This is a genomic window from Brevibacterium sediminis (genome assembly GCF_013623905.1).
In the GTDB taxonomy this organism is placed as follows: Bacteria; Actinomycetota; Actinomycetes; order Actinomycetales; family Brevibacteriaceae; genus Brevibacterium; species Brevibacterium sediminis.
The window spans coordinates 227,929-285,599 of record NZ_JABKDD010000003.1 but is presented as its reverse complement, the minus strand read 5'-3'; the positions used below and the strand labels follow the sequence as shown (position 1 = coordinate 285,599).

47 protein-coding genes and 1 tRNA gene (1 of these 48 running past the window's edge) are annotated in these 57,671 nt (G+C 65.8%); 34 read left to right on the top strand and 14 right to left on the bottom strand.

The genetic code is table 11. The features are described from left to right. Positions 1 to 60: 60 nt before the first annotated feature. On the bottom strand, positions 61 to 741 hold the full coding sequence (locus HK108_RS07400) for a response regulator (protein WP_181271014.1): 681 nt from the start codon (positions 739 to 741) through the stop codon (positions 61 to 63). Then, entirely contained in the window at positions 738 to 1,916 is a 1,179-nt protein-coding gene (locus tag HK108_RS07395; protein ID WP_139469237.1) for a sensor histidine kinase, read from the bottom strand. Before HK108_RS07395 ends, HK108_RS07400 begins: the two co-directional genes overlap by 4 nt. A 152-nt stretch (positions 1,917 to 2,068) precedes the next feature. Here HK108_RS07395 and HK108_RS07390 point away from each other — a divergent pair, with 152 nt between their 5' ends. Both HK108_RS07390 and HK108_RS07385 read left to right on the top strand, forming a co-directional pair. Further along, positions 2,069 to 2,473 (top strand): hypothetical protein, encoded by a 405-nt coding sequence (locus HK108_RS07390; RefSeq protein ID WP_039207963.1) that lies wholly within the window; start codon positions 2,069 to 2,071, stop codon positions 2,471 to 2,473. Next, positions 2,470 to 3,978: a multicopper oxidase family protein gene (locus HK108_RS07385; RefSeq protein ID WP_181271013.1), complete on the top strand. Its 1,509-nt coding sequence runs from the start codon at positions 2,470 to 2,472 to the stop codon at positions 3,976 to 3,978. Before HK108_RS07390 ends, HK108_RS07385 begins: the two co-directional genes overlap by 4 nt. A gap of 36 nt (positions 3,979 to 4,014) precedes the next feature. Here HK108_RS07385 and HK108_RS07380 read toward each other — a convergent pair whose 3' ends face one another. Then, a complete protein-coding gene (locus HK108_RS07380) occupies positions 4,015 to 4,773 on the bottom strand; it encodes an SDR family NAD(P)-dependent oxidoreductase (RefSeq protein ID WP_167194120.1) in 759 nt (252 codons plus the stop codon). 198 nt (positions 4,774 to 4,971) lie between these two features. Between HK108_RS07380 and HK108_RS07375 the strand changes: the two genes are divergently transcribed. Then, the gene (locus HK108_RS07375) at positions 4,972 to 5,550 is read left to right on the top strand and encodes a dihydrofolate reductase family protein (RefSeq protein ID WP_139469242.1); all 579 of its coding nucleotides are present in this window, start codon (positions 4,972 to 4,974) and stop codon (positions 5,548 to 5,550) included. Here the strand turns inward: HK108_RS07375 and HK108_RS07370 are convergent. Further along, a complete protein-coding gene (locus HK108_RS07370; protein WP_181271012.1) occupies positions 5,531 to 6,262 on the bottom strand; it encodes a GTP pyrophosphokinase in 732 nt (243 codons plus the stop codon). The genes HK108_RS07375 and HK108_RS07370 overlap by 20 nt on opposite strands. A gap of 81 nt (positions 6,263 to 6,343) precedes the next feature. On the opposite strand from HK108_RS07370, the gene HK108_RS07365 reads away from it, so the two are divergent. Next, entirely contained in the window at positions 6,344 to 6,607 is a 264-nt protein-coding gene (locus tag HK108_RS07365; RefSeq protein WP_039207958.1) for a DUF2277 domain-containing protein, read from the top strand. Continuing rightward, positions 6,604 to 6,990: a DUF1304 domain-containing protein gene (locus tag HK108_RS07360; protein ID WP_139907082.1), complete on the top strand. Its 387-nt coding sequence runs from the start codon at positions 6,604 to 6,606 to the stop codon at positions 6,988 to 6,990. The genes HK108_RS07365 and HK108_RS07360 overlap by 4 nt, the downstream gene beginning before the upstream one ends. Before the next feature lie 16 nt (positions 6,991 to 7,006). Here HK108_RS07360 and HK108_RS07355 read toward each other — a convergent pair whose 3' ends face one another. Beyond that, positions 7,007 to 7,777, bottom strand: a complete 771-nt coding sequence (locus tag HK108_RS07355; protein ID WP_181271011.1) for an IclR family transcriptional regulator — start codon at positions 7,775 to 7,777, stop codon at positions 7,007 to 7,009. 131 nt (positions 7,778 to 7,908) lie between these two features. Between HK108_RS07355 and HK108_RS07350 the strand changes: the two genes are divergently transcribed. The 3 genes from HK108_RS07350 to HK108_RS07340 are packed head-to-tail and all read left to right on the top strand — an operon-like array spanning position 7,909 to position 11,846. Further along, positions 7,909 to 9,366: a benzaldehyde dehydrogenase gene (locus HK108_RS07350; RefSeq protein ID WP_181271010.1), complete on the top strand. Its 1,458-nt coding sequence runs from the start codon at positions 7,909 to 7,911 to the stop codon at positions 9,364 to 9,366. 28 nt (positions 9,367 to 9,394) lie between these two features. Then, complete coding sequence (locus HK108_RS07345) at positions 9,395 to 10,675, top strand: MFS transporter (RefSeq protein ID WP_181271009.1); 1,281 nt, start codon at positions 9,395 to 9,397, stop codon at positions 10,673 to 10,675. Between the two features lie 4 nt (positions 10,676 to 10,679). Beyond that, the gene (locus HK108_RS07340; RefSeq protein ID WP_181271008.1) at positions 10,680 to 11,846 is read left to right on the top strand and encodes a PrpF domain-containing protein; all 1,167 of its coding nucleotides are present in this window, start codon (positions 10,680 to 10,682) and stop codon (positions 11,844 to 11,846) included. Positions 11,847 to 11,849: 3 nt separating this feature from the next. Here the strand turns inward: HK108_RS07340 and HK108_RS07335 are convergent, their stop codons facing one another. Both HK108_RS07335 and HK108_RS07330 read right to left on the bottom strand, forming a co-directional pair. Continuing rightward, positions 11,850 to 14,531 (bottom strand): ExeM/NucH family extracellular endonuclease, encoded by a 2,682-nt coding sequence (locus HK108_RS07335; protein WP_181271007.1) that lies wholly within the window; start codon positions 14,529 to 14,531, stop codon positions 11,850 to 11,852. Positions 14,532 to 14,772: 241 nt separating this feature from the next. Continuing rightward, complete coding sequence (locus HK108_RS07330) at positions 14,773 to 18,180, bottom strand: bifunctional proline dehydrogenase/L-glutamate gamma-semialdehyde dehydrogenase (RefSeq protein ID WP_139907087.1); 3,408 nt, start codon at positions 18,178 to 18,180, stop codon at positions 14,773 to 14,775. 154 nt (positions 18,181 to 18,334) lie between these two features. Here HK108_RS07330 and HK108_RS07325 point away from each other — a divergent pair, with 154 nt between their 5' ends. The 5 genes from HK108_RS07325 to HK108_RS07305 all read left to right on the top strand — a co-directional run bounded on the left by HK108_RS07325 (position 18,335) and on the right by HK108_RS07305 (position 24,466). Next, a complete protein-coding gene (locus HK108_RS07325) occupies positions 18,335 to 19,876 on the top strand; it encodes an FCD domain-containing protein (protein ID WP_181271006.1) in 1,542 nt (513 codons plus the stop codon). 51 nt (positions 19,877 to 19,927) lie between these two features. Further along, positions 19,928 to 20,539, top strand: a complete 612-nt coding sequence (udk, locus tag HK108_RS07320; protein WP_139469259.1) for a uridine kinase — start codon at positions 19,928 to 19,930, stop codon at positions 20,537 to 20,539. Between the two features lie 86 nt (positions 20,540 to 20,625). Further along, complete coding sequence (locus tag HK108_RS07315) at positions 20,626 to 22,230, top strand: HNH endonuclease (RefSeq protein ID WP_181271005.1); 1,605 nt, start codon at positions 20,626 to 20,628, stop codon at positions 22,228 to 22,230. 132 nt (positions 22,231 to 22,362) lie between these two features. Further along, positions 22,363 to 22,866: a hypothetical protein gene (locus HK108_RS07310; protein ID WP_181271004.1), complete on the top strand. Its 504-nt coding sequence runs from the start codon at positions 22,363 to 22,365 to the stop codon at positions 22,864 to 22,866. Between the two features lie 73 nt (positions 22,867 to 22,939). Beyond that, on the top strand, positions 22,940 to 24,466 hold the full coding sequence (locus tag HK108_RS07305) for a hypothetical protein (RefSeq protein WP_181271003.1): 1,527 nt from the start codon (positions 22,940 to 22,942) through the stop codon (positions 24,464 to 24,466). A 19-nt stretch (positions 24,467 to 24,485) separates the two neighbouring features. Here HK108_RS07305 and HK108_RS07300 read toward each other — a convergent pair whose 3' ends face one another. Continuing rightward, positions 24,486 to 26,420: an FAD-binding monooxygenase gene (locus tag HK108_RS07300; RefSeq protein ID WP_181271002.1), complete on the bottom strand. Its 1,935-nt coding sequence runs from the start codon at positions 26,418 to 26,420 to the stop codon at positions 24,486 to 24,488. A 45-nt stretch (positions 26,421 to 26,465) separates the two neighbouring features. Further along, positions 26,466 to 27,869 (bottom strand): MFS transporter, encoded by a 1,404-nt coding sequence (locus tag HK108_RS07295; RefSeq protein WP_181271001.1) that lies wholly within the window; start codon positions 27,867 to 27,869, stop codon positions 26,466 to 26,468. 118 nt (positions 27,870 to 27,987) lie between these two features. Between HK108_RS07295 and HK108_RS07290 the strand changes: the two genes are divergently transcribed. From HK108_RS07290 to HK108_RS07265, 6 genes are read left to right on the top strand one after another with little or no spacing between them, the layout of a single operon-like run. Next, positions 27,988 to 29,478, top strand: coding sequence for a fumarylacetoacetate hydrolase family protein (locus HK108_RS07290; protein WP_181271000.1), 1,491 nt, complete (start codon positions 27,988 to 27,990; stop codon positions 29,476 to 29,478). Beyond that, positions 29,439 to 30,179: a GntR family transcriptional regulator gene (locus HK108_RS07285; RefSeq protein ID WP_167194155.1), complete on the top strand. Its 741-nt coding sequence runs from the start codon at positions 29,439 to 29,441 to the stop codon at positions 30,177 to 30,179. The genes HK108_RS07290 and HK108_RS07285 overlap by 40 nt, the downstream gene beginning before the upstream one ends. Continuing rightward, entirely contained in the window at positions 30,176 to 31,681 is a 1,506-nt protein-coding gene (hpaE, locus tag HK108_RS07280; RefSeq protein ID WP_181270999.1) for a 5-carboxymethyl-2-hydroxymuconate semialdehyde dehydrogenase, read from the top strand. The genes HK108_RS07285 and hpaE overlap by 4 nt, the downstream gene beginning before the upstream one ends. A gap of 7 nt (positions 31,682 to 31,688) precedes the next feature. Further along, positions 31,689 to 32,825, top strand: coding sequence for a 3,4-dihydroxyphenylacetate 2,3-dioxygenase (hpaD, locus tag HK108_RS07275; RefSeq protein ID WP_181270998.1), 1,137 nt, complete (start codon positions 31,689 to 31,691; stop codon positions 32,823 to 32,825). A gap of 11 nt (positions 32,826 to 32,836) precedes the next feature. After that, positions 32,837 to 33,622: a fumarylacetoacetate hydrolase family protein gene (locus tag HK108_RS07270; RefSeq protein WP_139469275.1), complete on the top strand. Its 786-nt coding sequence runs from the start codon at positions 32,837 to 32,839 to the stop codon at positions 33,620 to 33,622. Beyond that, the gene (locus HK108_RS07265) at positions 33,607 to 34,395 is read left to right on the top strand and encodes an HpcH/HpaI aldolase family protein (RefSeq protein ID WP_139469277.1); all 789 of its coding nucleotides are present in this window, start codon (positions 33,607 to 33,609) and stop codon (positions 34,393 to 34,395) included. Before HK108_RS07270 ends, HK108_RS07265 begins: the two co-directional genes overlap by 16 nt. On the opposite strand, the gene HK108_RS07260 is transcribed toward HK108_RS07265, so the two are convergent. Further along, complete coding sequence (locus tag HK108_RS07260) at positions 34,386 to 34,859, bottom strand: DUF6194 family protein (RefSeq protein WP_216657199.1); 474 nt, start codon at positions 34,857 to 34,859, stop codon at positions 34,386 to 34,388. The genes HK108_RS07265 and HK108_RS07260 overlap by 10 nt on opposite strands. Before the next feature lie 47 nt (positions 34,860 to 34,906). On the opposite strand from HK108_RS07260, the gene HK108_RS07255 reads away from it, so the two are divergent. Next, entirely contained in the window at positions 34,907 to 35,632 is a 726-nt protein-coding gene (locus HK108_RS07255) for a MerR family transcriptional regulator (protein WP_229664014.1), read from the top strand. 9 nt (positions 35,633 to 35,641) lie between these two features. Here the strand turns inward: HK108_RS07255 and HK108_RS07250 are convergent, their stop codons facing one another. After that, positions 35,642 to 37,588, bottom strand: coding sequence for an LPXTG cell wall anchor domain-containing protein (locus HK108_RS07250; RefSeq protein WP_139907101.1), 1,947 nt, complete (start codon positions 37,586 to 37,588; stop codon positions 35,642 to 35,644). A gap of 906 nt (positions 37,589 to 38,494) precedes the next feature. Between HK108_RS07250 and HK108_RS07245 the strand changes: the two genes are divergently transcribed. Together HK108_RS07245 and HK108_RS07240 are read left to right on the top strand one after the other, a co-directional pair. Continuing rightward, positions 38,495 to 39,754, top strand: coding sequence for a PrsW family intramembrane metalloprotease (locus tag HK108_RS07245; protein WP_229664013.1), 1,260 nt, complete (start codon positions 38,495 to 38,497; stop codon positions 39,752 to 39,754). Positions 39,755 to 39,763: 9 nt separating this feature from the next. Continuing rightward, complete coding sequence (locus HK108_RS07240; RefSeq protein ID WP_139469283.1) at positions 39,764 to 40,954, top strand: MarP family serine protease; 1,191 nt, start codon at positions 39,764 to 39,766, stop codon at positions 40,952 to 40,954. 6 nt (positions 40,955 to 40,960) lie between these two features. On the opposite strand, the gene HK108_RS07235 is transcribed toward HK108_RS07240, so the two are convergent. The 3 genes from HK108_RS07235 to upp all read right to left on the bottom strand — a co-directional run bounded on the left by HK108_RS07235 (position 40,961) and on the right by upp (position 43,722). After that, complete coding sequence (locus tag HK108_RS07235; RefSeq protein ID WP_181270997.1) at positions 40,961 to 41,902, bottom strand: endonuclease/exonuclease/phosphatase family protein; 942 nt, start codon at positions 41,900 to 41,902, stop codon at positions 40,961 to 40,963. A 75-nt stretch (positions 41,903 to 41,977) separates the two neighbouring features. After that, entirely contained in the window at positions 41,978 to 42,796 is an 819-nt protein-coding gene (locus HK108_RS07230) for a winged helix-turn-helix transcriptional regulator (protein ID WP_139469285.1), read from the bottom strand. A 287-nt stretch (positions 42,797 to 43,083) separates the two neighbouring features. Beyond that, positions 43,084 to 43,722, bottom strand: coding sequence for a uracil phosphoribosyltransferase (gene upp, locus HK108_RS07225; protein WP_139469287.1), 639 nt, complete (start codon positions 43,720 to 43,722; stop codon positions 43,084 to 43,086). 73 nt (positions 43,723 to 43,795) lie between these two features. Between upp and HK108_RS07220 the strand changes: the two genes are divergently transcribed. From HK108_RS07220 to allB, 12 genes are all read left to right on the top strand, one after another. Beyond that, positions 43,796 to 44,347: a tRNA adenosine deaminase-associated protein gene (locus HK108_RS07220; RefSeq protein ID WP_139469289.1), complete on the top strand. Its 552-nt coding sequence runs from the start codon at positions 43,796 to 43,798 to the stop codon at positions 44,345 to 44,347. Between the two features lie 32 nt (positions 44,348 to 44,379). Next, positions 44,380 to 44,811, top strand: coding sequence for a nucleoside deaminase (locus HK108_RS07215; RefSeq protein ID WP_139469384.1), 432 nt, complete (start codon positions 44,380 to 44,382; stop codon positions 44,809 to 44,811). 63 nt (positions 44,812 to 44,874) lie between these two features. Continuing rightward, positions 44,875 to 44,965: transfer RNA gene (locus tag HK108_RS07210), tRNA-Ser, on the top strand. A 287-nt stretch (positions 44,966 to 45,252) separates the two neighbouring features. Then, complete coding sequence (locus tag HK108_RS07205; RefSeq protein ID WP_139469292.1) at positions 45,253 to 46,713, top strand: NCS2 family permease; 1,461 nt, start codon at positions 45,253 to 45,255, stop codon at positions 46,711 to 46,713. A gap of 195 nt (positions 46,714 to 46,908) precedes the next feature. Continuing rightward, a complete protein-coding gene (locus HK108_RS07200) occupies positions 46,909 to 48,366 on the top strand; it encodes a xanthine dehydrogenase small subunit (RefSeq protein ID WP_139469294.1) in 1,458 nt (485 codons plus the stop codon). Next, positions 48,366 to 50,744 (top strand): xanthine dehydrogenase molybdopterin binding subunit, encoded by a 2,379-nt coding sequence (gene xdhB, locus HK108_RS07195; RefSeq protein ID WP_139469296.1) that lies wholly within the window; start codon positions 48,366 to 48,368, stop codon positions 50,742 to 50,744. The genes HK108_RS07200 and xdhB overlap by 1 nt, the downstream gene beginning before the upstream one ends. After that, entirely contained in the window at positions 50,741 to 51,526 is a 786-nt protein-coding gene (xdhC, locus tag HK108_RS07190; RefSeq protein ID WP_181270996.1) for a xanthine dehydrogenase accessory protein XdhC, read from the top strand. The genes xdhB and xdhC overlap by 4 nt, the downstream gene beginning before the upstream one ends. A gap of 49 nt (positions 51,527 to 51,575) precedes the next feature. Next, a complete protein-coding gene (gene guaD / locus HK108_RS07185; protein WP_139469298.1) occupies positions 51,576 to 52,859 on the top strand; it encodes a guanine deaminase in 1,284 nt (427 codons plus the stop codon). A gap of 170 nt (positions 52,860 to 53,029) precedes the next feature. Continuing rightward, the gene (locus tag HK108_RS07180; protein ID WP_181270995.1) at positions 53,030 to 53,854 is read left to right on the top strand and encodes a hydroxypyruvate isomerase family protein; all 825 of its coding nucleotides are present in this window, start codon (positions 53,030 to 53,032) and stop codon (positions 53,852 to 53,854) included. A 35-nt stretch (positions 53,855 to 53,889) separates the two neighbouring features. Then, a complete protein-coding gene (locus HK108_RS07175; protein WP_181270994.1) occupies positions 53,890 to 54,777 on the top strand; it encodes a 2-hydroxy-3-oxopropionate reductase in 888 nt (295 codons plus the stop codon). A 126-nt stretch (positions 54,778 to 54,903) separates the two neighbouring features. Then, complete coding sequence (gene gcl, locus HK108_RS07170; protein WP_181270993.1) at positions 54,904 to 56,697, top strand: glyoxylate carboligase; 1,794 nt, start codon at positions 54,904 to 54,906, stop codon at positions 56,695 to 56,697. 112 nt (positions 56,698 to 56,809) lie between these two features. Next, a protein-coding gene (gene allB / locus HK108_RS07165; RefSeq protein ID WP_181270992.1) for an allantoinase AllB crosses the window boundary here: on the top strand, positions 56,810 to 57,671 show its 5' portion. Its footprint extends 494 nt past the window's final position; only the first 862 of its 1,356 coding nucleotides appear in the window; its start codon is at positions 56,810 to 56,812; its stop codon lies off the right edge, out of view.

Sequence of the window (57,671 nt, the reverse complement as noted above, 5' to 3'; positions counted from 1 at the left end):
CGCCTGCAAGCAGAGTGTGCACTGGGGGATCTGAGGACGTTCGATGGGAGCAGCCGACGATCACCCGCGTGAAGCACCGCCCGGCCGAACCAGCCCCGTCTCATAGGCGAGCACGATCAGGGCAGCGCGGTCCCGGGCATCGAGACGAGTGAGCAGACGACTGACATAGGTGCGAGCAGTGGCGGGGCTGAGGAAGAGTTCGGCAGCGATCTCGTCATTGGTCAGCCCACGCCCGATTCCGCTGAGGACCTCGACCTCCCGTTCAGTCAGCTCATCGAGCCCATGCCCGTCCGGATCGGGTGAATGCCCCTCCGCGACGACCCGCATGACCGCGGCGGTGACAGATGGAGACAACAGGGCATCACCTGCTGCGACCGTGCGGATCGCAGCGCGCAGATCGTCGGGTGAGACGTCCTTGAGCAGGTAGCCTGCAGCACCGGCACGGATGGCGGCGAAGACGTTCTCGTCCTCGTCGAAAGTGGTGAGCACGAGCACCCTGACCCCGTCCAACGCGCCATCGTCGACGATGGCCCGCGTCGCCTCGATCCCGTCCATCACGGGCATGCGGATGTCCATGAGCACGACATCGGGGCGCAGCTCCCGCACATGCGACAGCCCTGACCTCCCGTCCGCCGCCTCGGCGATGACCGAAATGTCTCCGTCGCGTTCGGCCAGAGGCCGCAGACCCGCTCGGACCAGCTCCTGATCGTCGACGATGACGACGCGAATCGTCTCGGTCATTCGTCCTCCTCAACCTCGATCGGCAGATGCGCGATCACTTCAAATCCTTCACCGTTCGGTCCAGCAGCGAGGCGACCCCCGAGCAGCCCCGCCCGTTCCGACATCCCGCGGATGCCGGCACCGGCGGCCGTGTCCGCGGGCCCGCCGTGACCGTCATCGTGGATGCGCACGATGAGCTCGTCGCCGTGCACCTGCCCGGAGACGCGGGCCGCGCTCGCCCCGGAATGGCGGAGCACATTCGTCACCGACTCCTGGACGATCCGAAATGCCGCCGCATCGACGGCCCGCGGCAGCCGTGCCGGATCGACACCGAGGTCGACCGTGACGTCGAGGCCGGCGGCTCGGGCCGCCTCGATGACGGTGGAGATCGAAGCCAACCCCAGCGCCGAGGCAGGTCCCGGGTCGGTCACACCTGCGGACTCCTCGCGGAGGACCTTGACCGTGCGACGCAGTTCCCGCAGTGCCTCCGAGGTGGCACCGCGCACCCGTTCGAGTGCGGCCGCGCGGTCGTCCGGGTCCACGGCCTCGGCCGCCACTGAGGTGTGCAGGGAAGCCACGGACAGGGTATGGCCGATCGTGTCGTGGAGGTCGCGGGCGATGCGCACTCGTTCGGAGTGCATCCGCGCCTCGGCGGCTCGGGACTCCTCGGCAGTGGTGAGGGCGGCGATGCGCGCCGACTGCGTACGGGTCTCCCGGACCAAACGGACCACCGACCCCAGGGCGATCGCGGCGGCTGCCAGGGCAAGTTCAGTGACGAAGCCGTACCCGGTCAGTTGGGCGCGCGGATCGAGGTCATCGAACCGGTAGAACGTCGACACGGCAATCAAGACCGCAGCACCGAGCACCGCCCATGAGGTGCGCCGCACCTCGGCAGTCGAGTAGAGGGCACCGACCGCGGGCAGGACCATGCCGATCGGCGGCAGATTCAGAGCGTAGTAGGCGAAGATCCCGAACACGGTCACGGCCAGAACGGTCAGCGGCAGACGGCGACGCAGGAGCATCAGGGCACCGAAACCGATCGCCCAGGCGACGCCGGGCAGCGGGGAGGACTCGGCATCGGCGGCGATGACCAGCGAGATCACCAGGGTCACCGCAACAGCCAGGGAGGTATCGGTCAGCCACGGTTCGAGGCGCTCGCGCTCCTCACCCGTCTCACTCACATCTGCCGAACCCATAGTCCAAGACTACGGAGCAAACGCGTCCGCCGCAGTCGTTCGGCGTCGATCGGGCAATCGCCTCCAGGCGACTCGAGCCTCGCCTCGGGGCGGGAGGAACTGACGCCTCAGCGTCGATGTGGCAGATCCGGCCGACCGGAAGAGTAGAGGACATGAATACGACAACACATTCGAAACGTCCCCTGTCCTGGCCGCTCATCGTCGGTCTGTCCTCTCTGGCACTGCTGTGGCCGCTGACCGGACTGTGGCCCATCCTCGGTGACGGTGCCGTCCGCGCCCTCACTCTGCTCGGTCTCACCGGAGCGGTGTGGATCGGGACCGTCGGCTTCGCCCGCGTCGCTCGGCCCGTACTCACCCTGACGATCTGCGGCGCGGCGCACGGCTTCCTCACCCTCGCATTCGGCGGACTGCTCGCCGGGACCGGGCTGATCAGCAGCGGGCCGGCGGTGTTCATGGCACTCATCCCGAGCCTCGGAATGGGCGCCGGGATCGGCGCCCTCACCGGACTGGCAGCCTACGGAATCCAGGCGATGCTCGGGAAGCGGGAGCAGCGATGAGACGGCGCCCGCACGCCTCGGTCGCTGCCGGGGCCGCTGTCGCGGTGGTCGTCGCGGTCGGGCTGGCTGCCTGCGGAGTGTCGACCACCTCGGTGACGGAGGCCGAGTTCACGAATGAACTGGCCATCCCGCCGTTGGCGGAATCGACGGTCAACGGCGGAGTGCGCACCTTCGACCTCACCGCTGAGAAAGGGTCGACGGAGTTTCCCGGTCAGGACGGACCGACGGAGACCTGGGGATTCAATGGGTCATTTCTCGGACCCACCCTGCGGGCCGAACGCGGGGAGAAAGTCGCCGTCGACGTTGCGAACGACCTCGACGAACCGACGAGCGTGCACTGGCACGGGATGCATCTGCCGGCGACGATGGACGGCGGTCCGCACCAGATGATCGATCCTGGTCAGACGTGGAAGCCGCACTGGACGATCGACCAGCAGGCGTCGACCCTGTGGTACCACCCGCATCCCCACGGGAAGACCGAAGATCACGTGTACAAGGGGTTGGCTGGGATGGTCATCCTCGACGACGATGCTAGCGCCGACGCGGATCTGCCGGACGAGTACGGCGTCGACGATCTCCCGCTCATCGTCCAGGACAAGTCTTTCGACGATGGTGAGCTCGAGCTCAGCGACGACGGGGCCGAACCGGGGATGCTCGGCGACACCGTCATGGTCAACGGCACCATCGGCGGGGTGCAGGAGGTGACATCGGAGAAGGTGCGGCTGCGTCTGCTCAACGGATCGACGGCGAGGACGTACGCCTTCGAATTCCCCGATCGGTCGATGGATCTCATCGCCGGTGACGGCGGACTCCTCGACGAACCTGCCGAGGTCGATCGGCTGAGGTTGGCACCGGGTGAGCGCGCCGAGGTGGTCGTCGACTTCACCGCAGGTGAGACGGTGCGGATGCGCTCGGCCGAGGTCGACCTCGGCGGGGTGGCGGTGCCGGCGACGATGGGCGGACACGATTCCTTCGACGTTCTCGAGTTTCGTGCGGCCGAGACCCTGACACCTGCTCCCGAGCCAGCGTGGTCGCCGTCGTCGCATGCCGAGGAGGATGCTCTAATTGAGGCTGAGGCGGCCAAGACCCGCAAGTTCGAACTCGAGGAACGTGAGATCAACGGCGAGCGGATGGACATGAACCGCATCGACGAGGTGGCCTACGTCGGCGACACCGAGGTGTGGGAGGTGCGCAGCAGGCAGCCGATCCCGCACAGCTTCCATATCCACGATGTGCAGTTCGAGGTGCTCTCGGTCGATGGGGAGGCGCCGCCGGTGGAGATGAGCGGAAGGAAGGACACGATCTACCTCGAACCGAATCGCGACTACCGACTGCTCATGCGATTCGAGGATTTCGCCGACCCGACGATGCCGTACATGTATCACTGCCACATGCTGCTGCACGAGGATGAGGGCATGATGGGCCAGTTCGTCGTCATCGAGCGAGGTCAGGAGGCAGAAGTCGGGGTGCCGTCCGGGCATGACGGGGCCGGGCACGAGCACTGAGGCGGTGACAGTGCTCGTGCGTCATCGACAGAGCGATCACACCGCGGTGTAGCCGCCGTCAATGAGGTAATAGGCGCCGGTGACGAACGAGGCATCGTCGGAGAGCAGGAACGATACGACCTTTGCAACTTCATCGGCGGTGCCCAGGCGGCCGAGAGGGTGCTTGGCCTTGAGTCCTTCAAGCGTTTCGGCGTCCAGGCTCGATTCGAGCAGGGGAGTTGTGATGTAGCCGGGGCCGACTGCGTTGATGCGCAAGCCTTCGGCGCCGTACTCGGCGGCGGCATTCTTCGTGATGCCGACGACGCCGTGCTTGGCTGCGGTGTAAGCGCCGTTGTTGATCGCGGCGACGGTTCCGTGAACCGAAGCCATATTGACGATCGCCGACTCCGCTGCGCCGTTCTCGAGCATGGCCGGGATCTGGAAGCGCATTCCGTAGAGGACGCCGTTGAGGTTGACGTCGATGACCTTGTCCCACGAATCGAGGTCAGTCTCGCCGACGGGCACCTGCTTGCCGCCGATGCCCGCGTTGTTCACGGCGAAGTTGAGTCCGCCGTAGGTGTCGACGGCGAACTTGACGACCTTCTCCGAGTCCTCCTTCGAGGACGTGTCCTGCTGGATTGCCGAGGCGGTGCCTCCGGCCTCGGTGACCTCACCGGCGACACGCTCGGCTGCCTCGAGGTTGATGTCGGTGATGACGACCTTCGCGCCCTTGGAGGCGAGGTCCTTGGAAATCGCCTCTCCGAGGCCCGATCCGCCTCCGGTGACGAGTGCGACCTTGTTCGTGAAATCTGCCATGGTGGTGACTCTCTTTCTCGAAAATCCTCGGGCCCAGCTGATGTGGCCCTCACCAGGCGTAACGAGGAAGAGTCGGAGAACATTCCGCTGTAAGTCGGCCTGTTCGGTCACACGGGGCATTGATCGAGGCCGGCAACAATGGTTAACTGGTTGCAATCTGCAACTAGATTGATGATCGCTGCGGCTCGAGGGGGAGCGATGGGAAAAGTGGCATGGGGTTTCACCTGTTCGATCGACGGATTCATCGCCGGGCCAGGCCATGACATGTCGTGGCTCTCGGCCTCCGAGCCGAACGCCGAAGGCACCACCGAGGGCATGGCGTCGAAGGTCGCCGTCATCATCTCCGGCCGCCGCGGCTACGACGCGGCCAAGGATCAGGCCGACGAACGCGATGAGCTGACGTCCGAGGCCTACGGGGGAGCCTGGTCGGGGACGGAGATCATCCTCACCCATCGTCCCGAGGAATTGGCCGGGGACGCCTCGGTGACCGCGATGAACTGCACCATCACCGAGGCAGTCGAGAAGGCCCAGCAGATCGCCGGTGACCGTGACATCCAGATCATCAGCGCCGATATTGCCCGGCAGGCACTCGAGGTCGACCTCATCGACGAACTCCAGGTCTACGTCGCGCCGGTCTTCCTCGGCGACGGAGTGCGGATCTTCGATGTTCCCGGCGGACGGCGGGTCGACTGGGAGCTCGAGACGATCGATACGGCGAACGCCCGCAGCTTCGGTCGCACGTACCGACCCAAGAGGTCTAGCCCTCCCGCCGACTGAGGTCCCAAAGGATCCGCAGAGCCTCCTGGTCGAACTCCTCACCGGAATCGACATCCGGTGAACCGCTCCTGACCTCGGCGTGGAGGCGTTCCATCTTCCGGTCGAGTTCGCTGGCCGCGTCGGCCGCCTCGGTGAGTTCGCCGACGAGACGTTCGGGAACGTCGCCGTCGAACTTGTAGTGGATCTTATGTTCGAGGCTCGCCCAGAAGTCCATCGCGATCGTGCGGATCTGCACCTCGCAGATGACCGGGGTCGGCCCGCTGCGGAGGAACACCGGTACCTCGAGGATCGCGTGCAGGCTGCGGTAGCCGTTGGGCTTCGGCTCTGCGATGTAGTCCTTGACCTCGACGAGGCGGACGTCGTTCTGCGCGGTGAGCAGCTCGAGGACGTGGTAGGTGTCGGCGATGAAGCTGCAGGTGATGCGGATGCCTGCGATGTCGGTGATCTCGCGGCGGATGATCGCGGTGTCGAGCGGCAGGCCCCGACGGTGGACCTTCTCCAGCAGGCTCCGTGGCGACTTCACGCGAGAGGAGATGTGCTCGATCGGGTTGTAGCTGCGCGTGTGGACGGACTCCTCGCGCAGGATCGAGATCTTCGTGAGCACCTCGTCGATGACGAAGCGGTGGTGCATGATCAGCTGCGAGAAATCCAGGCGCAGCTGACGGATGCTTTCGATCTGCTGTGGTGTCAGGGCGGTCTCTGTTGGCGTCATCTCTTTCCGGATCTCCATTGTGGCCTCAGTGTATCGGCGGAACATCTGTTCTGTGTCAGTGCCGAGGAGTACCGTTTTGGCATGTGCAGAAACATCAGGACCCTCCATAATTTCGAACCTGCCGCCACCTCCGACGAAGTCCACGCCGCCGCACTGCAGTATGTGCGCAAGATCGCCGGCACGACGAAGCCCTCGCAGGCCAATGCTGAGGCCTTCGACGCTGCTGTCGAGGAGATCGCCCACACCACCCAGCACCTCCTCGATGCGCTGGTGACGAACGCGCCGCCGAAGAATCGAGAGGAGGAAGCGGAGAAGCGGCGAGCCAGATTCGCGGCTCGCGCATGACGATCGCCGGACTTGTCCTCGCCGGCCTCGCCGCCGCCCTGCACGTCTTCATCTTCTACTTGGAGTCCATCGCCTGGACGAGTCCACGTGCCCGCGCCACGTTCGGCACGACCGAAGCCGAGGCTGCGGCGACGAAGTCCCTGGCCTTCAACCAGGGCTTCTACAACCTCTTCTTGGCCCTCGCTGTGTTCATCGGCCTCATCGTCTTCGGCGCAGGCTCTGCCGCGGTCGGTCTCACCCTCGTCTTCGTCGGGGCAGGATCGATGCTCGCCGCAGCGCTGGTGCTCGCACTCTCAAGCCGTGAGCTGCTCGCCTCCGCGCTCAAACAGGGCACGCTGCCGTTGTTCGGTGTGGTCTGCCTGCTCGTCGGTGTGCTGGTCTGAGTCGCAGCGATCTGACTCAGCCGGCGAATCGATGATCGGCGGTAAGGTCCTGCGTGATCCTCGCCGAGGCGGTCCGCAGGACCCGCATGATCGCGGGCACGCCTTTACGGTGCTCCGAATCGATGACGACGCCGAGCCCGGCGATCGCCGCCCCGCCGGCGTCGAAGACAGGAACCGTGATTCCTGTCGTGCCCTCATCGATATGGCCGGAGAGTTCGGCGAAATGGTGAGACCGGATGGAAGTGAACATCTTGCGCAGAGCTGCAGGATCCGTTGTCGTCTTCTCCGTGATGGCAGACAGCGGCCCCCGCAGATACGCCTCACGCACATGTTTGGGCGCATAAGCCAAGAGCACGAGTCCACAGGACGACGCATGAGCCGGCAGTCGACCGGCGGTCTTCGACCGGTGGATGACCGCATTCGGCGCCGACATGCGCTCGATGATGAGCACCTCCCGCTCCCGCAGAATGCCCAACTGGGTGTTCTCACCGACGAACTCGTGTACACCCATCATGTGCGGCCTGGCCACCGAAGCCAGATCGACGGCATCGGAGGCGCGGTTCGACAGCTCCCACATCCCGACGCCGATCCGGATGCGGCCGTTGGGGTCGCGCTGGAGCAGATCGTGACGCATCATCTCACCGATGAGTCGGTAGGCCGTCGACTTCGGCAGTTCGGCACGCTCGGCGATCTCGTCGGTGCTCAGGGTCTGATGGTCCGGGTCGAAGGATGCGAGCACGCGCACGAGCCGATCGATCATCGAGTCGCCGGAAGGAGAGTTCGCCATGCCTCGGATTCTAGCGGTTCTCAAGCAAAATTCTCAATGAATGGGAGCAATGTGGCTTCGGGTGGTCTCGGTCACTACTCTGACGAGAGGTGCACCACAGTCCCGCCCCGACAAAGAAGTGAGGACAGACAATGACTGATTTCCTGGGAACCGACTGGCACGAGAAGATCTTCACCGGCACCTGGGCCGCCGGCTCAGGAGAGACCTACGACGTCATCGAACCGGCCACCGGTGAGACCCTCGGCCGCCTCGGTGCCGCCAGCGCCGACGACGTCACCGCCGCCGCCACGCGAGCCGCCGCTGCACAGAAGGAATGGGCGCAGACCACCCCGGCCGAACGGGCTGCAGTGCTGCGCCGCGCCGGTGCTCTGTGGGCCGAACACGCCGAAGAGCTCTCCGGATGGATCATCCGCGAAGCCGGCTCCATCCCGCCGAAGGCCGCACTCGAACTCTCCTCGGCCGAAGCCATCTGCTTCGAATCCTCCGCCCTGCCCAGCCACCCCAAGGGGCAGGTGCTCACATCGAACGAACCCCGCTGGTCCTTCGCCCGCCGAGTGCCCGCCGGAGTCGTCTCCGTCATCGCCCCGTTCAACTTCCCCCTCATCCTCGCCATGCGCTCCGTCGCCCCGGCCCTGGCCCTGGGCAACGCGGTCCTGCTCAAGCCGGATCCGCGCACCGCCGTGTGCGCCGGAGTGACGATCGCGAAGGTCTTCGCCGAGGCGGGACTGCCCGAAGGACTGCTCCAGGTCCTGCCCGGCGGCCTCGACGCCGGTGAAGCCGTCGTCGCCGCACCCGAGGTCTCCGTCATCTCGTTCACCGGCTCCACCGCGGCCGGACGCAAGGTCGGCGAAGCCGCCGGTCGCCTCCTCAAGCGCTGCCACCTCGAGCTCGGGGGCAACAATGCGCTCGTCGTCCTTCCCGGAGCCGAGGTCGGTCCCGCCACCTCGGCGGGGGCCTTCGGATCGTGGATGCACCAAGGCCAGATCTGCATGACCACCGGCCGCCACCTCGTCCACGAATCCATCTACGACGAATACGTCGAACAGCTGGCCGAACGCGCCCGCAATCTGCCGGTGGGCAACCCCGCCACCGAGGAGGTTGCGATCGGACCGATCATCGACGAGAAACAGCGCACCCACGTTCGCGACATCCTCGACAAAGCTACCGCCGACGGCGCCTCGCTCGTCGCCGGCGGGCCGGGCGAAGGGGCCTTCGTCCCGCCCACGGTGCTCACCGATCTCAGCCCCTCGAACCCCGCCTGGGCGCAGGAGATCTTCGGACCCATCGCCCCGGTGGCCCGCTTCTCCACCCTCGACGAAGCCGCCGAGATGGTCAATGCCAGCGAATACGGACTCTCCTTGGGCATCCTCGGCGATGTGGGTCTGGCCATGGACCTCGCCGACCTCGTCGACACAGGGAAGGTCCACATCAACGAACAGACCGTCTCCGATGAGGCCAACGTCCCCTTCGGTGGCATGAAGGACTCCGGCAACGGATCCCGTTTCGGTGGAGCCGAAGCCAACATCGAAGCCTTCACCGAAACCCAATGGGTGACGATGCGCTCGTCCATCGCGCCTTACCCGTTCTGACCTGCACGACAACACCCCGGAGACACCGATGTCCGCAACCACCCCATCCGCATCCACGACCGGTTCCGCCTCGGCGGGCCGCTGGCCGGCCGTCCTGTGCTGGCTGGCTGTCGCTTTGGAGGGCTTCGACCTCGTCGTCCTCGGCGCGGTCATCCCTGAGTTGCTGGCCACCGAGGCCCTCGGATTCACCCCCGAGGCGGCCACGATGGTGGCGACGCTCAGCCTCGTGGGCGTTGGCCTCGGCGCCGTATCCGTCGGCCCCGTCGTCGACCGGATCGGACGACGGTGGGCGATCATCGGCTGCGTCATCGGCTTCAGCGTCTTCACTCTGCTCGTCGCGTTCGCTCCGAACGTTGCACTGTTCACCATCTACCGGTTCATCGCCGGGCTGTTCCTCGGTGCCGTGATGCCCAGCGCTCTCGCCTACATCAGCGAGTACAACAAGTCGGGTAAGACCGGAAAGGCCACGACGCTGACGATGACCGGCTACCATGCCGGCGCCGTCGCGATCTCCCTGCTCGCCGTCGCCTACTCCCACAACTGGCACCTGCTCTTCCTCGCCGGCGGAATCGCCGGCCTCGTCATGGTGCCCCTCCTGATCTTCAAGCTGCCCGAATCCGAGGTCTTCCTCATCGCTCAGGAACTCAAACGCAACCCCGCAGCCGCGCAGACGGTGGACGCCGACGCCGCCGATCCGTCCGGCACCGTCGACGCACAGGCGAAGACAGGAATGGCGGGACTTTTCGAGGGCAAGCTGGCGCTGGTGACCATCGGCGTGTGGGCAGCGAGCTTCATGGGACTCCTGTTGGTCTACGGACTCAACACCTGGCTGCCGAAGATCATGGCCGACGCCGGCTACGAGGTCTCGGACTCGCTGGTCATGCTCTTCGTCATGAACATCGGCGCCGTCGTCGGACTCGTCCTGGCCGGCTGGCTGGCCGATAAGCACGGGACGAAGAAGATCGTGCTCATGTGGTTCGTCCTCGCAGCCATCTTCCTCGCCGCACTGTCGATTCCGATGACCAGCCAGGTGCTGCTCAACATCGCGGTATTCATCACCGGAGTCTTCGTCTTCTCCGCCCAGGTGCTCGTCTACGCCTTCGTCTCGGCCATCTACCCGGCTCAGGCCCGCGGCACCGCGCTGGGCATGGCTTCGGGCATCGGGCGGATCGGTGCCATCGTCGGTCCGTTCATCACCGGTGCCCTCGTCACCGCGGGCATCGCCTACCCGTGGGGCTTCTACCTCTTCGCCGTCGTGGCAGTCCTCGGGTTCGCTGCCATGGCGATCGTGCCGAAGTCGCTACGCTGAAAGCATGACTCGGTGGATCGATGCCACGTTCGTTCGCGGCGGCACAAGCAAGGGACTGTTCTTCAGCGAATCCGCGCTGCCGTCGCTGAGTCCCGACGGGGACACGGCGGAGTGGGACACGATCTTCTGCCAGGCGATGGGCTCGCCCGATCCGTTCGGCCGTCAGCTCGATGGAATGGGCGGGGGAATCTCCTCGCTGTCGAAGATCGTCGTCGTGGCCGCCTCGGCGAGGGATGGGGTCGACCTCGACTACACGTTCGGTCAGGTCTCCGTCACCGAGGCGGCCGTCGACTATTCCGGCAACTGCGGAAATCTGTCGTCCGGGGTCGTGCCCTTCGCCTTGTCGGCCGGGCTGATCTCCGCAGCCGATGGATGGCATGTCTTCCGGCTGTTCAATACGAACACGCAGAAACTCGTCGACGTCGGCCTCGGCGTCGTCGATGGGCAGGCCGACGTTACGGGAGATCTGGTGCTGCCCGGAGTCAGCGGAACGGGCGCACCGCTCGAACTCATCTACCCCGACCCGGCCGGCAGCCGCACCGCCGGACTCCTACCGACGGGGAAGGCAGCCGAGTCCATCACTGCCGGTGGGGCGATGTTCGAGGTCAGCCTCGTCGACGCCACCCTGCCCGTCGTCATCGTCCCGGGTGCTGCGATCGGACTCAAGGGCACCGAATCTCCGGAGGAGATCGACGCGAACAAGCACGCGATGGGCATGATCGCGGAGCTGCGCCGCAACGCCGCTGTGCGGATGGGGCTGTGTGAGTCACCGGAGGAAGCGCCGGACGTCGTGCCGAAGGTCGCCGTGGTCACCGCCCCACAGCCCACCCGACTGCTCGACGGAACGACCCTGGCCGCCGAGGAGGCCGACCTGCTCGTGCGAATGATCTCCATGGGGCAGACGCACAAAGCCGTGCCCGGAACCGGAGCCATGTGCCTGGCCGCGGCCGCGCAGATCCCGGACACGATCATCAACCGCATCATCCGACGCTCCAGGCCCGGGTCCGACACCGGGGACGAAGACAAAAATGTCGGGCCGGAAGTGCGGCTGGCCACCCCTTCGGGCGTCGTCACGGTCGGTGCCGTCTTCGACGCGGACACGGTGACGGCCGCCTCCCTCTTTCGCACGGCACGAGTGCTCATGCGGGGGCAGGTGGCCGTCACCGACTAAGCGTCACCAACCGTTGTGGCGACCGTTCTTCCCGGCGTTCTTGCCTCCAGGGTGATCACCGTCGCGGCTGCCCCAATGGTTGCCGTTCTTGCCACCGTTCTTCCCCGCGTTCTTTCCGCCGGGGTGGTCGCTCGAACCGTCGGCGTCGGCGTTTTCCGCAGCGTCTGCTCCGGCGTCGTCGTCCCCGCCTTCATCTGAGGAGTCGAAGAGGCCGACGACGACCGGATCATGGTCGGAAGCCCGGAACTGGTCCGGAGCGAAGAGGTCGCTGACGTTGTAGTTGAAGCGGCTGTATTCGAGCGCCAGGGACTCGACCGAGTTGATGTTCCAGACATCGGCCCCGGTGACGGAGCCGAAGGCCGTTGCCTCCGTGCCTGCACCGTCGGCTTCGTCCGAGGCGTCGAGGGCGAGGACATGGTCGAGGCTGCCTGTGCGCGAACCGAAGACATACGTGGATTCGTCCGTCTTCTCCGCCGCGATGTCCTTGTATCCGGCCTCGTAGAAGACCTGCATCGGGTCCTCCTGAGTGTAGGAGTTGAAATCGCCGAGGAGGTAGACCAGGTCGCTGTTCGTTGCCTCCTGTTGGTCACCGGCAAACCCGACGAGCGCTTCGGCCTGCTTCACGCGGTCGGCGTTCGACGCGCCCTGACCGTCACCGGAGTCCTCGTTGCCCGGACCTGAACCGGATCCCTTGGACTTGAAGTGGTTGGAGATCGTCACGAAGGTCTTGTCCTTTTCGACCTCACCGGTACCGTCCTTCGGCGCGAACGCCTGGGACAGGGGTTCGCGGGCATTGGAGAACGCATCCTGGTCATCAAGGATCGTGGATTCGTCCTGCGGGGCCACCTCGGCGGGTTGGTAGATCAACGCCGTGCGGATGACATCCTCATCGGACGGAACGGCGGCAGGGGAGTCGACGAAGTCCCATTTCTCGGTTCCGGCGGCCTCGTTGAGGCGCTTGACCAGGGTCGCCAGCGCGTCGTCGCGGTCCTTGCCGAACGCGGCGGAATTCTCGATCTCCATGAGCGAGACCACCGAGGCGTCGAGCTTGTTGATCGCGGTGACGATCTTCGTCTCCTGACGCTTGAGACTCTCCGCATTCGCGGCACCGCGGGCATCGCAGCCGCCGCGGACGGTGATGTGGTTGCCCTCGCGGTCGTCGTAGTACTGGCAGCCAGAGAGCTGGTCACCGGTGGTGGTGAAGTAGTTGAGGACATTGAAGCTGGCGAGGCTGACCTGCCCGCCGACGGCCTCGGGGGCCTCGGTGCGAGTGTCGGTGAAAGTGGTCGGCTGGACCGCCTCGGCGTTGTCCCCGGTCAGACGGGTCGTCGGCTGGAATCGCCACTTCTCGTGATCGAAGCCGAGCACGACCGGGGAGGTGAAGTTCGCCTGCGCACCGACGCGGACCGGGTCCTCCTTGCTGAGGTAGGGCAGGGGGATGTCCTTGTCGGCCTTGAGGAAGTTCACGGTGGCGCCGTCGTCGAGGACGACCTCACGGTCGAGGTTCTCGGCTTCCAGAGCCTTCGCCTCGGGGGTGCCGGGGCGGTGGACGTCGGTGGGTTGGTCGAGCGTGCCCTCACCGGTGGCGAGGACGACCTCGCCGTACGTATTCGTGTTGTAGTTGTCGGCCACGGTCAGCGATTCGCTCGGCTGCAGGAGCATGCCTTCGAGGGATTCGCGCTTCTCATCTCCTGCAGGAAAGGCGTCTTCGACGGGTTTGACCGCCTCGGCGGGTTCGTCGACCGTTTTGAGACCGGACGCGGATACGGAGATCTGGGTCTGACCGTAGTGTTCGGATACGGTGCCGGTGACCTCGACGTGGTCGTCGATGCTGATATCGGCGACGGTGTCGGGGGAGTAGACGAAGATGCCGTCGGATGCTGCACCGTCGGCACGGTCGGCTCCGCCGGTGCCCGGGGTCTGGATGTAGTAGCCGTTCAGCCCTCCCTCGGGGTAGGCGGCGGTGACGACACCGCGGGTGGTCACGGTCTTGCCTTGGATGGGGCTGGCGTCGCCCGTGCCCTGGATGTCGGCGATCGGCGTGACGCCTTCGGGAGTTTCGCCGTCGTCGCCATCGTCGTCGTTGCCTTCTCCGCCGTCGCTGCTGTCGGGCAGGGCGTTCGGGGTGGGGGCTGCCGACTTCCATGCGTCGCCTGTGAGCTGGATCGACTGGCCGCCGGCGGCAGTCGCACCGGTCGGTTCGGCTTCCTGGCCGATGACGGGCGCGGGGGTGAAGGTGTTCTTCGTGCCGGTAACGCCCTTGCCGTCGACGACGCCGCCGATCTGCTGGAAGTCGACCAGCTCGCCGTCATCGTCGATGACGAAGGCGCTCGAGCCGTACTCGCCGTCGGCGGCCGAACCGGCCTTGACGGAGTTCGTGATCGACACGTCGATCGCGACGGCACCGGAATCGCCGACCGTCGTGTCCTCGGGCACGGTGACGGTGTTCTCCTGCGCCTGGACGCTGCCGCCGCGTGTCACCGAACCGAAGGTCCACCCGGAGATGTCGGTGCCGGGGTCGGCGGCGACTTCGATGAAGTCGGTCGCGAGGGTGTAGGCGATTTCGGAGATGTGGATGTCGCTGTCTGCGGCGGCATCTGCTGCGGCTGCCGGTGCGAGGGGGAGGGCCAGGCCCGCGACGAGACTGAGCGCCGCGGCGGAAGAGAGGGTGGTCGTGACTTTCATGGGAGCCTTTCGGGCGGATGAGCGGCTGTGCGCACCGTGATGATCACGTACGCAGTCCCTTGCACCCTAGCGGCTCACTCATCGACGACAGCGGCGAAGATGTGAACAACTTGTGAACAGTCGAACAGTCCACTGAGTGCCACGGGTGGCACTCATCCTACACAACCCGCCCTGCCCCAGAACTACCTGACGGCGGCCCAGCAACCTCGCGCGAGGTTGCTGGGCCGCCGTCAGGTAGCAATTAGGAGGTGAGGGTGGCGGCGAGCTCGTGGAAGTCGCGGCTCGGGTTGCCGAAGCGGTGCAGGGTCATCGACACCGCCTGCTCCTGCACGTAGTACCGCAGCTCCACCCGCCCCGAGGTGGTCACCGGCTCATCGATGATCGCGACCTCCGGGCGAGGCGCGGCCGCAGCCAACAGTTCGTCCTCGAACCGACCGAGGACGCGGATGCGGGCACCCACCGTGTCGTCGTAGCGACCCTGTCCGACCATCTCGGCGAACAGATCCGCCGACTCCGTGCGGGCGGGGACACCGGCGTTCGTCACGGCGATCTTCACCTCGGCGGGCACATCCTCGGCGACGGACAGCTGCACCGTCGACCCCACCGTGGTGGCGGCGTGGAGGGAGCGTTCGAGATCGAACAGGCTCGCCTGGGCAGTGACGCGCAAGGTGACCGGCCGAGGACGGTAGCGGAAGATGTTCGCCTCCGCGCGCAGTCCCGTATGGTCCTTCGCCGCACCGAATTCGGCCTCGAACCAGCGCTTGTCATCGGCCTTGGCCGCCTCGAGATTCTGGCTGCCGGCATCGGCGAAGTGGCCGAAGAGCATGAGATAGTTCGGCCCGCCGGCCTTCGAACCCAGGCCGACCGAGGACTGCTTCCAGCCGCCGAACGACTGCCGACGCACGATCGCACCGGTGATTCCGCGGTTGACGTAGGCATTGCCGACCTCGACGCGGTCGAGCCAGGTGGTGACCTCCTCGGGGTCGAGGGAATGGATGCCGCCGGTGAGGCCGAAGTCCACGGCGTTCTGGAACTCGATGGCCTCATCGAGGTCCTTGGCATGCATGAGACCGAGCACCGGACCGAAGACCTCGGTGAGGTGGAAGAAGGAACCGGGCTTGACCCCGTCCTTGATACCCGGGCTCCACAGACGACCCGAATCGTCGAGCTGCTTGGGCTCGAGCAGCCAGGATTCTCCAGGTTCGAGCGACGTCAGCGCCCGACGCAGCTTGTCCGAGGGATCCTCGGTCAGCGGACCCATGGTCGATGCGAGATTCGACGGCCAGTCGACGACCATCGACGAGGCGGCATCGATGAGCTGGCGACGGTAGCGCTCGGAATCGTAGGTCGAACCGACCATGATGCCCAACGAGGCGGCCGAGCACTTCTGTCCGGCATGTCCGAAGGCCGAATACACGAGGTCGGCCATGGCGAGGTCTCGGTCCGCCGCCGGGGTGATGACCAGGGCGTTCTTGCCCGAGGTCTCTGCATTGACGTGGAGTTCGGGTCGGAAGGACTTGAACATCGCTGCGGTCTCCGAGGCACCCGTGAGGATGACCCGGTCGACGTCGGGATGCGAGACGAGGTGCTGGCCGAGGTCCCGCTCGACCGGAGCGCACAGCTGCAGCACGTCCTTGGGCACGCCGGCCTGCCACAGGCAGTCGATGATGAGCGCCGAACAGTGCGGGGTCGGCTTCGACGGCTTGTGGATGACAGCAGATCCCGCCGCCAGCGCCGCCACGGTTCCGCCGGTGGGAATGGCCACCGGGAAGTTCCACGGGGGAGTGACGACGACCATCTCATCGGGAGTGAAGGTCGCGCCCTCAATGTTCTCGAGCTCGAGCGAATTCAGCGCGTAGTAGCGGATGAAGTCGATGGCCTCGGACACCTCGGGATCGGACTGCGACGGCATCTTGCCGACCTCCGCGGCCTCGACGGCGATGAACTCGCCGCGACGGGCAGCGAAGATGTCCGCGGCGCGGTGGAGGATCTCGGCGCGACCGGCGGCGCCGAGGGCCCGCCAGTCGGCAGCCGCGGCGCGACCGCGGGCGATCATCTCATCGAGCTCGTCCGTGGACTCGACCTTGGGCGCGTTCGGACGATCGTCGAGGTAGCCGGGGGCGGTCGCCTCGGCGATGATGCTGCGCACCCACTCCTGGTTGGCAGGAAGGGACGGGTCGGTGTCGGGCTCATTGAAGAACTGGGTCGGCACCACGGTCTCGCCGAGTGTTTCGGTCGACCGGTTCTGGTGGCGGTTCGGGGCCGGTGCGGTCTCGCCCTCGGTGTCGAGGATCGATTCGAGCTGGTCGACCGACGCGGTGAACCGGTCGGCTTCGCGCTTGAATACGTCGTTGCCGTTGGCGAGGTCGAAGATGCCGGACATGAAGTTCTCGGACGCAGAGTTCTCTTCAAGCCTGCGCACGAGGTAGGAGATCGCGACGTCGAACTCCTTCGGATGAACGGCCGGAACGTAGAGGAGGAGGTCTCCGACGTCCTCGGTCACGGCGGCGGCCTGTTCGCTGGCCATACCCTGGAGCATCTCGAACTCGACGCGGTCGGTCACGGAGCGTTCGACGGAGAGGTGGTGGGCGAAGGCGATGTCGAAGAGGTTGTGCCCGGCCACGCCGATGCGCAGCCCCTTCATCCGCTCCGGGGTGAACAGCCAGTGCAGGACTCGCTTGTAGTTCGCGTCCGTGGACTGCTTCGAATCGCACGTCGTTGCAGGCCAGCCCGCGATTTCGGCGTGCACGGTCTCCATCGCCAGGTTCGCGCCCTTGACGAGGCGGACCTTGATCCCGACTCCGCCGTTCTCGACACGGCGGGAAGCGAATTCGCTCAGCCGCTGCACCGCTCCGAGCGCATCGGGCTGGTAGGCCTGGATGACGATTCCGGCCTCGAGATCCTTGAATTCTGGTTCGGAGAGCAGTCGCGTGAACACCGCGATCGTCAACTCGAGGTCCTGGTACTCCTCCATGTCGAGGTTGACGAACTTCGCGCCGGTCGGGGCTTTCGCGGCCTGCTGGTAGAGCGGACGGAGGCGGTCGACGACATAGTCGACGGTCTCGTCGAAGGCCCACATCGAGATCTGCGAGGCCACGGAGGAGACCTTCACCGACACGTAGTCGACATCGTCGCGGGCGAGCAGCCGGTGGGTCTGCTCCAGGTGATTGTCGGCTTCGCCGTCACCGAGCACGGCCTCGCCGAGGAGGTTGATGTTGAGCCTGTGACCGTCGGCGGTGAGGGCGGCGACGGTCTTGCCGAACTGCTTGTCCCGGGCGTCGACGACCATGTGGCCGACCATCTGACGCAGGCGAGTGCGGGCGGCGGGCACGACGACCTGCGGGGCGATCTTGGCCAGTGCGGCACCGGCCTTGATCTGTGCACGGTCGAGGTACGACATCGTCTCAGGGGCTAGCTTGCCGACCTCGGTCAAGGCGTCGGCGGCGGCGTGGACATCATCGGTGCGCACGACCCGATCGACGAACCCGACGGTGAAGTCGAGGCCGTTGTCGTCGGAGAGGACGGCGGAGAGGCGTTCGGCCGCGGGGTTCTTCGCCGTGGTCATCGACGTCGACACTCGCAGCCACCGGCGGACGGTGTCGATCGACTGGGCAGTGAGCGTGGCGAGGTCGGTTTCGGTGTGCAGCAACTGTGCTCCTTCGGTGCTCGGATTCGGTGCTCTCACGCGTCGGCGCTGACCGTGGAACCTGGGTGTGAGATCAGTATGCGCCGCCGAAATCCGGGGGTGAAGAGATGGAGTCGACCGCCGTGAATGTTTGAGTCAGAAGTCCTAAGATAGAGTGATGTATTCCGCTGAGTTCCGTCGTGACGCCGTGGCGCTGCTGACGACGTCGACCCTCGCCGAGGCGGCCGCGCGCACGGGAGCATCGCCGTCGACCCTGCGTCGTTGGGCGAGCCGATCCGACCTCGCGGATCGTCCCCGCAGCGGCCGCCCGCCGATCCAGGAGACCGCTGACCGGGTCGTCGAAGCACTCGTCGCCACCGCGGGGGCCAGGATCTCCGGACGGGACTATTCGACTCGTGCCCTGGCCGAGGCGACGGGGTTGAGTCAGAGCATCGTCTCCCGGTCGGTGCGGGCGCTGACGGTCCCCGTCGCCGAGGTGGCCGGTGCCTCGGAGCTCATCCTCGCGGCCAGCGGGTTTCCCCTCGTCATCGTCGGCGTTCGCAGGAACGATGCAGGTGGGGGCGGAGATCGTGGAGAGTCCGCGACGATCGTGCCGCCTCGGCGAATTCAGCGGCGCATCGCGGGAATCACCGCGGCCCTGCGCACCGCGGGCGTCGGGCGGTGGGCGCAGCGCTTCGACAGCGAGCATCGGCAGGTGCCAACCGCCGAACTGCTCGCCCTGCTCGACGGTGATGGTGACTTCCTCGTGTTCGACCCCCTCGGCGAGGTTCCTGACGACCTCTCCGACGGGGCGGGAGCCCGGGTGAGGGCGTGCGCGGAATTCGACGATTTCGTCACCGTACTCAAGAGCCGCCTCGGCGAGTGTCAGGACATTCCCGGGTCTCTGCTCGATCTGCTCGCCGACCGCGTCCGGAACGGACTCGAAGGTGTGCTGTGGTGGGAATCGGCTCCGTACGAGCCTCAGAGAAGTTCTATTACTTCTGACTCAATGGAGATATCGTCGTGGCTGCCGAAGGAGACCCGATCGATCACCGAGCATCTGGCGATCGCGCTGCGCGAGGAGATCATCGACTCCGGATATGAGCCGGGGGACCGGATCAATCCGCGCCTGCTCTCCCGCCGAATGCAGGTGCCCAGGGCCTCGGTCGATGCGGCGCTGCGAAGGATGGTCGATGACAAACTGCTCGACGGATCCCGCGGCGGCGCGCGGATTCCTCTAATCACGACCGTCGACGTGCTCGACCTCTACGCCGCGCGCATGGCCATCGGGGAGGTTGTGCTCAGGTCCCTGGCCCTGCGTCCGCAGCGCTACCTCGTGCCCGTGCAGCTGGCCCTGCGACAGGTCGAAGCCTCGGCGCCGACGCGCAGCGGAATCGATGTCGAGGACGCCGACCTCCATTTCCAGCAGGAACTGGCCCGTGCTTCGGGTCTGCGGGAATCGGCGCGTGCCTTCGAAGCCCTGACTCTGCGGCTGCGTCTGTTCATCTCCATCTTGCAGCTCGACTATTCTCCGGCCAGCGACCGTATCGTCAGCGATGATCGGGCCATGTTCCGTGCGCTCAGCCGAGCGGATGCGAAGACGGCGATCGAGGTCTGGCGCGGCAAGGTCGACAATGCGGTGAGACATATGGCCGGTCTGCTGGGCAGGCGGCGCTTCGACCAGGAGCTGTGGACCCAGCTGACCCGCAGCCTCGGGTGAGTACGGAAGCCGGGACCCGCCTCGGCGGGGGTCGTGGTCTATATTTGTGCCGTGGAGACTTTGGTTGTGGGCGTGGCCGGCGGAACCGGCAGCGGAAAGACGACGCTGACTCAGGCGCTGTTGGACAAGTGCGAAGGACCGCCGTCCGTGCTCTTCCACGACAACTACTACAAGCGGCGCGACGAGCTCACCTACGAGGAGCGCGAAAAGGTCAACTACGACGATCTCGATGCCTTCGACAATGACCTCTTCGTCGACCATCTCACCGCATTGCGGAACTCCGAGGCGGTCGACAGCCCCGTCTACGACTTCTCGATCCACAACCGCAGCGACGAGACGACGCGCGTCGAACCCGCGCCGGTCATCATCGTCGAAGGCATCCTCATCTTCGCCGAACCGCGCATCTGCCGGCTGCTCGACATCAAGCTCTTCGTCGACACCGACGCCGATGTGCGTCTGCTGCGCCGGATCAAACGCGATGTCGTCGACCGTGGGCGGACGCTGCAGTCGGTGGAGGACCAGTACTTGGGCACGGTCAAGCCGATGCACGAACTCTACGTCGAGCCGTCGAAGCGCAATGCCGACCTCATTATCCCCGACGGCGGCCACAACATCGTCGCCATGGACATGATTCTCAACCGCATCCAGCGCGGAGTCGGCTGAGGCTGAAATAGGGTCTGACCTGGCCGTATTGGGTCATTCGGGGCCGTTCGCGAAGTCGTGTCAGTGCCGACGGGTACCGTTTCTATATGGACGTCGACCCCGCACGGGAACCAGCGCCGGTTCCGGATCCGCTGACCGAGATCACTCGGTTCGGTGAGCTCCTGCGCGGTCTTGACCCGGGTGGCACCGAGGCTGAGACACTCGAGCGGATCACTGCGCTCGAGGAGCTCAAGTCTGCCGTCGTCGCCGCACAGTCGCGGGAGGCAGTGGCGTTCGAAGCGCTGCGCATCGAGCGGGACCGGCACAACAGGGTGCCCGCGATCGACTGCGGAAAACGTGCCGGAGACGAGGTCGGGCTGGCGAAGAAGGTCTCGCCCGGATCGGGGCGGAAGTTCCTCAGCACCGCCCGCTCGATCGTCATCGGGATGCCCAATACCTTCAAAGCCCTGTCCAAGGGGGAGATCTCCGAGGACAAGGCGCGCATCATGGTCGATGAGACCGCGGTCCTTGCCGCCGCCGATCGGCGCAAGGTGGACACGCGGATGAAGCGCAGTCTGGAACCGTCCGGGTTGCGCAGCCTGCGCGCCGAAGTGCGTGCGCTCAGTGCGGAGATGGACGCCGAGGCGGCCGCGAAGCGGGCGGCGAGAGCTGAGTCCAATCGTCGTGTGAATCTGACCGTGATCGATGACGGGATGGCCAGGATCTCTGCGATCCTGCCGCTGGCTCAGGCCGTCGCCGCCTATGAGAGTCTCCGTGCCGGCGCCGAGTCGATCACTGCCGCCGGTGACGCGGGCGGGCGGAATCGCCAGCAGGTGCTCGCCGACACCTTCGTCGAACGATTGAGCGGCCAAACGAGTGCGACGGCGGTGCCTGCGGAGATCCATGTGCTCGTCGAGGCCGAATCTCTGCTCTCGGACGGGCTCGTACCCGCCTGGCTGCCCGGGTTCGGACCGCTGCCGGCGCAGACGGCACGGAAGTTCATCGTCGCGAACGAAGCGAAGATGTTCATCAGCCGGATCTTCACTCGTCCCGACGACGGGCAGCTGGTGGGGATGGATGCGAAGAGTCGGGAGTTCACCGGCCGACTGCGGCAGATGATCACCTTCCGCGACGATGTGTGCCGGACACCGTGGTGCGACGCCCCGATCCGGCATGCCGATCATGCCCTTCCCGTTGCCGCTGGCGGAGCTACCACCTGGGAGAACGGTTCAGGTCTGTGTGCATCCTGCAATTACGCGAAGGAACATCCCGGGTGGAAGCATGAGGCCACAGCGGACGGGCTGCGCGTCACCACGCCGAGCGGACGATCGTACGAGGTGACCACGCCCGCGGTGGTCCGCCGCATGCGGTTCCCGCGTCCAAAAGCGGTGTCCGAACCGGGTGGTTCGCCGCCGGGGCCGGATTGGCGGCAGACCTTCTCCCGTTTCCTCGAACCCGATAGGGATGAGGCCAGGAGAGTGGTCGGGAAAGACCAACCGCAAGAGGCGGCTCAGCCGGACCAGCCGGTCGAATACCAGACGATCGAACCGAAGTGCGTGCTGCCCGAGCAGCTGCCACCCCGCTACTGCACTCGTGCCGAGAAGATCGCCGGTTGGCGTAGCCGCAATGCGCACCGACGACCGAGTGCACAGGACTGCAACGGCAGCCCGGTCGAAAGGCAATTGGTTCGGATGGTGTTCGGGCCCGACTGAGCCGCGTGTCGGATCTGGAACATCGCGGGAACACCTGTCACACGGACACTGCAGAGAATCGTAGTTATGGACAGGGCGGGTAAGAGCGGAAGCACACGACTGACGACGGCGCGGGGGCGAAGTCTCAACCTCGTGGCGCGTGTGCTCCCATTAGGGGCGGTGGCCTGCTGGGTGATCACGATCTTCGTGCCGGTCCTCGACAGCGGAGGCCCCGGATCGATGCAGATCCGCGTGACGTCTCTCGGTTTCTCGCCGATCGATATGAACGACCTTGACGAGGTCTACCTCGTGCTCTGGATCGTCATCCTCACCGGCGCGTTCACTGCTTGGCTGCTGTCAGCGTCGAAGTGGTGGTCGATCGCGGCCATCGTTCTGGGCACGGTTCTGGGACTGCGACTCCTGCAGATGGTCGCCGATCCGCCGATCATGATGTGGGACGGGCAGACGGCCGACGGCATGCCCACAGGAGGCATGGAGGTCGCCTACCCGGCGGCAGGGTTCGGCCTCTGGGTGCTCGGCAGCCTGCTGTTCTTCGCCGCTGGTATCTGTGGTCTGGTCGCAGCCGCCCAACAGGATCATCACCGTCGTGAACGGATCAAACGCTGCATGTCGAAGCGTCATGGTCCCGCCGGGTGAGGCTCGATCCGGCCGACTGCTTGTGCGATTCGCGCAAGCGCTGTCACTGTCAGCTCTCTGTCTGTGGATCGTCATGCTGTGGGTTCCAGTGGCTGCCAGCCCTGAGGACACGTCGGAAGAGCCGCAGCCGCCGCGCATCATCGTCACTGCTCTCGGCGGACCGCCGTTCGACCTCGATGAGGCTCGGGGCTCGATGGTCCTGGTCGCCGCCGGCGTTCTCATATGTGCGGCTGCTTCGCCCCTGCTCACCGTCAGGTCTCGGCCCGATTCGCACCCGTGGCCGGACGTCGTCGGGCGCCTATGGTCGGTGGGAAATCTCTTTCTGAGCGTCTGCGTCTTCCTCGTATCGGCCGACATGTTGGCCAATATGCCGACGTTCATGTGGGACGCCGTCGATGATCGCGGACGCCCGGTCTTCGGGATAGTCGTCGCCGAACCGGCGCTGGGCGCAGTCCTTTGGGCTATCGGGGGCCTCAGTCTGCTGGCCGCGGGAGTCTGCGGCCTCCTCGGCGAGGTCAGGCGGAGGAAGGCAGCACCCGCTCACTGCGCAAACGCCAGAATCACCCCGTGGCCCCGAGGGAACCGAACACATCGTCTCGCACAGCGGCTGCCGTGGGTCGCGCTCGCCTGCTGGGTGCTGATGATCTGGGTGCCGCTCTTCGACAGCGGCGACCATGGTGATGATCGATTGACGGTGACATCGTTCGGACGGGTACCCTTCGATCTCGCCGACCGCACCCCGGGGGTCATCCTGCCCTGGGTGGTCGTTCTCGCCTGCGCAGCGACCGCGAAACGGTTCGACACCTTTGCCCACTGGCCTCTTTTGTCGGTGGCAGTCGGAGTCGGTCTGTTCATCCAGCAGGCGACTATGGTCATCGATCTTCCGCGAGAGCGCGTCGAAAGCACCGACGCCACCGGTGAAACGCTCAGTGCCATTATCGTCGGGTATCCGTCAGCAGGTCATTATCTCTGGACGATCGGCTGCTGGGCACTCATCGCCGCAGGCATCTGCGGACTCCTCAGCGATCGACGGCGGATCGACCGGCAGATGCAGAGGCAGGCACAGCGTCCGACGAAAAAGATCAACCGCAGACGCCAACGCAAGCTGCAGCAGTGGGCCCGGCTGCTTCCGTTCACCGCGGTCGGAGTGTGGACCGTGACTGTCTTCGTCCCCGTCGTCGACAGCTTCAACGACGACGGTCCGCGCATTCGAGTGACTTCACTGGGAGAATGGACGATTGATGACGGCGGTGACGTCGATCTGTTCTTCCTGATCATCTGGGCACTCGTGGTCGCCATCGCCGCGCTCGGGGCCGCCTTCGCCCCTGCCCGCTGGTGGGACGTGACAGCTGTGATCATCGCAGCACTCATCGTCCTGGTCCTCTTCAGCTACCTCGTCAGTCCTCCGGTGCTGATGTGGGACGGGCAGCTGCCTGACGGAACACCGACCGGAGGGATGGAAGTCGGTCGCCCGTCGTTCGGCTTCGGGCTGTGGCTCATCGGCGCCGCAGCCCTCGTCGCAGCTGGGATCTGCGGACTCCTCACGCAGACCAAATGCGTCCGGCCAGCAGTCCAGGGACCACCAGCCGGAGGCGTTTGAGAACAGAATCGTTCCGAAATCACTTCACGGGTTCGAAGACTCCCGCGAAATAGTCGCCGATCTCGGTATGTGCGTCCAAGGGGAAGACGCCAGAGACATACTGGTCGGGTCGGACCACGACGACGGCACCATCGCGGCTGATCTCACGGGCTTCGAAGATGTCCTCGTCGGGCAGGGTCGCGTAGATCTTCTCCACGTATTCGAGGTCAAAGGCACCGATATGCGGACGGAAGACCTTCGGCACATCGGGGAACGCGAACTCCTTGTGCTCCTGCTGGTAGATGACGCTGAGCTCGACGAGGGCATCGAGGTCCTCACCCTCCCTGCGGTAAGCGACCAGGGGAGAGGCCTGATCCGATTCGAGCCACGCAGCCAGAGCTGCCACCTTCGACTCACCGCCCGAGTTGCCAGCACTGCCGTCGACGACAGGAGCGGCCCGATCGGCGAAGACATAGACCCTCCAACGACCGTCGGCGCGGGCCTCATGTCCGAGGTGGATGAAGTTCGCATCGCAGCTGCGCTTGACCCGAGCCGACTTGAACCGCTTGCCGATCGGGAATCCGGCCGCGAGCTCCTGATGAGTCGTCGGCGTCGTGATCATCGACTCCGTGTACTCGGTCATGAACCCTGCCGGGAACTCCGCGGTCTTGACGTAGAAGTCCTCGAGGTAGGTCTTGTCCGGCAGCTCCTCCTGCGGAGTCGCCATGAGCGTCGACCATTCCTTGTCGAACTCGATGAGGTTCTTCGCCGCCACCTGACGTTCGGCCGAGTAGGTGCGCAGCAGTTCCGTCGACGACCGACCGGAGATGACCTGGCCGAGCTTCCACGCGATGTTGAAGCCGTCCTGCATCGATACGTTCATTCCCTGACCGGCTTTCGCCGAGTGAGTGTGGCAGGCATCGCCAGTGATGAACACGCGCGGACACTGAGAATCGGGCACGGTCTCGTCGGTGTCGTCGAAGGCATCGGTGAGCCGGTGCCCGACCTCGTAGACCGAATGCCAGGCCACGTTCTTCACATCGATGCTGTAGGGCGAGATGATCGCATTCGCCCGGCGGATGATCTCGTCGATGCTCGTCGCCCGCACCTTGCGCGCATCATCCTCGGGCACCTCGCCGAGATCGACGTACATCCGGAACAGATGCCCGCCCTCGCGGGGGATGTGGAGGATGTTTCCGTGCTTCGACGAGATCGCGCACTTGGTGCGGATATCGGGGAAATCGGAATTCGCGAGCACATCCATCACGCCCCAGGCGTGATTGGCCTGGTCACCGGACATCGTCCGTCCGATCGACGATCGGACTTTCGACCGGGCACCGTCGCAGCCGACGACGTAGCCGGCGCGGATGGTGCGTTCCTCCCCGGCGCGCTCGCCGGCCGTGTAGCGGACGGTGACGGATACCGGATGATCCTTCGCCGAGGCGGCCGCGGCGTCCTGGTCGACCGCGAGGTCGACGAATTCGATCCCATAGTCGGGTGTGATCTTGCCGGGGGACTGGGCGGCGAACTGGGCGAAGTAGTCGAGCACGCGTGCCTGGTTGACGATGAGGTGGGGGAATTCGCTGATGCCGTGCTCGTCATCCTTGGGCCGACCGGTGCGGATGATGTTCTCGGGGTTCTCCGGATCCGGATTCCAGAACGCCATCTCGGTGATGTGATAGCCCTCGCGCATGATCTCCTCGGCGAAGCCGAACGCCTGGAAGGTCTCGACAGAACGGGCCTGGATGCCGTCGGCCTGACCGATGACCAGCCGCGAATCGCGCTTCTCGATCATCCGAGTGTTCACGTGCGGGTACTGCGACAGCTGTGCCGCCGCGATCATCCCCGCAGGGCCGCTGCCGACGATGAGGACATCGACTTCATCGGGCAGATCATCTGCGCGCTCGATCCCGTAGCCAGCGGCTTCCTCGATCCGCGGGTCCGCGGACACGTAGCCGTTCTGATGGAAATGCATGTCAACCTCCGGTTCGTGACACGTCGTCGTGATGTTTGAATGCTATCAGTTCATATACGATCTGGTGTCGGCGGGGTGGTGCCGATCACCGTCATCGCTGGTCAGCTGCGGCGACCCGATTCCGATGATCGGGCTCACTGACTGCTCGTCCTCGTGGTCTGGACCGAGCGGAATGCCGGTGCGATCACGCAGCAGCAGAGTCGCGGCGAGGGCGAGCACGGCGACGACGCCCAGGTACACCGCCACCGAGGCGGTCGTTCCCGTCGATGACACGAGCCCCTTCGCGATCGTCGGAGCAAAGGCGCCGCCGAGGATCGACCCGATCGCATAGGACACCGAGACCCCGGAGAAGCGGACGCTGGAGGGGAACAGCTCGGCGTACATCGCCGGCTGCTGACCGTAGGTGAAGCCCAGACCGATCGTGAGGACGACGAGACCGAGCAGGAGCATGCCCACCGAGCCGGTGTTGACCAGCGGGAACAGAGAGAAGATACCCGCGAACAGGAGGATCCAGCCGAGGATGTAGGTGTTCCGGCGTCCGATCCTGTCCGAGACGGCTCCCGCGATGATCGTGAAGACCAGCCAGGACACCGCCGAGGCGGCGACGGCCCAGAGCACGGGACCGCGTTCGAGGCCGATGGGTCCGGTCGGATCCGTGGCGTAGTTCTGGATGTATCCGCCGGTGGTCATGTACCCGGCGGCGTTGTTGCCCATGAACACGAGGGAGGCGAGGATGACGAGCAGCCAATGGCTCTTGATGAGCTTGCCCAGCGGGTTCGTGACCTGTTCCTTGCGCTCGGCGATCTCGTGGAAGACCGGGGATTCCTCGACTCCGCGGCGGATCCAGTAGCCGACGAAGACGAGCACGATGGAGAGGAAGAACGGCACCCGCCAGCCCCATTCGAGGAAGGCATCGCCCGGGGCGATCGAGGTCATCAGGGCGAGCACGCCCGAGGACAGCAGAAGGCCGATGGACACCCCGATCTGCGGGAAGGAACCGCGCAGTCCGCGTGACTTCTCATCAGCGTGTTCGACGGCGAGCAGAACGGCTCCGCCCCATTCTCCGCCGGCCGAGATTCCCTGGACGATGCGCAGTGCGATGAGCAGGATCGGAGCCAGGACGCCCGCGGTTTCGAAGGTCGGCAGGAAGCCGATGAGCGCGGTCGCGGCACCCATGGCGATGAGGGTGATGATGAGGACCACCCGGCGGCCGAGCTTGTCACCGAAATGTCCGGCGAGGAATGCGCCCAAAGGGCGGAAGAGGAAGCTGATCCCGACCGTCGCGAAGGCGACCATGGTCGAGAGCGTCGATCCGAGCGGGCCGAAGAAGAGCTCGTTGAAGATCAGCCCCGAGGCCGCCGCGTAGAGGAAATAGTCGTACCACTCGATGCTCGTGCCGACGATCGTCGCGAATGCCACCCGGGTCTGAGTGTGCTTCTGTGCTGCCATGACTCCTGTGTCCTGTCGTGCGTCCCAACCACGTTCTCTGTGGCCTGGATTACTTGTTCCCGGGAACCGTATCATATACGATCTGTAGTGAAGCCAATCGAAATGAGGTGTGAGATCGATGTCGACTCCAGCAGGTGTTCCGACCCGTCCGGGCAAGATCATTGCCGTTCATGTGGCCTATGAGTCCCGTGCGGCACAACGAGGAAAGCGCCCCGCCCAGCCGTCGTACTTCCTCAAGGCGGCCAGCTCCGTCGCCGCCACCGGCCAGACCATCGAACGCCCCGCCGGCACCTCGCTGCTCGCCTTCGAAGGTGAGGTCGCCATCGTCATCGGCGCCTCCGCCCGCAACGTCACCGAGGCCGAGGCCTGGTCGTATGTCGCCGGCGTGACCGCGTCGAACGACTTCGGCCTCTACGACATGAAGACCCCGGACAAGGGATCGAACGTGCGCTCGAAGAGCCGCGACGGATACACCCCGCTGGGCCCCGAACTCATCCCCGCCGCCGAGGCGGCCCCCGACTCCCTGCGCCTGCGCACCTGGGTCAACGGCGAGGTCGTCCAGGACGACGGCACGCGAGCCGATCAGCTCATCTTCACCCTCCCGCGCATCGTCGCGGACCTCAGCCAGCACCTCACCCTCGAGCCCGGCGACGTCATCCTCACCGGCACCCCTGCCGGATCCTCCGTCGTCGCCCCCGGTGACACGGTCGAGGTCGAGGTCACGGCCGCCTCGGCGAACGGGGAAGAGCTGAGCTCAGGACGACTGACCACCACGGTCGTCGACGGCCCCGGAGACTTCGACGAGAACCTCGGCAGCCTGCCCGCAGTGAACGAAGCACTCACCGTCGATGCCTGGGGCTCACGCGAAGCCGCCCTACTCGCCCCGGAGGGCGATGCCGATGACACTGCCGCGATGGCACTCGGCGATGACCTCATCGCCAAACTCGCCGAGGCTCCGACCGCGGGTCTGTCGGCTCAGCTGCGGTCGCGCGGACTCAACAATGTCGTCATCGAAGGCGTGGCCCCGCTGAAGCCGGGCGCGAAGATCGTCGGCACCGCGAAGACGCTGCGCTTCGTGCCCAACCGCGAAGACCTGTTCAAGTCCCACGGCGGCGGTTACAACGCACAGAAACAGGCCTTCGACTCGATCCGCCCCGGCGAGGTCGTCGTCATCGAGGCCCGAGGCGAATCCGGCTCTGGCACCCTCGGCGACATCCTCGCCCTGCGCGCGAAATCACTCGGCGCCGCCGGCGTCGTCACCGACGGGGGAGTCCGCGACTCCGCCGAGGTGGCCGAGATCCTGCCCGTGTTCTCCACCGCGAAGCACCCCGCCGTGCTCGGCCGCAAGCACGTGCCGTGGGAATCGGACGTGGCCGTGGCCTGCGGAAACGCCGCCGTCCTGCCCGGCGATGTGATCGTCGCCGATGACGACGGAGCCATCGTCATCCCTCGTGACCTCGTTGAAGAAGTCGTCGACGCGGCACTGGCGAAGGAGATCGAGGACGGCTGGGTGGCCGAACAGGTCGCCGCCGGCAACCCGATCGAAGAGCTCTTCCCGCCCAAGGGCGAATGGAAGGCGAAATTCGACGAGTGGAAGGCCTCACGGTGACTGCGACTGCGTCCCTGAGCAAGGCCGAGACCGCCTACCGGTGGATCCGCGAACGCGTCGCCGACCAGACCTATCAGCCCGGGCACAAGCTCGTGCTCGCGCAGATCGCACTCGAACTCGACACCTCAGTGGTGCCGGTGCGTGAGGCCATCCGCCGGCTGGAAGCCGACGGGCTCGTGACCTTCGAACGCAACGTCGGGGCCCGCGTGGCCATGGTCGACCAAGGGTCCTACACCCAGTCGATGGAAACGGTCGCGATCCTCGAGGCCGCGGCCGTCGCCCAAGCACAGGGCCACCTCGGCGTCGATGATCTCGATGCTGCGGAGCAGATCAACGATCGGATGCGGGCTCTGCTCGACGATTTCGAACCGGCCGAGTTCACTCGGCTCAACCACGAGTTCCACGAGATGCTCTACCGGCGCTGCCCGAACGAGCGGCTGTGCACCCTCGTCGAACTCGAATGGGACCGGCTCAACCACCTGCGGGATTCGACGTTCTCCTTCGTCCCCGAACGGGCACTCGAGTCGGTGGAGGAGCACTCCCGCATCGTCGCCCTCATCCGGGCTCGCGCCTCGGCGCAGGAGGTCGAACGGGCCGTGCGCGAGCACCGCTCGGCCACTCTGCGCAGCTTCCAGAACTCCCAGACGACCACAGCCCCAAGCACGGATTTGATTGCAGATTCACGAAAGGACAAGTCATGACACAGTCCACCACCCCGCCGGCAGGTATGCCGGAGAAGATCCGCCACTACATCGGCGGAGAATTCGTCGACTCCGTCGACGGAGACGAATTCGACGTGCTCAACCCGGTGACGAACGAGCCCTACATCAAGGCCGCCTCGGGCAAGAAAGCCGATATCGAAGCCGCCGTCGCAGCGGCGAAGCAAGCCTTCGACGAGGGCCCGTGGCCGCGGATGCTTCCGCGTGAACGCGCCCGGATCCTCAACAAGATCGCCGATATCGTCGAATCCCGCAAGGACGAACTCGCCGCGATGGAGTCCTTCGACTCCGGGCTGCCGATCACCCAGGCCAAGGGCCAGGCGGCGCGCGCGGCGGAGAACTTCCGCTTCTTCGCCGACCTCATCGTCGCCCAGGTCGACGACGCCTTCAAGGTCCCCGGCCGCCAGGCGAACTACGTCAACCGCAAGCCCATCGGCGTGGCCGGACTCATCACCCCGTGGAACACGCCGTTCATGCTCGAGTCCTGGAAGCTGGGACCGGCGATCGCGACCGGCAACACCGTCGTGCTCAAACCCGCAGAGTTCACCCCGCTCTCGGCCTCCCTGTGGCCGGGCATCTTCGAAGAGGCCGGACTGCCCACCGGTGTGTTCAACATGGTCAACGGCTTCGGCGAAGAGGGCTTCGCCGGCGACTCGCTCGTCAAGCACCCCGACGTGCCGCTCATCTCCTTCACCGGTGAGTCGAAGACCGGCCAGACGATCTTCGCCAATGCCGCCCCCTGGCTCAAAGGCCTGTCGATGGAGCTCGGCGGAAAGTCCCCGGCCGTGGTCTTCGCCGACGCGGACATCGAGGCTGCCGTCAACGCCACGATCTTCGGCGTCTTCTCCCTCAACGGGGAGCGCTGCACCGCCGGTTCGCGCATCCTCGTCGAGCAGTCGATCTACGACGAATTCGTCGAGCGCTATGCCGCTCAGGCGGGGCGCGTGAAGGTCGGTCTGCCCTCGGATCCCGCCACCGAGGTGGCTGCGCTCGTCCACCCCGAGCACTATGAGAAGGTCATGTCCTACGTCGAGATCGGCAAGTCCGAGGCCCGCCTCGTCGCCGGCGGCGGACGCCCCGAAGGCTTCGAAACCGGAAACTTCGTCCAGCCGACCGTGTTCGCCGATGTGCAGCCCGACGCGCGGATCTTCCAGGAGGAGATCTTCGGCCCCGTCGTCGCCATCACCCCGTTCTCCTCCGACGAGGAGGCCCTGGAGCTGGCGAACAACACGAAGTACGGTCTGGCCGCCTATATCTGGACCTCGGACCTCAAACGCGCCCACAACTTCTCCCAGGCCGTGGAGTCGGGAATGGTGTGGCTGAACTCGAACAACGTCCGCGATCTGCGCACCCCCTTCGGCGGCGTCAAGGCCTCGGGACTCGGCCACGAAGGCGGCTACCGGTCGATCGACTTCTACACGGAACAGCAGTCCGTGCACATCAACCTCGGCGAGGTCCACAATCCTGTCTTCGGAAAGCAGTGAAGCAGCCATGACCAAACGCACTGATATGACCCGGACCTCGGCCGGCTATTTCGTCAGCCAGGAGACGGGCATCTCCACCGACAACCCCATCGCCACTCCGCAGGTGAGCCCGCCCGACATCCTCCGCTGCGCCTATATGGAACTCGTCGTCACCGACCTCGCCGCGTCGCGGGAATTCTACGTCGACGTGCTCGGACTCTACGTCACCGAAGAGGACGAGAACACGCTCTACCTGCGTTCGACGGAGGAGTTCATCCACCACAATCTCGTCCTGCGCAAGGGCGAGGTCGCCGCCGTGGCTGCGTTCTCCTACCGGGTGCGCAGCCCGGAAGAGCTCGACAAGGCAGTAGCCTTCTACACGGAACTCGACTGCGATGTCCGACGCAATCCCGACGGCTTCGTCAAGGGCGTGGGCGACTCCGTGCGCGTGGTCGACCCGCTCGGCTTCCCGTACGAGTTCTTCTACCAGTCCGATCACGTCGAACGCATGTCGTGGCGCTACGACCTGCACATCCCCGGCGAACTCGTCCGCCTCGACCACTTCAACCAGGTCACCCCGGATGTGCCGCGGGCCGTGAAGTACATGCAGGACCTCGGCTTCCGCGTCACGGAGGACATCCAGGACGAGGAGGGCACGGTCTACGCCGCGTGGATGCGCCGCAAGTCCACCGTCCATGACACGGCGATGACCGGTGGCGACGGACCGCGCATGCACCATGTCTGCTTCGCCACCCATGAGAAGCACAACATCCTCTCCATCTGCGACAAGCTCGGTGCCCTGCGCCGGTCCGACTCGATCGAGCGCGGACCCGGCCGCCATGGCGTCTCGAACGCGTTCTACCTCTACCTGCGCGACCCCGACGGTCACCGCGTCGAGGTGTACACGCAGGACTACTACACCGGCGACCCGGACAACCCGGTCATCACGTGGGACGTCCACGACAATCAGCGCCGCGACTGGTGGGGCAACCCCGTCGTGCCGTCCTGGTACACGGACGCCTCGCTCGTCCTCGATCTCGACGGCAACCCGCAGCCCGTGCACGCCCGCACGGACGATTCGGAGATGGCCGTGACGATCGGTGCCGACGGGTTCTCCTACACCCGCGCGGATGAGAATGAGGGCAAGCTGGGCAACCAGCTCTGAAAGGAATCCACATGCTCGATGAGGCAACGATCGCGGTCATCGCCGACGATCTCGCTCAGGCGGAGCAGACTCGGTCGAAGATCGGTCTGCTCACCGCGAAGTATCCGGACATGACGGTCGAGGACTCGTATGCGGTGCAGAACGAATGGCGCCGTCGCGGTGAAGCCGCCGGTCGTCGACTCTATGGTCACAAGATCGGACTGACCTCGAAGCCGATGCAGCAGGCCACCGGCATCACCGAACCCGACTACGGAGCGATCTTCGCCGATCAGGTCTATGACACCGGGTCCGTGATCGACCATTCGCAGTATTCGGGCGTACGCATCGAGGTCGAACTCGCCTTCGTGCTGCGCGACGAACTGCGCGGACCCGACGTCAGTCTCTTCGACGTCCTCCGGGCCACCGAATACGTCGTCCCCGCACTCGAGGTGCTGTCCTCGCGCATCGAGATGGAGGGCCGCACGATCGTCGACACCATCTCGGACAATGCGGCACTGGGGGCGATGGTCCTCGGCGGCCGTCCCGTTGCCGTCGATGCCGTCGACCTGCGTCGCGTGAACGCCCTGCTCTACCGCAATGAGACGATCGAGGACTCCGGAGTCGCCGCCGCCGTCCTCGACCATCCGGCCCGCGGAATCGTGTGGTTGGCAAACAAACTCGCCGAGCACGGAGATGTGTTGCAAGCCGGAGAGACCGTGCTCGCCGGGTCGTTCACCCGCCCCATGTGGGTGCATCCCGGCGACACCGTGCACGCCGACTACGGAGAGCTGGGAGTCATCACATGCCGTTTCGAGTAGAGCTTCCGCAGACCTTCGCCGACCGGGTGGCCGGCCTCGGCGACGGGGAGTACCTGGCCGGGATGTGGGTGTGCTCGGGTTCGCCCGTGGCCGCCGAGATCGCCGCCGCCTCGGGAATGCAGTGGGTGCTCATCGACGCCGAGCATTCCCCGATCGGACTCGAGACGACGACGAGTCTGCTGCGCGCGATGAACGGCTACCCGGCGACCCCCGTCGTACGGGTGCCGGTCAACGACACGGTGCTCATCAAGCAGCACCTCGACCTCGGCGCGCAGAATCTGCTCGTGCCGATGGTCGATACGAAATCCGACGCCGAGGCGGCTGTGGCGGCCGTCCATTATCCGCCGAAGGGTGTGCGCGGGGTCGGTTCGGCCCTGGCCAGGGCCTCCCGGTGGAACGCCGTGGACGGGTACCTGGGGCGCGCCGATGAGTTCGTGTCCCTGACGGTGCAGATCGAATCGGCGACCGCGGTGGACAACGCCGCTGAGATCGCCGCGGTCGACGGAATCGACCAGATCTTCGTCGGGCCCTCCGACCTGGCTGCGTCGATGGGGCTGCTCGGTCAGCAGACCCATCCGGACGTCACCGATGCGGTGGCTCGGACCTTCGAAGCAGTGAAGGCCGCCGGCAAACCCGTCGGTGTCAACGCCTTCGACCCCGAGCAGGCACGGAAGTACCTGGAAGCCGGAGCGTCCTTCGTCCTTGTCGGCGCCGACGTCGGTCTGATGATGAACGGCGCCCGCGCCTGGGCCGACACTTGGGTTCAGGACTGAGCTCGCTCCCAGCGGTGCCGGGCATCATCGTGGGCGGCGATGAGGAGTTCGTCGACCTGCTTCTCAGTGCGTGAGCCTGGATTCACGACCGCTACCCACCCCTGCCTGCGATACAGCGGGTGGGGGTGGATTGCGTCTGTGACGGACTGCTGACCCGGGGTGTCCGCGTTCGCGTCGACGTCGGGGCCGGGCTCGCCGAAGAGTGCGGAGAACCGGGCACGCCCGATGTGGAGATTGAGCCTCCAGCGATCGGGAGCCGAGAGCTCGGAGGCCGTGTCGTCGGGGTAGTCCTTGGTGATGATGGTGGCGAACGGCTGAGTGTTCGCAAGCACTTCTCCGTCGGGAGCGAAATAGAAGAAGTGGTCTCCCCAGGTCAGCTCGGGGTACGGGCCGCCGGCCTCGGGAGCGATGTGGAGCAGTCCGTCGAGAGTGTGGAAACGGTCGATGATCTCGTGCATACTCATGGTTCAAGTGTGCACTTGAAGTGCTTATGTCGGGTTTTTGTCGGGAGGTGATCACTCTGCGCACTGCGGACGTGGCTTCGCTCAGCGGGTATTCGGTGCAGCAGATCCGTCAGCTCGAATCCCGCGGTGTCATTCCCGCAGCCGCTCGGGAGGACAATGGCTACCGGCGGTATTCAGACGTGCATGTCAGTGCATTGTCCGCATACCGTGATCTTGCTTTCGCCGTCGGTCCTGTTGCGGCCCGATCGGTGATGACCGAACTTCCGCGGCTCGATCCCCGTGAGGCGATCGCCCTTCTCACCGGCAAAGTGACTGAAGTGGACGAGCATCGACGTCAGGTCGTTGCAGCACGCTCGATGCTGCTCTCGATCCAGTCAGAAGCTGAAACTGCCGGCGAGCATGGGCGCGAGACGACCGACGAATCGATGACGATCACCGAACTTGCTGAGGCGGTGGGCGTGCGTGCATCCACGTTGCGATACTGGGAATCGGAGGGACTGACTACCCCGCACCGGGTGGGCTCCGGAGCTCGAACCGCGCGTCTCTATCGGTTCGGAGCGATCAGAGATGCAAGGATCACTGCCGCGCTGCGGTCCGGAGGGTACGGCATTCACGAGATCCGCGAAGCTTTGGCAGTGGTGCGAGGGCTCGGTGATACGAGCTCGATGCTCGCCGCACTCGACGACAGACTGGACGATCTGGCGTTGCGTGGGGCGGCGGTCTTGCGAGCCGGGGGTGTTCTCGCCGGCACGATCGGCGGAGAACACCCCTGAGCTCACTTCTCAGTCCGTCTCGCGGCGGCTGCCGGAAATCAGCAGGATCGTCGAGCCGAGTCCGACGAGGACGATGCCCAGGCCGATGAGCATCCCGTTGCCTGTCGTGCCGGTGCGGGGCAGCTCACCGGATGGTGCCGGGGCCGCCGGAGATGCGGGGGTCTCGGGAGTTTCCGCGACCGGTTCGACCGGTGGAGATTCGGGTTTCTCCGGGGCCTCAGGATTCTCCGGCTGTTCCGGGGGAGCCGGAGGGGTGCTTGGCTCCTCCGGCGGCGTGCTGGGTTCTTCCGGGGGAGTCGACGGCTTCTCCTCGGGTGGGCGGTGCACGGTCTCGGCGGGAACGCCCCAGTCGCTCGTCCACGCCTTGTTGACGTCGCTGCCCTCGATCGCCGTCACATAGGTGACCCAGCCGACGGGCATGTCGATCGGCTCCGTGTCGATCTCGACGCGGCCGTTCTCGTCGGCGTTGACGGTGAAGTCCTGCACGGACAGCTCGGTGCCGTCGGGCTTCTTCGACTGCGCGGGCTCGGTCTCCACGTGGTAGGCGGTGATGGTGAGGACGGCTTCGGAACCCGGCCGCAGTCCGGTCACGGCCACCTCGTCGTGGGTAGATGTCCCCTCGAGCACTGCCTCGGTGTCGGCGGTCGGAGTCCACGGGGCGAACCCCGTCTCACGGGGTTGGCCGTGGATTCCCTTCCATTCCTTCGTTGCCTTGTCCCCGGCGATCGTCTCGGTGAAGTACAGCCAGCCGCGGAAGTCCTCGGGCACGGTGATCTCGTCGGATGTGTGGGTGCCGTTGCCGACATTCTTCGAGGTCACGGATCCGATTTCGCGAGCGTCATCGTTCTTGATGCCCTGCCTCGGTGCCGTCGCGGTCTGCCACAGGGTGTGTTCGACGGTGACGGTGTGGTCGCCGATGAGGCCGGAGACGGTGAATTCGTCGGTGACCGTCTCACCCGGTGTCGGTGTCTGGTCGGAGATCTCGGTGGTCACCTTCGGCTGGGAACTCAGCTCCAGTGACGCCTTGTCCGTGACGGAATCGGGGGTGTCCGGGGTGATGACTCGCTGTACCCGAGTGCCGGACGTCGGTTCGAAGACGCGCACGGTCTGCGGGGCGACCTTCGCCGAGGCGGTCACGGACAGAGTGCCGGGGGCGCTCGCCCGCAGTGTCGTGGCCACGGGTTCCTTCCCCGTGGTCACAGTCGTCGGGGCTTTCGCAGTGCCGGTGGTCTTGAGCGTGACAGGAACGTCGGGGACCTGTGCACCTGAGGCGCTGAGCAGGGACACCGTCAGCGTCGCCTCATCGGTGGGAGTACCGAGGACCTTCGGCTTGTCAGTTTTGTCGGAGGCCCAGGAGTCAGGAGAAGTGGTGGATTCCGGGGCGGCATAGGGTTCGAGCACGGGCATGCGCATGACCGGCTCGAGGCTGATGTCGAGGGTGTAGGGACCGGCCAACTTCTTGGCCTCGGCGAGGATCGTCGAGTGCTTCTTCGCGGCCGCCGCGAACTTCTTGCCCAGATCGGCCGGCTTCTGCGGCGGCACCTTGTGATCGTGGGGGAGCGCCTTGTCGAGTCGGGCCATCGCGCTCAACGCGGCCTGCACATCTTTCGACGTCGAGCCGGCATATTCGTGCAGTGCCCACGCTGTGCGAGCCGAGATGACCGTGTCGGCCTTCGCATTCTTGAAGTGCTTCGGCAGCGGAGACTTCTTGCCCGCATCGATGCAGTAGGCGGAGGTGTCAGGGAAGGTCCGGTAGGAGCCGTACCAGGTCTTGCCCTGTTTCGCATGGTGCCAGATGCCCGGACCGTAGGCGTTGGGTGCGGTGTGCACCGGAACCTCGCCGAGGCCGACCGGCGGTCCCGCGGCCATGGCCGGTCCCAGCCCGATGAGCGAAGCGATTGTGAGGACGGTGAGCAGCAGCGCGGTGCGCAGCGATGCGATTCTGAGAGTGATCATGGACCGATTCGACATTGGGCGCTGGCTGGTCATCTAGGGCTGATTGAGGGGCTGTGGATACCGCTTTGAGCGTCCACAGGTTCTGACGTGTGAGTGGGGGAGGTGCTGGTCGCTGCAGGGAGGGGAGTGGCCCCGGGGAGGAACGGCCGCGTCGGGTGCGTGTGGTGGGCGATGCCGACCGTCGGGCGACGGTCGTGGGTGCAGGGGCGGTCTGACGGCCGTCTGGTTCCCCCGCCGACACAGAGTCGACGAAACTGCGTCCATCCACAGTCGAAAATGGTTGAGTGGGGCGGGGGACGTCGTTTGAAGAACGTGGCAGTCGGCTGAAGTGTTGCTGGACGGATACACGGCGGGGCCGTTCACGGCGGGCTGGGACTCTAGACTGAGGTGAGCGGAAATTCCCCCATCGCAGAAGGACAGACTATGTCGGCACAGAACGGTCCCGGTTCGCAGAGACCGCAGCCGCCCCAGGTGCAGGGCCCACCGAACCCGAACGTGCCCCCGGCACAGGGACAGATGCCGCCTCAGGGCCAGGTCCCTCCGCCGCAGCCACACAATCCGCAGCAGGGGCAGCCGCAGAATCATGATCGGTTCCGGCCGCGACCACAGGGGTCGCAGCAGCCGAACCAGCAGCAACCCGGCGGGTCGCGGCCGCAGCAGCCGCCCATGCAGGGACAGAATCGGCCCCCAGCGCCGGGTCGACCCATGCCGCCGCAGAACCAACCGCCCATGCAGGGACAGCCGATGCAGGCACCCGGCCGACCCATGCAGCCTCAGATGCAGCCGATGCCGGGCCAATCCATGGCTGGTCAACCCATGCCTGGCCAGCCGGTGATGTACGCGCCCCCGCCTGCGCAGGCCCGCGTCTATGCTCAGCCGCGGTTTGCTCCGACGGTGACGCAGGAGATGCGTATCCGTGCAGGCATGCAGGCACCCCAGCAGGTCGTCACCGACACTCCCTGGACCGGCGCCGTGCGGAAAACACAACCGGAGACCGAACCCGACTCGACCGGAAACATCGTCCGGCTCGTCGCTGCAATCCTCGTACTCGTCGGGCTTGTCATCGGATTGGCATTACTTGCCCTGCTCGGCGGACTGAGCTTCGGCGTCCGCCTCTTCGGTCTCATCGGACTCGCGGCGATCCCTCTTCTCGGCATAATCGCCTACGTCCTCTGGCTCGACCGCTGGAGACCGCAGCCGAAGCTCCTCCTGGGCATCTGTCTCCTCTGGGGTGCTGTCGCCTCGGTTATCCTCACCCTCGGCTTCTCACTCGTCGGTGAGGTCGCGCTCTATATGATCGGCATCAATGGTGTGCCCGACGTCATCGGTGCGGTGATTCAAGCTCCGATCCTCGAGGAATCGACGAAGACCGTCCTCCTCCTCGTCATCGTCCTTGCCGCTCGCCGCTATTTCGAAGGGCCCCTCGACGGGCTCGTCTACGGTTCGCTCATCGGTGCGGGCTTCGCCTTCACAGAGAACATCCTCTACCTCGGCCAGTCGTGGAACGACGGCGAGTTTCTGGGCCTCGCCATGACGTTCGCCATGCGCTGCCTCGGATCGCCGCTGCTCCACACGGCGTTCTCAACCTGCGCTGGTGTGTCGATCGGACTCGCCGCCCGCAAATGGCCGTGGTGGTCACTCATCCTCATGTGGCTGCCCGGACTTGCACTCGGCATGATCCTGCACGGTTTCTGGAACGCCTCGATGACGTTCCTCGGTGTCCTCGGCCAAGCGACCAGTGACGTGATGGGCGGAATGCTTCCGCAGATCATCGGCCTCGTCGTCCTCAGCGTCATCCTCTCCGCCGCCTGGGTGACGCTCGGTCTCATCCTGCGCCGCAGCGAACGCATGCACACTCAGAACATGCTCGGTGACTATGCGAACTCCGGTTGGCTCACCCATGCCGAGGTCGACATGCTCGGCACCTGGAAGGGCCGGAAGAACGGACGCGACTGGGCGAAGTCGTTCCCGGGCGGCAAGGAGGAGATGAAGACCATGATCCGCACCTCCGGCAAGCTGTCGACGACGCGGATGCGCGTGCTCGCCGGAATCGGCGGAGAACAGGAACGCAAGATCGAACGGGCCGAACTCCAGCAGTTCGCCGACGCCCGTGAACGTCTGCTCGCGGCCTCCAAACAGACAGCCTCCCAACAGACTGTGCGGTAAGTTCCAGCGGTGACGATCTTCGACATTCTCCTCATCGTCCTCGGCATCGGGGCGCTCTTCGCCGGGTTCCGCCAGGGCATCATCACCGCCCTCGGAACGGCGGCGGGCTTCATCGTCGGCTGGATCCTCGGCCGATTGCTCTCCCCGCTCGTCGAATCGCTGAGCGCCGGCACCGACGTCATGGACAACCAGGGCGTGCTCATGCTGCTGGCCTCGATGCCGTTGGTCCTCAGCGTCCTCTTCGCCTTCGCCGGCAGCGGCATCGGGGCGTGGATCAAGAACAATATGGACTCCGACCTCGGCCAGGGCATCGACGCCGTCGGCGGCACCGTCACCGCCGGAATCGTCTATGTCCTCGTCATCTGGCTCGCCGCCGGATTCATCCGCACCACCCCGCTCGTCGAACCCAACCGCTGGGTCGCCGACTCCTCCGTCATCGCCGCGATCGACCGCACCATTCCCTACTCCTCCCAGAACGCCCTGGGCGGACTGGCGAAAGGACTGAGCGCCTCCGGATTCCCTCAGGTGTTCTCCGGGCAGCCCGAACAGATCCGCGGAGTCGGAGAACCCGACGAAGGCATGGTCGACGTCGGACGCAGCGTCGAGGACTCGGTCGTCAAGATCACGACGACGGCCACCAGCTGCGCCACTGGTTCGGAAGGCTCCGGCTTCGTCTATGAAGACGGACTCGTCGCCACCAACGCCCACGTCGTGGCCGGATCCACTGAGTTGGCCGTACAGGTCGGGGGCAAGGGCAGGCCCTACCGCGCCGAGGTGGTCGAATTCGACGCCGAAGCCGATGTGGCCGTGCTCCGGGTCCAGGGTCTCGATGCTCCCGCTCTCGACTTCGGCAACGGGCTCGGACCGGGAGACGACTCTGTCGTCGTCGGATTCCCCGCGAACGGTCCCTATACGATCTCACCGACCCGAGTGCGGGAGAAGATCAACGCCCGCGGACTCGACATCTACGATTCGCAGTCGGTCGTCCGCGAGGTCTATGCACTGCGCGGAATCGTCAGGGAAGGCAATTCGGGCGGCCCGCTCATCGACGCCGACGGAAACGTCGTCGGCATGGTCTTCGCCCGCTCCGCCACCGATGACGAAACCGGCTACGCCCTCACCCGAGCCGAGATCGCCGATGAACTGGACGCAGGTGCCGCCGAGCGCACACCGCAGCCGACAGGCCAGTGCACGAACTGACCCCGACTACTTGAGGTCGAGTCCGGCGAGGACGGCGCGGTGGTCGCTCGATCCGCGTTCGAGCACCTCGTCGGAGGTGGCGTCGAAACCTCGGTAGAGGACATGGTCGAGCCGGGTGACGGGGAACTGGGAGGGCCAGGTGAAGCCGAAGCCGCCTCGGGCCTCTTCCCGGGTATCCTGCAGCGGCGGCACCAAGGTCTCCATATTGTTGTCCGTGGTCGCCGTGTTGAAGTCGCCGGCGATGATGACATGCTCGGCACCATCGGTCTCCATTGTCGTGGCCAGGCGGCGCAGAGCTGCGTTGCGCATCGATTCGTGCCCCGGGCGCACCGAAGGCATATGCACGGCATAGAAGCGGATGTCACCGTGATCGGTTGAGATCGTGGTCGCGAATGCGCGCGGCCACTGCAGACCGAGGTCGACCTCCTCGGGCTCCGACATCGGCCACTTCGACCACACGCCGATGGTGTCGACGACCTGCGAATGCTCGAACGAGGAGTCGAGCTCCTTGTGGATGATCTTGCCGGACAGGGATTCGAGTTCCTGGATCGTGACGATGTCCGGATCACGTCCGACGATGTTCTGCGCGGCAGCCGTGGGCTGTGGCATCCTCGCCCCCACATTGTGGGTGGCCACCGTCAGGTCCGGATCACTGGAATCCTCATTCGGCAGCAGGGCAGGGCCGAACATCCCCGTCCACACGAGAGCAGGCACGAGGAACCCGATGGCCGAGAGCCACGAGAAGCGGATGAGGAACATGAGCAGCACGAGCGCGAGGACGATTCCCGTCCACGGCAGCACCGATTCGAGGATGAGCGCGATGCCCATCCGCGTCGGCAGCAGATCGTGGAGAAGCAGGAATGCCGCATAGAGGATCCCGAAGATCAATGCGGTGATGCCCTTCGCGGGGCTGTGCCTTCTGCGCGGTGAGGAATATGCCTGGTTCATCGATCAACGATCTTAACCGGGAAGTCTGGCCCCACGCTGGAAGCGACTTGCGACGCGGCTCACAGCCGCACGACATCAGCGACGCGCAGTCGCGCTCCACACCGTCACATCGGGGTGGGTGTCGTAGCGATACCCCGAACCCCTCATCGTGCGCACCACGGAGGCATATTCGCCGAGGCGGCGCCGCAGTCGGCGGATGTGGACGTCCACGGTGCGTTCGTCGGGAACCTCACCGCCGGACCATACCGCGGTGATGAGGTCCTCACGGGGCAGGGTCTCATCGGCATGGGAGACGAGGGTGGCGAGCAGGTCGAATTCCTTCGTCGTGACATCGACGAGGTCGCCGTCGATGCGGACCTCGCGGCGAGGGATGTCGATGCGCAGACGTTCGCCGGTGGCCTGGGTGTAGGCGTCGCCGGCTCGTCCGCCGAAACCGCGGGGTGAGGGAGCTGCCGGAGCGGCCTCCTCACGCAGGGCCGGCGGGTGGATGCGGTTGGGAATGCGCGAACGCACGGGGCCGTGTGTCGCCGCCGGTGCACCGGTCGCGGCGGGGGAGCCGTTGGCCACGGCTCGCACGGCGTCGATATCGCTGCCGCGGCCCTCCGGTGCCAAGGCGATGACGGCCTGGGTCTCGGCCTGGCTGGCGAGTTCCTTGGCGTAGGCCTGCAGCTCAGCGGCGATCGCGGAGAGGTTCGTGCCGTCGGCTGCGGCCTTGGTCTCATCGAGTCCGATGTAGACGATGATTCCGCGGGCGGCCTTCGGCGAGGGGACGACTCCGGCGGGCCCGTAGGTGTGCGGTGGGTTCTGCGGGTCGACTGCGCTCAACCTGGCTCCTGCACGTCGAGTGGCCACTGCACTGCGGGGGTGGACGTAGGCGGGTTCTGGATTCGGCATAGCTGTCCTTTGCTCCGACCATGAGGTCGATATGACTGGAAGAGTCCGCTGCTTGAGTGAACTCGTTCGAGGCCGGACAGCGGGAGTACGATCACCGACCACGAACGCAGGGCATACACATATGTGCGCCCGGCATTCGCATCTGATGGATCGTCGAAGTCATGACTTCATTATTTGTCACAAAACTTCGGCCGCGCAAAGGAAAACCCGAAAATGAGACGACTGTGACGAAATATGACGTCACAGTCGCCGAGGTCGACGACCGAAATCGTCATCCGCGCGTCGTCTCAGTCGACGATTCCGTACATCCTGTCCCCGGCATCGCCGAGTCCGGGCACGATGTAGCCCTTCTCGTTGAGCTTCTCATCGAGTGCCGCGGTGTACACCTTCACCTCGGCGGAATCGCTGTAGTCGCGCTCGATGCGCTGGACGCCCTCGGGTGCGGAGACGAGGCACACGGCGGTGACGTCGCGGGCTCCGCGAGCGAGCAGGAAGTCGATGGCCATGGCCAGGGTGCCGCCGGTGGCGAGCATCGGATCGACGACGAAGATCTGCCTGCCGGTGAGGTCATCAGGCAGGCGATCGGCATAGGCGCTGGGCTCGAAGGTCGTCTCGTCGCGGACCATTCCGAGGAAGCCCACCTCGGCAGTGGGCAGGATGCGCAGCATTCCGTCGAGCATGCCGAGCCCGGCGCGCAGGATCGGGACCACGACGGGGCGGGGCTCGGCGATGCGGGTGCCGACGGTCGTCGTCACCGGAGTCGAGATCTCCTTGTCTTCGACGGCCACCGAGCGGGTCGCCTCATAGGCGAGCAGCATGACGAGCTCTTCGGTGAGCTGTCGGAAACGAGCGGAATCCGTATTCACATCGCGCAGAGCGGTGAGTTTGTGGGCGATGAGCGGGTGGTCGGCTACGTGAAGATGCATACCCCAAATGGTACGGGAGAACTTCGGGCTCAAGGCAGTGGTCAACGTGGGGCGAAGCGTTCACAATGGAGGCATGTCGTACTTCACTGAGATCCTGGCCGATTCCGGCGATGGCTTCCGCGCCCTCGATGTCGACGTCCGTGACGCGAACGACCTCGACGACCTCGTCGATATGATGCGTTCGGCAGCCGGCGATGACGGAGAGGCCGTGGCCGTCATCGAACACGAAGACGAATGGTTCGGGCTCGTGCGCCTGTGCCGGAACAATGAGGTCAAGGTCTTCCTGTCCGACCTCGCCGCGGCCGAGGCGAGCCCGTTCGCGGAGATCTTCGCCGACTTCCTCGACTCCCGTCCCGACGCCTACGACGCCGAGCCCGAAGAGGACTTCGGCGCCGAGGAGGACGAGGCCGCGGTCGATGAGGAGGACGACGAAGACGAGGTCGAAATGCTCGAGTTCGACGCCGATGCCGAATGGGGCGGAGACGCCGATATCTACTCCGACCGCGGAGTCCCCGCCGCCACCCTGATCGACCAGGTCGAAAGCTATCGGTCCGACCCGGCCCGCGTCGTCGCCCATGTCGGTGAGACCGTCGGCTTCGCCGATCAGCTCGAGGCCGCACGCTGACCGCTGCGTCCGTGACCCGGCTCGATGAATGGATGGGTCATGCCCTCGCCGAGGCGGCCCTGGCGCCCGCTCATGACGACGTTCCCGTCGGGGCCGTGGTCATCGACGGTGCCGGTGAGATCATCGGGCGCGGTCACAATCGACGCGAGATCGATGCCGACCCGCTCGGCCACGCCGAACTCATGGCGATCTCAGCCGCCGCCTCGGCGAGGGGCGAATGGCGCTTGGACGGCTGCATCCTCGTCGTCACGCTGGAACCGTGCGTGATGTGCGCCGGAGCCCTCGTCGGCTCCCGCATCGACAGGGTCGTCTTCGGGGCCTATGACGACAAGGCCGGGGCGGTCGGCTCGGTCTGGGATCTGCTGCGCGACCGCGCCGCACTCCACCATCCGGAGGTCACCTCGGGCGTCCGGGCGGAGGAGAGTCGGGCCCTGCTGAGGGAGTTCTTCGCGGCCAAACGCTGACGTGTCCCAGCTCACGGCGAACCGATTTGGACGCAGAAAGTCCACAGCTGTACAGTTGTCGGCGGTGGCGTGTCCGAGCGGCCGAAGGTGCAACACTCGAAATGTTGTGTAGGGCAACCCCCTACCGTGGGTTCAAATCCCACCGCCACCGCCAAGGGAAACCCCTGATCAGACGCTTCTGGTCAGGGGTTTCGTCTGTCTCGTCGAAGGATGGCATCGGCGCGGGCAGAGGTGTGATGATTGACACACCAGGGTCGAGCGGCGAGACTTGCTCGGTGAAACAGAAAGAGTTTTCCGGGATATGGAATTACTTTTCGGTATCCCGGTCCGGTATCCGGGGCTGAAGACTCGACTGTCTCATTGCGCATGTTCAAGGCGCAGGGCCGACGACGATGATGTCGCCGGCTGACCAAATCGAACAACCTGAGGTGGTCCATGAAAATGGCTGACAACGACCAAGCGGTGCAGACCGCATCTTCGAGACCGGGGCTTCTCGACAAATTCTTCGAAATCACCCATCGAGGCTCGACGATCAGACAGGAGATCCGCGGAGGCATCGTCGCCTTCGTCGCGATGGCCTATATCGTCGTCCTCAATCCGCTCATCCTCGGCGGTTCCCAGGACATCGCCGGAGACAGCCTCGACTTCGCCCAGCTGACCGCGGTCACCGGGCTCGTCGCCGGCGTCATCACGATTCTCTTCGGCGTCGTCGCCCGACTGCCCTTCGGTCTGGCCGCAGGCCTGGGCATGAACAGCTTCCTCGCCGTGTCCGTCGTCCAGGAGGTCACCTGGGCCGATGCGATGGGACTGGTGGTCATCAACGGCGTCATCATCGTCGTCCTCGGTGCCACGGGCATCCGCACCGCGATCTTCAACGCCGTCCCACACGCACTGAAGATCGCCATCACTGTGGGCATCGGACTCTTCATCGCCTTCATCGGCTTCGTCAACGCCGGGTTCGTCACCCGCACCCCGGCCGGCCCACCCGTCCAGTTGGGTCAGGACGGATCGATCGGCTCCCTGCCGACGCTGGTCTTCGTCTTCGCGCTCGTCCTCATCGGCATCCTCGTGGCGCGGAGGATTCCCGGCGGCATCCTCATCGGCATCATCGTGGCCACGATCGCCGCGATCATCATCCAGGCGTTCGCGAAGCTCGGCACCGTCGGCGACCCGGTCAATCCGGACCCGCTGGGCTGGAACCTCTCAGCTCCGGAATTCCCGAAACAGGTCATCGCCCTTCCCGACTTCGGTCTCATCGGCGCCTTCGACCTCGTCGGCGGCTTCCAGCACATCGGAGTCCTCGCGGCCACGATGCTCGTGTTCACCCTCGTGTTCACGAACTTCTTCGACGCCATGGGGTCGATGACCGGACTGGCCCGCAGCGCCGGACTGCAGACCGAGGACGGAATGTTCCCGCGCATCCGCGGAGCCTTCATCGTCGAAGGTCTCGGCGCGGTCTTCGGCGGCGGTGCCTCTGCCTCGTCGAACACGGTCTTCGTCGACTCCGCAGCCGGAATCGCCGAAGGCGCACGCACGGGTCTGGCCGCCTGCATCACCGGTGTGCTGTTCCTGCTGTCGATGTTCTTCTCACCGCTCATCGCCGTCATCCCGATGGAAGCCGGAGCCGCTGCGCTCGTCGTCGTCGGCGCCATGATGGTCACGCAGATCCGTGAGATCGACATGACCGACTTCCGCACCTCGCTGCCGGTCTTCCTCACCATGGTGACGATGCCGCTGACCTATTCGATCGCCAACGGAATCGGCGTCGGATTCATCTCCTGGGCGCTCATCCACGCCATGAGCAACCGTGCCCGTCAGGTCCACTGGCTGCTGTGGGTCGTCTCGGCCGGATTCGTCCTGTACTTCGTTCGCGGCCCGATTTCGGCTATCTTGGGGGCATGAGAACAATGGTTGGACACTCAGCTTGGGGAAAGGGTCAGATCGCCCACGGGGCTTGACTTGCGGGGACGTCCAGTCCCCTCTTCCGCGTTCTTCTGCGCTGTTCGCATGGATAACCAGAGGCTCGAAGAACGAAGCAAATTGTTCCAACCATGCACTGTGCGCCTCAGTGGAGAGGCGCGGGAGGTGTGAAGTGCGATGTCCGCAGCGACAACGGACCAGTCAACTGCCGAAGTGACAATCAACGGGACCGTTCGTGAGTTCGACGGCCCACCCCATACGAATGCGCTGGACTTCCTGCGCGGTCAGGGTCTGACCGGAGCGAAGGAAGGCTGCGCCGAAGGCGAATGCGGGGCCTGCGCGATCATGGTCGCCCGCCCCGATGAATCCGGCGGAACCCGCTGGACCTCGGTGAACTCCTGCCTGCTGCCGGCAGCAGCCCTCGACGGGGGAGAGGTCGTGACCTCCGAAGGTCTGGCCGACGGAGACACCGTCCACCCCGTCCAGGAAGAGATGGCCGTGCGCGGCGGATCCCAATGCGGATACTGCACCCCCGGCTTCATCTCCTCGATGGCCGCCGAATACTACCGGCCCGACCGCTGCGAGGACGGCTTCGACCTCCACTCCCTGTCGGGCAATCTGTGCCGCTGCACCGGCTACCGCCCCATCCGCGATGCCGCGAATGCGCTGGGACAGCCCGCAGCCGACGATGCGCTGGCCGCCCGCCGTGACCGCCCCGCCCCTTCGGCTCGAGCCACCGACTACCAGCGAGCCGACACCGCCACGGGAAAGATCGGGCGCTACCGTCGTCCCGCCACCCTCGCCGAGGCGACCTCCATCCTCAGCCAGGATCCCGAGGCCACCGTCGTGGCCGGGGCCACCGACTGGGGCGTCGAGGTCAACATCAAGGGAGCACGCGGTAAGAACATCCTCGCCGTCGACCGGCTCGAGGAGATGCGCGGAATCCGCCGGACCGAGTCGTTCGTCGAACTCGGCGCCTCCCGCACCCTGTCCGAACTCGAACGTGAGCTCGCCGGAGACATTCCGCTGCTGGGCAAGCTGTTCCCACAGTTCGCCTCCCGCCTCATCCGCAATGGGGCGACCATCGGCGGCAACCTCGGCACCGGTTCGCCTATCGGCGACACACCGCCGGCTCTGTTGGCGCTGGAGGCCGAGCTCGTGCTCACCTCGGTGCGCGGATCCCGGACCGTGGCGCTGGCCGACTACTTCACCGGATACCGGCAGACGGTGCGGGAGTCCGATGAACTCATCACCGCCATCCGCATCCCGCTGCCGCTGTCCCCGCTGACGTCGTTCCAGAAGATCGCCAAGCGCCGTTTCGACGATATCTCCTCGGTGGCGATCGGCTACGCCGTCGACATCCAGGACGGATTGATCGCCAAGGCCCGGATCGGCCTCGGTGGAGTCGCCGCCACCCCGCTGCGCGCCACCGCCACCGAAGCCCTCCTCGAAGGCCGGCCATGGACATTGGAGACCGTGCACCAGGCGGCCGAGACCCTCGCCGCCGAAGGCACCCCGATGGACGACCACCGGGCGAGTGCGAAATACCGGACCGCGATGCTGCGGTCCTCCCTCGAACGCTTCTACGCCGAGCAGCTCGGCCACCCGGCCGTGACCAGCAAGGAGGTCAAGTGATGAGCCAGCTCTCCCAGCGCCCCGCCGACCCGGTCGTCGGCGAACGCCACCACCATGAAAGCGCCTTCGGTCACGTCACCGGTACCGCGCTCTACACCGATGACCTCGTCGGACGCCTCACCGGGGTCCTCCACGCCTTCCCCGTGCAGTCGACGACCGCGCACGGCCGCCTCGGCGCCATCGATATCGAACCCGCCTATGCGGTGCCCGGAGTCGTCAAGGTCATCACCGCCGCCGATATCCCCGGCGTCAACGATCAGGGCGTCAAGCACGATGAGCCGATGCTGCCGGTCGACGAGATCATGTTCTTCGGCCAGCCCCTGGCCTGGGTCCTCGCCGAGGATCTCGAAGCCGCGAAGGAAGGCGCTGCGGCCGTCACCGCCGAGGTAGAGGAACTGCCGTCGCTGGTGACCGTGCGCGATGCCATCGCCGCCGACAGCTACCACGGCAAGCCCTTGTCGATCGACAAGGGCGAAGTCGACTCCGCGTTCGCCGATGCCGCTCATGTCTTCGAAGGCGAATTCGAGTTCGCCGGTCAGGAGCACTTCTACCTCGAGACGCAGGCCTGCCTGGCGCATGTGGACGAGAACGAACAGGTCTTCATCCAGTCCTCGACCCAGCATCCCACCGAGACTCAGGACATCGTCTCCCACGTCCTCGGAGTTCCCGCCCACGAGGTGACCGTGCAGTGCCTGCGCATGGGCGGCGGCTTCGGCGGCAAGGAGATGCAGCCCCACGGCTACGCGGCCCTGGCCGCGCTCGGTGCGAAGCTCACCGGCAGGCCGGTGCGGCTGCGTCTCGACCGCACCCGCGATATCACCATGACCGGCAAACGGCACGGCTTCCACTCGTCCTGGAAGATCGGATTCACCGAGGAGGGGAAGATCCTCGCCCTCGATGCGACGCTGACCGCGGACGGCGGGTGGAGCCTCGACCTCTCCGAACCGGTGCTCACCCGCGCCATGTGCCATATCGACAACGCCTACTGGGTGCCCAACATCCGGGTCACCGGCCGCATCGCCAAATGCAATAAGACCTCGCAGACGGCGTTCCGCGGATTCGGCGGCCCACAGGGCATGCTCGTCATGGAAGACATCATCGGCCGTGTCGCCCCGCAGCTGGGACTCAGCGCCCGCGAGCTGCGCCGCCGGAACTTCTACGCGCAAGGTCAGGACACTCCCTACTATCAGCCGGTGCGTCATCCCGAGCGGATCGGGGCGTGCTGGGACCAGCTCATCTCCCAATCCGATCTGGAAGCCCGCGAGGCTGAGATCGAGGCATTCAACGCGGGCAGTGAGCACATCAAACGCGGTCTGGCGATCACCCCGGTGAAGTTCGGCATCTCGTTCAACCTCACCGCATTCAACCAGGGCGGGGCGCTCGTGCTCGTGTACAAGGACGGCTCCGTCCTCGTCACCCACGGCGGCACCGAAATGGGGCAGGGGCTGCATCAGAAGATGCTGCAGGTCGCGGCCACCACCCTCGGCGTGCCCCTGTCGACGGTGCGTCTGGCGCCGACGCGCACGGACAAGGTGCCCAACACCTCGGCGACGGCGGCGAGCTCCGGATCCGACCTCAACGGCGGAGCGGTGAAGAACGCCTGCGACCAGATCCTTGATCGGCTGCGGCAGGTGGCCGCGGGCATCCTCGGGGCGCCCGCCCATGAGGTGGAGATCTCGCGGGGAATCGTCTCCGCGCTGTCCTCACCGAAGACGGTGACCTGGGAAGAGCTCATCAACACCGCGTACTTCCAGCGCATCCAGCTCTCGGCCTCAGGTTTCTACCGCACCGAGGGACTGCACTGGAACCTCTCGCAGATGCGCGGCGAACCGTTCAAGTACTTCGCCTACGGGGCCGCGGCGTCCGAAGTCGAAGTCAACCGTTTCGACGGCTCCTACACCCTGCGCCGCGTCGACATCGTCCACGACGTGGGAGACTCCCTGTCACCGCTGCTCGACCTCGGACAGATCGAGGGCGGCTTCATCCAGGGCGCCGGCTGGCTGACCCTGGAGGACCTGCGCTGGGACGAATCGGACAAGCCGAGCCGCGGCCGCCTGGCCACTCAGGCAGCGAGCACATACAAGATTCCGAGCTTCTCCGAAGTCCCCGAGATCTTCAACGTCGCCTTCCTCGACAAAGCACATGAAGAAGGAGCCGTGTACGGGTCGAAGGCCGTGGGCGAACCCCCGCTCATGCTCGCCTTCTCCGTCCGCGAAGCCCTGCGCGAGGCCGTCGGTGCCTTCGCGCGACCCGGCCACAGCGTCGACCTCGCGTCCCCGGCCACACCGGAAGCGGTGTTCTGGGCGATCGAAGAAGCCCGCGGGCAGGACTCGGGGGCGGCCGCCTCGGCGAGGGAAGGACAACGAGTTCCGTCATGACCTGGATGGACACCGCAGCCGAGCTTCGCGCAGCTCGGGTGCCGGCTGTCCTCGTCACTCTCGCTGCGGTGCGCGGGCATGCCCCGCGCGAGGCGGGAGCGAAGATGATCGCCACCGCTGATGCCCTGTTCGGGACCATCGGCGGGGGCAATCTCGAGATGACGGCCCTCACCCGTGCCCGGGAGCTGCTCTCCGAGGGGCAGACGGCTCCGGAGATGCTCACTCTGCGGCTCAACGACAAGGCTCCGGCCAAATACGGTCGCCAATGCTGCGGCGGAGAGGTCACCATGCTCTTCGAACCCCTGCCCGTGCCCGCCTCGGTGGCGATCTTCGGGATCGGCAACATCGGACTCGAGCTCACCCGGATCCTCGCCCGCCACGATCTCGACCTGACCGTGTCCGATTCACGGCCGGAACAGCTCGAAGCTCTCGATGAGTTGGAGGAGCCGGTGGCGCGGATCCGCCGCGAATTCGCTGTCGTCGGGGAAGAGGTGATCACGGAGCTGCCGGCCGGAGCGCACGTGGTCATCATGACCCATGACCATGCCGAGGACCTGCACCTGTGCTCCGCGGCGCTGACCCGCGGCGACCTCGGATCGGTCGGGCTCATCGGCTCGAACGCGAAATGGCAGCGCTTCCGCAAGAACCTCGCCTCCGAAGGCTTCGCGCCCGAGGTCATCGACGCCATCCGGTGCCCCATCGGACTGCCCGACCTGCCCGGCAATGCACCCGCGACGATCGCCGTGAGCGTCGCCGCGGATCTGCTCGGCCGCATGGCCTGACTCTTCACCACCACTGACTTTCACCACCACTGACTCAAGGAGAACCACTGTGGTCATCTACCGTGCCCGCGTCTTCGATACGCCGGACAACCCATTCACCGGCGGCCGGCTGCGTTCGGCGGCCGATGTCGCCCTCGTCGTCGACGACGGACTCATCACCTCCCGCACCGACTTCGACTCCGCCCGGGCAGCGCACCCCGAGGCGCAAGTCGTCGACCTCCGCGACGGTGTGCTCATCCCCGGACTCATCGACACCCACGTCCATCTGCCGCAGGTCAGGGCCATCGGCCATCTCGGGCGGCCGCTGCTCGACTGGCTCGACCAGTGCGCCCTGCCCGAAGAGGCGAAGCTCGGAGACCCCGCCTACGCGAAGGCGGTGGCCGGTGAATTCCTTACGGGACTGATCTCGGCGGGGACCACCTCGGCGATGGTCTTCGGTTCGCACTTCGCGGGCGCCATGGACACCTTCTTCGCCGCCGCTTCAGCATCGGGGCTGCGGATCACCTCCGGGCTGGTGACGAGCGACCGGAACCTGCCCGATGCGCTGCTCACCGACGTGGAGCGTTCGACCGAGGAGAGCCAAGCGCTCATCGACCGGTGGCACGGCAAGGGACGACTGCGCTACGCGGTGACCCCGCGATTCTCGTTCTCTGCGGGACCGGAGCTGCTGGCTGCCGGCGGCCGCCTCGTGGAGGAGAACCCGGGCGTCTGGGTGACCTCGCACCTGAACGAGAACGTCGATGAGATCTCCGGGGTCGCGCAGATCCACCCGGATGCCCGTGATTATCTCGATACGTACGACCGGGCGGGACTCGTCGGTCGGCGCACAGTGCTCGCGCACAACGTCCACCCGCAGGATCGGGAATTGGCACGGATGGCTGAGGCCGGGTCCGTGGCCGCGCACTGCCCGACCTCGAACTCGGCTCTGGCCAGCGGCTTCTTCCCGCTGCGTCGGCATGTCGAGGCCGGCGTCCGGGTGGCACTGGGTTCGGACGTCGGAGCGGGCACCGGGTTCAACCTGCTCAAGGAGGGCGTGCAGTCATACTTCATGCAGCAGCTCGACCCGGCCGGGGGAGTGGCGCTGACCTCTGCGCATCTGCTGCACCTGGCGACCTCTGCCGGCGCCGAGGCGCTCGAGCTCGATGAGGTCGGGGTGCTCGGCGAGGGCAAGCGCTTCGACGCCGTGCTCATCCGCCCGGCCGAGGGCCAGCCCTTGGACGTCGGCATCCGCCACGCCGCCGACGACGGCGACGCCTTGGCGAAGATCTTCGCCATGGGCACCCCGGGCGACATCGCGGACGTCTGGGTCGACGGCGTCTCCCTCCACCCCTAATTGCTACCTGACGGCGGCCCAGCAACCTCGCGCGAGGTTGCTGGGCCGCCGTCAGGTAGTTCTGGGGGACAGGTCTTGACGGGAGCTCCAAGGGCGACTTATGCTGATTTCACGGAATGGAAACACACTTCCACAATACGGAAAACAGCGGCAACTCAAAGGAGAGCTCCATGTCCCAGAACTTCACTTCACCTGGCAGCTACGTCCTCAACTGCTCGACCCTGCTCACCGAACTGCCCGTTCTCGAGCGCGCGCAGGCCGCGAAGGACGCCGGTTTCGACGACGTCGAATTCTGGTGGCCCTTCGACGGGAACCCGAGCCCCACCTCGGCGGAGGTCGATGAGTTCATCGCCTCCCTCGAATCCGCAGGCGTCGCCTTCAAAGGCCTGAACTTCTGGGCCGGAAACATGGCAGCAGGCGATCGCGGAATGGTCTCGATCATCGGCGCCGAAGAGGACTTCGCGAAGAACGTCGACATCGTCGTCGACATCGGCCGCCGCACCGGCTGCCGCGCCTTCAACGCGCTCTACGGTCTGCGCACCGACGGACAGGACCCGGCCGCTCAGGACGCCACCGCCGCCGCCAACCTGGCGCTGGCCGCCGGCAAGGTCGCCGAAATCGGCGGATCCGTCCTCGTCGAACCCGTCTCCGGAGCCGAGGCCTACCCGCTCAAGCGCTACGCCGACGCCGCCGAGGTGGTCGCCCAGGTCCGCGCCGACGGACCCGAGAACATCGCCGTGCTCGCCGACTTCTACCACATGCACGTCAACGGCGACGACGTCGCGGTCGTCATCGAAGCCGAAGCCGCGAACTTCGGCCACATCCAGATCGCCGACGCCGACGGCCGCGGGGCACCGGGAACCGGGTCGCTGCCGCTGCGCCAGTGGATCGACCGCGCCTACGAGCTCGGCTACACCGGAGCCGTGGCGCTCGAATACAAACAGGACCGCGCGACCGCCTTCGACTGGCTCGACCGCGCCGCCCAGACCGCCTGAACATCACCACCGACGACTCGAAGGAAACCCCCACCATGTCCAAGACCATCGCTTTCATCGGACTCGGCATCATGGGCCTGCCCATGGCCAAGAACCTCGTCAACGCCGGATTCGACGTCCGCGGCTTCAACCGCACCCCGGCCAAGGCCGACGCCCTCGCCGAGGCGGGAGGCAGTGCCGCCGCCACCATCGCTGAGGCGGTGGACGGGGCCGACGTCATCATCACCATGGTTCCCGACTCACCCGACGTCGAAGCCGTGCTCACCGGCGACGACGGAATCCTCGCCCACGCGTCCGCCGGGGCCACCTGGATCGACTTCTCCACCATCCGCCCCGACGTCGCGAAGGACCTGGCCGAACAGGCCAAGACCGCCGGCCTCAAACCGCTCGATGCCCCCGTCTCCGGAGGGGAGCCCGGAGCCATCGACGGTGTCCTCTCCGTCATGATCGGCGGCGACCAGGCCGACTTCGACGCCGTATCCGATGTCTTCGACGCCGTCGGCAAGACCATCGTCCTCGTCGGCCCCTCGGGAGCCGGCCAGACCGTCAAGGCCGCGAACCAGCTCATGGTCGCCGGCAATATCGGACTCCTCGCCGAGGCCGTCGTCTTCCTCGAAGCCTATGGAGTCGAAACAGGTGCGGCCCTGCAGGTCCTCGGCGGCGGTCTGGCCGGATCCAAGGTGCTCGACCAGAAGGGGCAGAAGATGCTCGACCGCTCCTTCGACCCCGGATTCCGGCTCGAACTCCACCACAAGGACATGGGCATCGTCACCGCCGCCGCCCGCGAGGCCGGAGTCGCGATCCCGCTCGGCGCCACGGTCGCCCAGCTCGTCGCCGCAACAGTGCAGCAGGGCAACGGAGGACTCGATCACTCGGGCCTCTTCACCGTCATCGAAGCCCTCTCAGGCAAGAACGAGAACTGAACGACCGCCTCGGCGAGGCCACACCAGCCGGGCGGGGTCGTCGGCCCAACGACACCAACGGTCCCGCCCAACCATGAACCGAGCCGGCGACAGCGTCGTCGCCGGCTCACGAACAAAGGACGAACAATGACACGCATGCGCGCAGTCGACGCCGTTGTGCTCATCCTCGAGAAGGAAGGTGCCACCGAGACCTTCGGGCTGCCGGGGGCGGCGATCAACCCGCTCTACTCGGCGATGAAGGCCCACGGCGGAATCCGCCACACCCTCGCCCGGCACGTCGAGGGAGCCTCCCACATGGCCGACGGATACACCCGTTCGGCACCGGGCAACATCGGAGTCTGCCTGGGCACCTCGGGCCCGGCAGGCACCGACATGATCACCGGCCTCTACGCCGCGGCCGCAGACTCCCAGCCGATCCTGTGCATCACCGGCCAGGCACCCGTCGCCGTGCTCGACAAGGAGGACTTCCAGGCCGTCGACATCGCCTCGATCGCGAAGCCCGTGACGAAGATGGCCAAGACGGTGCTCGAAGCCGGGCAGGTGCCCGGTGTCTTCCAGACCGCGTTCCAGCTCATGCGCTCTGCCCGTCCCGGACCCGTGCTCATCGACCTGCCCATCGACGTGCAGCAGACCGAGATCGAATTCGACATCGACACCTACGAACCGCTGGCCCCGGCGAAGCCCGCGGCCACCGCGACGCAGGCGGAGAAGATCCTCGACCTCATCGCCGAGGCGGAGCACCCGATCATCATCGCCGGCGGTGGAATCATCAACGCCGACGCCGCCGCCAGGCTCGTCGAATTCGCCGAACTCACCTCCATCCCGGTCTCGCCGACCCTCATGGGCTGGGGTGCGATCCCCGATGACCACCCGTTGGCCGCGGGCATGGTCGGAATCCAGACGCATGTGCGCTACGGCAATGCGTCCTTCCTCGAATCCGATCTCGTCATCGGCATCGGCAACCGCTGGGCCAATCGCCACACCGGGAATCTGGACGTGTACCGCAAGGGTCGGAAGTTCGTCCACATCGACATCGAACCCACCCAGATCGGACGCGTCTTCGCCCCCGACTACGGGGTCGCTTCCGACGCCGGAGCCGCCCTCGACGCACTGCTGGCTGCCGCACGCTCTCGGTCGGGCGGGCTGCCGGACTTCACCGGTTGGGCCGGCGAATGCACGGCACGGAAGTCGACCGAGCACCGGAAGACGAACTTCACCGAGGTGCCGATCAAACCCCAGCGTGTCTACCAGGAGATGAACCAGGCCTTCGGCCGCGACGTCACCTACGTCTCGACGATCGGGCTCAGCCAGATCGCCGGCGCCCAGATGCTGCACGTCTACCGACCTCGGCACTGGATCAACGCGGGACAGGCCGGACCCCTGGGCTGGACCGGACCGGCCGCGCTCGGTGTGGCCAAGGGCAAGCCCGGCGAGACCGTCGTGGCGCTGTCGGGCGACTACGACTTCCAGTTCATGATCGAAGAGCTCGCCGTCGGTGCGCAGCACCAGATCCCCTATGTCCACGTCGTCGTCAACAACTCCTACCTCGGTCTCATCCGCCAGTCCCAGTGCGGATTCGAGATGGACTATGAGGTGTCGCTGGCATTCGAGAACATCAACACCGCCGGTTCCGCATCGTCCGGTTACGGAGTCGACCATGTGGCCGTCGCCCAGGGGCTCGGGTGCAAGGCGCTGCGGGTCGAGGACCCCGAACTCATCGGCGAAGGCCTGCGCGTGGCCAAGGAGCTCATGGACGAACACCAGGTGCCCGTGGTCGTCGAGGTCATCCTCGAGCGCGTCACGAACATCTCGATGGGAACCGCCCTCGATCAGATCAACGAGTTCGAGACGCTCGCCCAGACCCCGGCCGACGCTCCGACGGCGCTGAGCCCGATGGGCGAACTGGCTGCAGCGAAATAGGCAGGGTCCAACCCGCCGGGGGGCTGGGCCGAACCGCCCGAGCCGAGTAGGCTAGAACGGTATACCGAAACTGAATCCACCGGCCCCCAGGGGCGGGCGACCGAGGAGGAACATGAGCAACGACGCCGACTTCGACCTGATCATCCATGCCGAGAAGGCTCTGCTGCCGGAGGGCATCGAACTGGTGACGATCGGGGTCAGGGACGGGAGGATCGCCGAGATCGCCCGCGGTGGACAGGATCTGGGCACAGCCGCCTCGGCGGAGGTGAAAGTCATCGAGATCGCGGATGATCAGGTGCTGCTGCCCGGTCTCGTCGACTCCCACGTCCACGTCAACGATCCCGGTCGCGCCGAATGGGAGGGCTTCGCCAGCGCCACCCGCGCGGCCGCGGCCGGGGGAGTGACGACGATCGTCGACATGCCGCTGAACTCGCTGCCACCGACGGTCGACGTCGCAGCTCTGGAGACGAAACGGGCGGTCGCCGAGCCCAAGGCCTTCGTCGACGTCGGCTTCTGGGGCGGGGCGATCCCCGGCAACACCGCGGATCTGCGCCCCCTGCATGAGGCCGGCGTCTACGGGTTCAAATGCTTCCTCGAGGACTCCGGCGTCGAGGAGTTCCCGCCGCTGGAACCGGCGGAGATGACGGCGGACATGGCCGAGATCGCCTCCTTCGACGGAATGCTCATCGTCCATGCCGAGGATCACGAGGTGATGACCTCGGCACCGAAGAACTCGGGTCCGAGGTTCGCTGACTTCCTCGCCACGCGCCCCCGCGAGGCCGAGAACGTCGCGATCGCCCGCGTCATCGACGCTGCTCGGGAGACCGGTGCCCGGGCGCACATCCTGCACCTGTCCTCGGCGGATGCGCTCGATCAGATCGCTGCGGCCAAGGCTGAAGGGGTCAAGCTCACCGTCGAGACCTGCCCGCACTACCTCGTCTTCACTGCCGAGGAGATCCCGGACGGGGCGACCA

Coding starts and splice junctions, on each gene's coding strand:
- HK108_RS07400 (WP_181271014.1), bottom strand. CDS start 741: ATGACCGAGACGATTCGCGTCGTCATCGTCGACGATCAGGAGCTGGTC.
- HK108_RS07395 (WP_139469237.1), bottom strand. CDS start 1,916: ATGGGTTCGGCAGATGTGAGTGAGACGGGTGAGGAGCGCGAGCGCCTC.
- HK108_RS07390 (WP_039207963.1), top strand. CDS start 2,069: ATGAATACGACAACACATTCGAAACGTCCCCTGTCCTGGCCGCTCATC.
- HK108_RS07385 (WP_181271013.1), top strand. CDS start 2,470: ATGAGACGGCGCCCGCACGCCTCGGTCGCTGCCGGGGCCGCTGTCGCG.
- HK108_RS07380 (WP_167194120.1), bottom strand. CDS start 4,773: ATGGCAGATTTCACGAACAAGGTCGCACTCGTCACCGGAGGCGGATCG.
- HK108_RS07375 (WP_139469242.1), top strand. CDS start 4,972: ATGGGAAAAGTGGCATGGGGTTTCACCTGTTCGATCGACGGATTCATC.
- HK108_RS07370 (WP_181271012.1), bottom strand. CDS start 6,262: ATGACGCCAACAGAGACCGCCCTGACACCACAGCAGATCGAAAGCATC.
- HK108_RS07365 (WP_039207958.1), top strand. CDS start 6,344: ATGTGCAGAAACATCAGGACCCTCCATAATTTCGAACCTGCCGCCACC.
- HK108_RS07360 (WP_139907082.1), top strand. CDS start 6,604: ATGACGATCGCCGGACTTGTCCTCGCCGGCCTCGCCGCCGCCCTGCAC.
- HK108_RS07355 (WP_181271011.1), bottom strand. CDS start 7,777: ATGGCGAACTCTCCTTCCGGCGACTCGATGATCGATCGGCTCGTGCGC.
- HK108_RS07350 (WP_181271010.1), top strand. CDS start 7,909: ATGACTGATTTCCTGGGAACCGACTGGCACGAGAAGATCTTCACCGGC.
- HK108_RS07345 (WP_181271009.1), top strand. CDS start 9,395: ATGTCCGCAACCACCCCATCCGCATCCACGACCGGTTCCGCCTCGGCG.
- HK108_RS07340 (WP_181271008.1), top strand. CDS start 10,680: ATGACTCGGTGGATCGATGCCACGTTCGTTCGCGGCGGCACAAGCAAG.
- HK108_RS07335 (WP_181271007.1), bottom strand. CDS start 14,531: ATGAAAGTCACGACCACCCTCTCTTCCGCCGCGGCGCTCAGTCTCGTC.
- HK108_RS07325 (WP_181271006.1), top strand. CDS start 18,335: ATGTATTCCGCTGAGTTCCGTCGTGACGCCGTGGCGCTGCTGACGACG.
- HK108_RS07315 (WP_181271005.1), top strand. CDS start 20,626: ATGGACGTCGACCCCGCACGGGAACCAGCGCCGGTTCCGGATCCGCTG.
- HK108_RS07305 (WP_181271003.1), top strand. CDS start 22,940: ATGCTGTGGGTTCCAGTGGCTGCCAGCCCTGAGGACACGTCGGAAGAG.
- HK108_RS07300 (WP_181271002.1), bottom strand. CDS start 26,420: ATGCATTTCCATCAGAACGGCTACGTGTCCGCGGACCCGCGGATCGAG.
- HK108_RS07295 (WP_181271001.1), bottom strand. CDS start 27,869: ATGGCAGCACAGAAGCACACTCAGACCCGGGTGGCATTCGCGACGATC.
- HK108_RS07290 (WP_181271000.1), top strand. CDS start 27,988: ATGTCGACTCCAGCAGGTGTTCCGACCCGTCCGGGCAAGATCATTGCC.
- HK108_RS07285 (WP_167194155.1), top strand. CDS start 29,439: ATGGAAGGCGAAATTCGACGAGTGGAAGGCCTCACGGTGACTGCGACT.
- hpaE (WP_181270999.1), top strand. CDS start 30,176: ATGACACAGTCCACCACCCCGCCGGCAGGTATGCCGGAGAAGATCCGC.
- hpaD (WP_181270998.1), top strand. CDS start 31,689: ATGACCAAACGCACTGATATGACCCGGACCTCGGCCGGCTATTTCGTC.
- HK108_RS07270 (WP_139469275.1), top strand. CDS start 32,837: ATGCTCGATGAGGCAACGATCGCGGTCATCGCCGACGATCTCGCTCAG.
- HK108_RS07265 (WP_139469277.1), top strand. CDS start 33,607: ATGCCGTTTCGAGTAGAGCTTCCGCAGACCTTCGCCGACCGGGTGGCC.
- HK108_RS07260 (WP_216657199.1), bottom strand. CDS start 34,859: ATGAGTATGCACGAGATCATCGACCGTTTCCACACTCTCGACGGACTG.
- HK108_RS07250 (WP_139907101.1), bottom strand. CDS start 37,588: ATGATCACTCTCAGAATCGCATCGCTGCGCACCGCGCTGCTGCTCACC.
- HK108_RS07245 (WP_229664013.1), top strand. CDS start 38,495: ATGCGTATCCGTGCAGGCATGCAGGCACCCCAGCAGGTCGTCACCGAC.
- HK108_RS07235 (WP_181270997.1), bottom strand. CDS start 41,902: ATGAACCAGGCATATTCCTCACCGCGCAGAAGGCACAGCCCCGCGAAG.
- HK108_RS07230 (WP_139469285.1), bottom strand. CDS start 42,796: ATGCCGAATCCAGAACCCGCCTACGTCCACCCCCGCAGTGCAGTGGCC.
- upp (WP_139469287.1), bottom strand. CDS start 43,722: ATGCATCTTCACGTAGCCGACCACCCGCTCATCGCCCACAAACTCACC.
- HK108_RS07220 (WP_139469289.1), top strand. CDS start 43,796: ATGTCGTACTTCACTGAGATCCTGGCCGATTCCGGCGATGGCTTCCGC.
- HK108_RS07215 (WP_139469384.1), top strand. CDS start 44,380: ATGGGTCATGCCCTCGCCGAGGCGGCCCTGGCGCCCGCTCATGACGAC.
- HK108_RS07205 (WP_139469292.1), top strand. CDS start 45,253: ATGGCTGACAACGACCAAGCGGTGCAGACCGCATCTTCGAGACCGGGG.
- HK108_RS07200 (WP_139469294.1), top strand. CDS start 46,909: ATGTCCGCAGCGACAACGGACCAGTCAACTGCCGAAGTGACAATCAAC.
- xdhB (WP_139469296.1), top strand. CDS start 48,366: ATGAGCCAGCTCTCCCAGCGCCCCGCCGACCCGGTCGTCGGCGAACGC.
- xdhC (WP_181270996.1), top strand. CDS start 50,741: ATGACCTGGATGGACACCGCAGCCGAGCTTCGCGCAGCTCGGGTGCCG.
- HK108_RS07180 (WP_181270995.1), top strand. CDS start 53,030: ATGTCCCAGAACTTCACTTCACCTGGCAGCTACGTCCTCAACTGCTCG.
- HK108_RS07175 (WP_181270994.1), top strand. CDS start 53,890: ATGTCCAAGACCATCGCTTTCATCGGACTCGGCATCATGGGCCTGCCC.
- gcl (WP_181270993.1), top strand. CDS start 54,904: ATGACACGCATGCGCGCAGTCGACGCCGTTGTGCTCATCCTCGAGAAG.